General features: G+C 58.8%; 36 protein-coding genes and 1 pseudogene (1 of these 37 running past the window's edge). 26 read left to right on the forward strand and 11 right to left on the reverse strand.

Annotated features, from left to right (window positions below; all coding sequences use genetic code 11):
* The coding region (locus JUI81_RS31865; protein WP_239077724.1) for a DUF5801 repeats-in-toxin domain-containing protein at positions 1 to 3,294 on the forward strand (3,294 nt) is incomplete at its 5' end.
* 284 nt (positions 3,295 to 3,578) lie between these two features.
* Positions 3,579 to 9,614, forward strand: coding sequence for a DUF5801 repeats-in-toxin domain-containing protein (locus JUI81_RS22330; RefSeq protein ID WP_204125137.1), 6,036 nt, complete (start codon positions 3,579 to 3,581; stop codon positions 9,612 to 9,614).
* Between the two features lie 119 nt (positions 9,615 to 9,733).
* Here the strand turns inward: JUI81_RS22330 and JUI81_RS22335 are convergent, their stop codons facing one another.
* The 4 genes from JUI81_RS22335 to JUI81_RS22350 all read right to left on the reverse strand — a co-directional run bounded on the left by JUI81_RS22335 (position 9,734) and on the right by JUI81_RS22350 (position 15,525).
* A complete protein-coding gene (locus JUI81_RS22335; protein WP_204125041.1) occupies positions 9,734 to 10,450 on the reverse strand; it encodes a LuxR C-terminal-related transcriptional regulator in 717 nt (238 codons plus the stop codon).
* 623 nt (positions 10,451 to 11,073) lie between these two features.
* Positions 11,074 to 12,453 (reverse strand): TolC family outer membrane protein, encoded by a 1,380-nt coding sequence (locus JUI81_RS22340; protein ID WP_204125042.1) that lies wholly within the window; start codon positions 12,451 to 12,453, stop codon positions 11,074 to 11,076.
* Positions 12,454 to 12,455: 2 nt separating this feature from the next.
* Positions 12,456 to 13,769, reverse strand: a complete 1,314-nt coding sequence (locus tag JUI81_RS22345) for an HlyD family type I secretion periplasmic adaptor subunit (protein ID WP_018927963.1) — start codon at positions 13,767 to 13,769, stop codon at positions 12,456 to 12,458.
* Positions 13,747 to 15,525, reverse strand: coding sequence for a type I secretion system permease/ATPase (locus JUI81_RS22350; RefSeq protein WP_026286567.1), 1,779 nt, complete (start codon positions 15,523 to 15,525; stop codon positions 13,747 to 13,749). Before JUI81_RS22350 ends, JUI81_RS22345 begins: the two co-directional genes overlap by 23 nt.
* Before the next feature lie 199 nt (positions 15,526 to 15,724).
* On the opposite strand from JUI81_RS22350, the gene JUI81_RS22355 reads away from it, so the two are divergent.
* The gene (locus tag JUI81_RS22355) at positions 15,725 to 16,399 is read left to right on the forward strand and encodes a bifunctional 2-polyprenyl-6-hydroxyphenol methylase/3-demethylubiquinol 3-O-methyltransferase UbiG (protein WP_204125043.1); all 675 of its coding nucleotides are present in this window, start codon (positions 15,725 to 15,727) and stop codon (positions 16,397 to 16,399) included.
* A 460-nt stretch (positions 16,400 to 16,859) separates the two neighbouring features.
* Positions 16,860 to 17,900: pseudogene (locus JUI81_RS22360) on the forward strand (ABC transporter substrate-binding protein).
* Positions 17,901 to 18,082: 182 nt separating this feature from the next.
* On the opposite strand, the gene JUI81_RS22365 reads toward JUI81_RS22360, so the two are convergent.
* Positions 18,083 to 18,955 carry a DNA/RNA non-specific endonuclease gene (locus tag JUI81_RS22365; protein ID WP_204125044.1) on the reverse strand — a complete coding sequence of 291 codons (873 nt, stop codon included), beginning with the start codon at positions 18,953 to 18,955 and terminating at the stop codon, positions 18,083 to 18,085.
* Between the two features lie 255 nt (positions 18,956 to 19,210).
* On the reverse strand, positions 19,211 to 20,254 hold the full coding sequence (locus JUI81_RS22370; RefSeq protein WP_204125045.1) for a GlxA family transcriptional regulator: 1,044 nt from the start codon (positions 20,252 to 20,254) through the stop codon (positions 19,211 to 19,213).
* A 105-nt stretch (positions 20,255 to 20,359) separates the two neighbouring features.
* On the opposite strand from JUI81_RS22370, the gene JUI81_RS22375 reads away from it, so the two are divergent.
* From JUI81_RS22375 to JUI81_RS22385, 3 genes are all read left to right on the forward strand, one after another.
* Positions 20,360 to 21,001, forward strand: a complete 642-nt coding sequence (locus JUI81_RS22375; protein ID WP_204125046.1) for an HD domain-containing protein — start codon at positions 20,360 to 20,362, stop codon at positions 20,999 to 21,001.
* Positions 21,002 to 21,098: 97 nt separating this feature from the next.
* Positions 21,099 to 21,980: an NmrA family NAD(P)-binding protein gene (locus JUI81_RS22380; RefSeq protein WP_026331613.1), complete on the forward strand. Its 882-nt coding sequence runs from the start codon at positions 21,099 to 21,101 to the stop codon at positions 21,978 to 21,980.
* Between the two features lie 97 nt (positions 21,981 to 22,077).
* On the forward strand, positions 22,078 to 22,698 hold the full coding sequence (locus tag JUI81_RS22385; protein ID WP_204125047.1) for a glutathione S-transferase family protein: 621 nt from the start codon (positions 22,078 to 22,080) through the stop codon (positions 22,696 to 22,698).
* A 117-nt stretch (positions 22,699 to 22,815) separates the two neighbouring features.
* Here the strand turns inward: JUI81_RS22385 and JUI81_RS22390 are convergent, their stop codons facing one another.
* Entirely contained in the window at positions 22,816 to 23,412 is a 597-nt protein-coding gene (locus JUI81_RS22390; protein ID WP_018927951.1) for a TetR/AcrR family transcriptional regulator, read from the reverse strand.
* A gap of 527 nt (positions 23,413 to 23,939) precedes the next feature.
* On the opposite strand from JUI81_RS22390, the gene JUI81_RS22395 reads away from it, so the two are divergent.
* The 8 genes from JUI81_RS22395 (at position 23,940) to JUI81_RS22430 (ending at position 34,939) form a co-directional block, all read left to right on the forward strand.
* Positions 23,940 to 24,953 (forward strand): SDR family oxidoreductase, encoded by a 1,014-nt coding sequence (locus JUI81_RS22395; protein ID WP_019648982.1) that lies wholly within the window; start codon positions 23,940 to 23,942, stop codon positions 24,951 to 24,953.
* An 80-nt stretch (positions 24,954 to 25,033) separates the two neighbouring features.
* Complete coding sequence (locus tag JUI81_RS22400) at positions 25,034 to 26,554, forward strand: class I adenylate-forming enzyme family protein (RefSeq protein ID WP_204125048.1); 1,521 nt, start codon at positions 25,034 to 25,036, stop codon at positions 26,552 to 26,554.
* A complete protein-coding gene (locus JUI81_RS22405) occupies positions 26,544 to 27,155 on the forward strand; it encodes an HAD-IB family hydrolase (RefSeq protein WP_019578645.1) in 612 nt (203 codons plus the stop codon). Before JUI81_RS22400 ends, JUI81_RS22405 begins: the two co-directional genes overlap by 11 nt.
* A gap of 3 nt (positions 27,156 to 27,158) precedes the next feature.
* Positions 27,159 to 28,922: an FAD-dependent monooxygenase gene (locus tag JUI81_RS22410; protein ID WP_096480336.1), complete on the forward strand. Its 1,764-nt coding sequence runs from the start codon at positions 27,159 to 27,161 to the stop codon at positions 28,920 to 28,922.
* A gap of 118 nt (positions 28,923 to 29,040) precedes the next feature.
* Positions 29,041 to 30,126: an acyl carrier protein gene (locus JUI81_RS22415; RefSeq protein ID WP_096480337.1), complete on the forward strand. Its 1,086-nt coding sequence runs from the start codon at positions 29,041 to 29,043 to the stop codon at positions 30,124 to 30,126.
* A gap of 83 nt (positions 30,127 to 30,209) precedes the next feature.
* Complete coding sequence (locus tag JUI81_RS22420) at positions 30,210 to 33,620, forward strand: beta-ketoacyl synthase N-terminal-like domain-containing protein (RefSeq protein ID WP_204125049.1); 3,411 nt, start codon at positions 30,210 to 30,212, stop codon at positions 33,618 to 33,620.
* A 59-nt stretch (positions 33,621 to 33,679) separates the two neighbouring features.
* Positions 33,680 to 34,156, forward strand: coding sequence for a polyketide cyclase (locus tag JUI81_RS22425; RefSeq protein WP_019578642.1), 477 nt, complete (start codon positions 33,680 to 33,682; stop codon positions 34,154 to 34,156).
* Positions 34,157 to 34,240: 84 nt separating this feature from the next.
* A complete protein-coding gene (locus tag JUI81_RS22430; RefSeq protein ID WP_096480339.1) occupies positions 34,241 to 34,939 on the forward strand; it encodes an outer membrane protein in 699 nt (232 codons plus the stop codon).
* Positions 34,940 to 35,136: 197 nt separating this feature from the next.
* Here JUI81_RS22430 and JUI81_RS22435 read toward each other — a convergent pair whose 3' ends face one another.
* A complete protein-coding gene (locus tag JUI81_RS22435) occupies positions 35,137 to 35,913 on the reverse strand; it encodes an alpha/beta fold hydrolase (protein ID WP_019578640.1) in 777 nt (258 codons plus the stop codon).
* Between the two features lie 818 nt (positions 35,914 to 36,731).
* Here JUI81_RS22435 and bcsQ point away from each other — a divergent pair.
* The 10 genes from bcsQ (at position 36,732) to JUI81_RS22490 (ending at position 54,038) form a co-directional block, all read left to right on the forward strand.
* Complete coding sequence (bcsQ, locus tag JUI81_RS22445; RefSeq protein WP_204125050.1) at positions 36,732 to 37,817, forward strand: cellulose biosynthesis protein BcsQ; 1,086 nt, start codon at positions 36,732 to 36,734, stop codon at positions 37,815 to 37,817.
* The gene (gene bcsA / locus JUI81_RS22450; RefSeq protein WP_204125051.1) at positions 37,814 to 40,045 is read left to right on the forward strand and encodes a UDP-forming cellulose synthase catalytic subunit; all 2,232 of its coding nucleotides are present in this window, start codon (positions 37,814 to 37,816) and stop codon (positions 40,043 to 40,045) included. The genes bcsQ and bcsA overlap by 4 nt, the downstream gene beginning before the upstream one ends.
* Positions 40,042 to 42,345, forward strand: coding sequence for a cellulose biosynthesis cyclic di-GMP-binding regulatory protein BcsB (gene bcsB / locus JUI81_RS22455; RefSeq protein ID WP_275406302.1), 2,304 nt, complete (start codon positions 40,042 to 40,044; stop codon positions 42,343 to 42,345). The genes bcsA and bcsB overlap by 4 nt, the downstream gene beginning before the upstream one ends.
* Positions 42,346 to 42,352: 7 nt before the next feature.
* Complete coding sequence (gene bcsZ, locus JUI81_RS22460; RefSeq protein WP_374707271.1) at positions 42,353 to 43,594, forward strand: cellulose synthase complex periplasmic endoglucanase BcsZ; 1,242 nt, start codon at positions 42,353 to 42,355, stop codon at positions 43,592 to 43,594.
* Complete coding sequence (locus tag JUI81_RS22465) at positions 43,570 to 47,430, forward strand: cellulose biosynthesis protein BcsC (RefSeq protein ID WP_204125054.1); 3,861 nt, start codon at positions 43,570 to 43,572, stop codon at positions 47,428 to 47,430. Before bcsZ ends, JUI81_RS22465 begins: the two co-directional genes overlap by 25 nt.
* A 17-nt stretch (positions 47,431 to 47,447) precedes the next feature.
* Positions 47,448 to 48,116 (forward strand): SGNH/GDSL hydrolase family protein, encoded by a 669-nt coding sequence (locus tag JUI81_RS22470; protein ID WP_026286561.1) that lies wholly within the window; start codon positions 47,448 to 47,450, stop codon positions 48,114 to 48,116.
* Positions 48,113 to 48,787: an alginate O-acetyltransferase AlgF gene (locus JUI81_RS22475; protein ID WP_204125055.1), complete on the forward strand. Its 675-nt coding sequence runs from the start codon at positions 48,113 to 48,115 to the stop codon at positions 48,785 to 48,787. Before JUI81_RS22470 ends, JUI81_RS22475 begins: the two co-directional genes overlap by 4 nt.
* A gap of 18 nt (positions 48,788 to 48,805) precedes the next feature.
* Positions 48,806 to 50,215, forward strand: a complete 1,410-nt coding sequence (locus JUI81_RS22480) for an MBOAT family protein (RefSeq protein ID WP_204125056.1) — start codon at positions 48,806 to 48,808, stop codon at positions 50,213 to 50,215.
* Positions 50,215 to 51,369, forward strand: a complete 1,155-nt coding sequence (locus tag JUI81_RS22485) for a cell division protein FtsQ (RefSeq protein ID WP_204125057.1) — start codon at positions 50,215 to 50,217, stop codon at positions 51,367 to 51,369. Before JUI81_RS22480 ends, JUI81_RS22485 begins: the two co-directional genes overlap by 1 nt.
* A 245-nt stretch (positions 51,370 to 51,614) precedes the next feature.
* Positions 51,615 to 54,038, forward strand: a complete 2,424-nt coding sequence (locus tag JUI81_RS22490; protein WP_204125058.1) for a glucose/quinate/shikimate family membrane-bound PQQ-dependent dehydrogenase — start codon at positions 51,615 to 51,617, stop codon at positions 54,036 to 54,038.
* 60 nt (positions 54,039 to 54,098) lie between these two features.
* Here the strand turns inward: JUI81_RS22490 and pcaG are convergent, their stop codons facing one another.
* The 3 genes from pcaG to pcaQ form a co-directional block, all read right to left on the reverse strand.
* Positions 54,099 to 54,704, reverse strand: coding sequence for a protocatechuate 3,4-dioxygenase subunit alpha (gene pcaG / locus JUI81_RS22495; protein WP_019578629.1), 606 nt, complete (start codon positions 54,702 to 54,704; stop codon positions 54,099 to 54,101).
* An 11-nt stretch (positions 54,705 to 54,715) separates the two neighbouring features.
* On the reverse strand, positions 54,716 to 55,435 hold the full coding sequence (gene pcaH / locus JUI81_RS22500) for a protocatechuate 3,4-dioxygenase subunit beta (protein WP_018927930.1): 720 nt from the start codon (positions 55,433 to 55,435) through the stop codon (positions 54,716 to 54,718).
* A gap of 103 nt (positions 55,436 to 55,538) precedes the next feature.
* The gene (pcaQ, locus tag JUI81_RS22505; protein WP_204125059.1) at positions 55,539 to 56,468 is read right to left on the reverse strand and encodes a pca operon transcription factor PcaQ; all 930 of its coding nucleotides are present in this window, start codon (positions 56,466 to 56,468) and stop codon (positions 55,539 to 55,541) included.
* 247 nt (positions 56,469 to 56,715) lie between these two features.
* On the opposite strand from pcaQ, the gene JUI81_RS22510 reads away from it, so the two are divergent.
* Positions 56,716 to 57,671, forward strand: partial view of an aromatic ring-hydroxylating dioxygenase subunit alpha gene (locus JUI81_RS22510; RefSeq protein ID WP_204125060.1) — the 5' portion only. Its footprint extends 91 nt past the window's final position; only the first 956 of its 1,047 coding nucleotides appear in the window; its start codon is at positions 56,716 to 56,718; its stop codon lies off the right edge, out of view.

The raw sequence follows: 57,671 nt of genomic DNA on the forward strand, positions 1-57,671 counted from the left end.
ACGCTGACCGCCACCATCACCGACAAGGATGGCGACAGTGCCCATGCCACGCTGAACATCGGGCAAAACCTGGTGTTCAAGGACGACGGGCCAAGCATCAGCACCACCGGCACGGAACCAATCCTGACGGTCGATGAAACGGTGCTGGCCACCAACGACACCCAGAGCTTTACCGCCAACTTCAGCTCGGCGTTTGGCGCTGACGGTGCGGGTACGTTGACCTATGCGTTGGGCGTGGTAGCCGGTGCCTCCGGACTGACCGATACGGCCACCGGTGAAGCGGTCAACCTGTCGCTCAACGGCACCGTGGTCGAAGGCCGCACCGCCACCACCAACCTGCTGGTGTTCACCGTCAGTGTCGCCGCCAATGGTGACGTCACTCTCGACCAGCAACGGGCCGTGGTGCATCCCGACGCGACCAATCCGGATGATTCGACCAGTCTGACCTCGGACAATCTGGTGACCCTGACCGCCACTATCACCGACAAGGACGGCGACAGCGCCCATGCCACGCTGAACATCGGCCAAAACCTGGTGTTCAAGGATGACGGGCCAAGCATCAGCACCACCGGCACGGAGCCAGTCCTGACGGTCGACGAAACGGTACTGGCGACCAACGATACCCAGAGCTTTACCGCCAACTTCAGCTCGGCGTTTGGCGCTGATGGTGCGGGCACGCTGACCTATGCACTGGGCGTGGTCGCGGGCGGTTCCGGGCTGACCGATACCGCTACCGGCCAAGCGGTGAATTTGTCGCTTAACGGTACAGTCGTGGAAGGCCGCACGGCGATTAGCAACGATCTGGTATTCACCGTCAGCGTCGCCGCGAATGGTGACGTTACCCTCGACCAGATCCGCGCCGTGGTACATCCCGATACCACCAATCCCGATGATTCGAAGACGCTGACCTCGGACAATCTGGTGACCCTGACCGCCACCATCACCGACAAGGACGGCGACAGTGCCCATGCCACGCTGAACATCGGCCAGAACCTGGTGTTCAAGGACGATGGTCCAAGCATCAGCACCACCGGCACGGAGCCAACCCTGACGGTCGACGAAACGGTGCTGGCCACCAACGACACCGAGAGCTTTACCGCCAACTTCAGCTCGGCATTTGGCGCTGACGGTGCGGGTACGCTGACCTATGCACTGGGCGTGGTCGCGGGCGGTTCCGGACTGACCGATACGGCCACCGGTGAGGCGGTGAACCTGTCACTCAACGGCACAGTGGTCGAAGGCCGCACGGCCATCACCAACCTGCTGGTGTTCACGGCTAGCGTGGCCGCGAATGGCGACGTCACCCTCGACCAACTCCGGGCGGTGGTGCATCCCGACCCAACCAATCCGGATGATTCGAAGACGCTGAGCTCGGACAATCTGGTGACTCTGACGGCAACCATCACCGACAAGGACGGCGACAGCGCCCATGCGACCCTCAACATCGGGCAGAACCTGGTGTTCAAGGACGATGGGCCAAGCATCAGCACCACTGGCACGGAGCCAACCCTGACGGTCGACGAAACGGTACTGGCGACCAACGATACCAAGAGCTTCGCGGCTAACTTCACCTCGGCATTTGGCGCTGACGGTGCGGGCACGCTGACCTATGCGCTGGGCGTGGTGGCCGGAGGCTCCGGACTGACCGATACCGCCACCGGTGAGGCGGTCAACCTGTCGCTCAACGGCGGCGTGGTCGAAGGCCGCACGGCCATCACCAACCTGCTGGTGTTCACGGCTAGCGTGGCCGCCAATGGCGACGTCACCCTCGACCAGATCCGGGCGGTGGTGCATCCCGACCCAACCAATCCGGATGATTCGAAGACGCTGACTTCGGACAATCTGGTGACCCTGACGGCCACCATCACCGACAAGGACGGCGACAGCGCCCATGCGACCCTCAACATCGGCCAGAACCTGGTGTTCAAGGACGACGGTCCATCACTCGCGTTTGGCAACCTGATCGGAACCGGTAGCATCCTCCCACAACAGGGATACTGGGATCATTCAACCGGAGCCGACGGACTGGGTGCAACAGGTCTGGATATTTCGTTGGTGAATAACCAATTCACCCTCGTCAGGCCAGACAACACGACCACCACCGGGACCGGCACGCTCACCGAGCAATCGCCCTCACCGGACGTCAATGGCGCGTTCCACTTCGCAGGGACTCTGACCGGTGATTTCGACAACAACGCCGCCACCGCGAATACCAGCGTTGACTACACGCTGACCGCCTTTGCCAATGGCACCTATGCACTGGACCTGGTGCAAGGTTTCAGTTCCGAGATCGTGCTCAGCAGCGCCGACGGTTCGCTCAGTGCCGGCGGCCCGGACCCGGTGCGCACATTGTTGATCCCGCCGCAGAATCCGCCGACGATTCCTTCACCCTCTGAGGAGATTGTGTTCTTTTCCGCAAAAGCAACGGCGTCGACAGCGGACATCCTGACTGGCATCGGGCTCGGGGCTCCCGACCCCACTGAAGCCCAGCTACAGACCAACCCTCTGCCGTCGTACATCGACCCGAGGGCCATGAACGTCAGTACATCCGGTATCGGCGTCGCCAATAACCTGTTCCAGGGAGACAACCTGGCGGCCATCAGTGCTGCCGATGAAAGCTTCGTGATCAATCCGGAAAGCCTGCTGACGAGCATGAAGGTCTTCATCGACAACTCCGTGGGGGGGTACAACACGGCGACCGAGGACCTGTACTACAGGGCCTTCTATGAGGATGGCACGTTCTCGAACCTGATCGAGGTGAACACCGTGACGCCGGAGGCCGGTGGACAGGTGTCCTTCGTCATTCAGAGCGATGGCACGAACCTGATCGACGCGGTTCAGCTCACGATGGCCCGGGGCGAGATCAAAATTCCTTCGATCCAGTTCACTCACGAGACCGAGAGCCTGGCCAGCGATGTCAAGCTGGCGTTCAACGCGACGCTGACGGACAAGGATGGGGACTCGGCGACGAGTACGTTCGACGCCAACCTGTTCGCCAACGACTTGGGCACCACCTTCGATTTCACGCTGGTGGGCACGAGCGGTGAGCGGGATGCCTTCAACGTCGATTTGTCATTCACCCAGAACAAGTACCAGGTCACCGGCTTCGATGCGAGCGCAGGGCTGCGAGACACGCTGGTGCTCAATGGCGACCAGAGCGCCGTTGTGCAGTCGATCGACAACAGCGGCGCGGACAGCATCGTGACGGTTGCCGAAACGGGCGGACAAATCACGACCATCACCTTGGTCGGGGTTGATCTGCTGAATACCGACATAGTCCATGGCAGCGCCTGAGGCAGCGCGTGCGTGAAAGGATGCGAGGGTGGTGGAAACCACCCTCGCATTTTTTTGCAGTGCCAATATCAGATCCGCATCAATCGCATTCGTGGTGAGCACTCGAGCACCACAAGGCTTGAACGCCGGGCACGCCGCGGCAGGCCTCCGACGAGGACGGCTAGTCTGAAACTCCCAGCCCGCGTGGGAGTTTCGGCTGATGCGCAATCTCCGACGCTTCTCCATAGTTGCGACCAATGGTCAACGGTCAGGCCTCGATGACCGCAATTGCTTTGGAGAAAGTCATGGCTATTGGCGAGCAAAATTCATCGCTGACGAGCGACCCTGCCCCCCTATCCACAACTTCGGTTACGATCAACGCGCTGAGTGTCGTGGGCACTGGCGCAAGCGTTACGCTGGACGAAACGGCCGGGTTGCAAAACGCTACCGCCACGCCAGGCACTACGGGAGACGCTGACGACAACGACATTCCGCTGACCTCCCTGCCCTCGACTTTCTCTACCCGTTTGACCGCACTGGGTGCAGGTACCGCAACGGGTGCGGCCTTGAGTGGCTATACCGGCGCGGTGGGCAACACCGGCAGCAATGCGTTCAGCGTCAGCGCTGACCCCGGAGCAACCATTACCAATATCAGCTTCGTCGACAGCACTGGCGCACCGCTCAATGGCGTGGACAGCGGACTGGATACTATCAATGGCACCAGCATCTTTCTGTATACCGATACGAACGACAACATCCTTCTGGGCCGGGCCGGAGGCCCAAGCGGCGCAATCGTGTTCGCGGCCTATATTGAAGAAACCGGGTCGCCGCTCTCGGGTGGCAAAATCTGGACCGTGGAGTACCAGCCGATCAAGCATCCAGATGCGACGAACCCCGACGATGCAGTCAATCTGCTGAATAAGGTGTTCATCGGAGCCGGTCAGGACGCGGAATTCAGTCTGGCCAATGCGCCGTCGGGCCAGCAGTTGTTCCTGATGTTCACGACCGCGGGCGCGACGGCCGACGTGAACGGCCGGATTCCCGGAGTCTCGATCGTCGTCACCGGCAAGGACCCGCTGGATCAGTCGGCAAGCAGCGCTGCCATCACCAGCGCCGACACGGTCAACAGCAGCCAGGGCGGCGGCAACACGACCTTGGGCACCAATAACCAGGCAATCACCGAACAGGAAGGCCTGCGCTTCAGCTTCGTCACCGGTGCCAAGGCGGACTTCACGATCCCCAACCTGAGCCCGGGCGAAGCGGGGGTCGAAGCGAACATCGACTTCACCCAGTACTTCGGCGCCCGCTCCGCGACCTTCAAGGTCGTGCAGGAGACGGGCGGCACGACTGCGAAACTCTTGCTCACCGCCGTCAAGAACGCCGACAACGCCAGCGGGTCGCAGAGCGGTGTCAACTTCGTCAACAGCTACGCCAACGACAGCACCGAAAAGGTCGCGATCACCAACGGCAGTGTCACCGTGAAGACGTTCGCGGGCGCCACCGTCAGCGGCGTTGTCATCACCTACAACGCCGACGGCACGGTGCTGATCACCGGCGTTCCGACCGACTCGCAGATCACCTACAGCACGGCGACCGACCACAACCGCGTGATGATCGAGAACGCCGGGTTGCTGACTGACAAGAACGGCGACAAGACCCACGCTGACTTCGACATTGGCGGATTCAAGGTGCTGCAGTCCAGCACGTCAACCGCCGAAATCGGCTCCAAGATGATCTTCGAGGATGATGGGCCGAGCATCAGCACCACCGGCACGGAACCGACCCTGACGGTGGACGAAACGGTACTGGCGACCAACGACACCAAGAGCTTTGCCGCCAACTTCACCTCGGCGTTTGGCGCTGACGGTGCCGGTACGCTGACCTATGCGCTGGGTGTGGTCGCCGGAGGCTCAGGGTTAACGGACACCGCCACCGGTGAGGCAGTCAACCTGTCACTCAACGGTGCAGTGGTCGAAGGCCGCACGGCCACCACCAACCAACTGGTGTTCACGGTCAGCGTGGCCGCCAATGGCGACGTCACCCTCGACCAGATCCGCGCCGTGGTGCATCCAGATGCGACTAATCCCGATGATTCGAAGACCCTGACCTCCGACAGCCTGGTGACGCTGACGGCAACCAAGACCGATGGGGATGGCGACAGCGTCCATGCCACGCTCAATATCGGGCAGAACCTGGCGTTCAAGGACGACGGACCGAGCATCAGCACCACCGGCACGGAACCGACCCTGACGGTCGACGAAACGGTGCTGGCTACCAACGACACTCAGAACTTTGCCGCCAACTTCAGCTCGGCGTATGGCGCTGACGGTGCCGGTACGCTGATCTATGCGCTGGGCGTGGTCGCGGGAGGCTCCGGACTAACCGACACGGCCACCGGCGAGGCAGTCAACTTGTCGCTCAACGGCGGCGTGGTGGAAGGCCGCACGGCCATCACCAGCCAGCTGGTATTCACGGTCAGCGTCGCCGCCAACGGTGATGTCACCCTCGACCAGCTCCGCGCCGTGGTCCATCCCAACGCGAGCAATCCCGATGACTCGAAAACGCTGACGTCGGACAGCCTGGTAACCCTGACGGCGACCAAAACCGACAAGGACGGCGATAGCACCCAGGCGACCCTCAACATCGGGCAGAACCTGGTGTTCAAGGACGACGGACCCAGCATCAGCACCACCGGCACGGAACCCACGCTGACGGTGGACGAAACGGTGCTGGCGACCAACGATACCCAGAACTTTGCGTCTAACTTCACTTCGGCGTTTGGCGCTGATGGGGCCGGCACGCTGACCTATGCCCTGGGCGTGGTGGCGGGTGCCTCCGGGCTGGTGGACACGGCCACGGGCCAAGCGGTGAACCTGTCGCTTAACGGCGGCGTGGTGGAAGGCCATACGGCCGCGAGCAACGACCTGGTGTTCACGGTCAGCGTCGCCGCCAATGGTGACGTCACCCTCGACCAACTGCGCGCCGTGGTGCATCCCAACACGACCAATCCCGATGATTCGAAAACGCTGACGTCGGACAGCCTGGTAACCCTGACGGCGACCAAAACCGACAAGGACGGCGACAGCGCCCAGGCTACCCTGAACATCGGGCAGAACCTGGTGTTCAAGGACGACGGGCCAAGTATCAGCACCACCGGTACGGAACCGACGCTGACGGTAGACGAAACGGTGTTGGCGACCAACGATACCAAGAGCTTTGCCGCCAACTTCACCTCGGCGTTTGGCGCCGATGGTGCGGGCACCCTGACCTATGCGCTAGGCGTGGTCGCGGGTGGCTCCGGGCTGACCGATACGGCCACGGGCCAGGCGGTCAACCTGTCGCTCAACGGCGGCGTGGTGGAAGGCCACACGGCGATTAGCAACGATCTGGTGTTCACGGTCAGCGTCGCCGCTAATGGCGACGTCACCCTCGACCAGATCCGCGCTGTGGTGCATTCCGTCACGACTAACCCCGATGACTCGACGGGTCTGACCTCGGACGATCTGGTGACCCTGACGGCAACCAAAACCGACAAGGACGGCGACAGCGCCCAGGCCACCCTCAACATCGGGCAGAACCTGGTGTTCAAGGATGACGGGCCAAGCATCAGCACCACCGGCACGGAACCGACGTTGACGGTGGACGAAACGGTGCTGGCGACCAACGACACCAAGAGCTTTGCCGCCAACTTCAGCTCGGCGTTTGGCGCTGATGGCGCCGGCACGCTGACCTATGCGCTGGGCATGACTGCCGGCCCATCCGGGCTGACGGATACAGCCACCGGCGAAGCAGTCAACCTGTCGCTCAACGGCGGCGTGGTCGAAGGCAGAACGGCCACCACCAGCCAGCTGGTGTTCACGGTCAGCGTCGCCGCCAATGGCGAGGTTACCCTCGACCAGATCCGCGCCGTGGTGCATCCCGATGCGACCAATCCGGATGATTCGAAGACCCTGACTGCGGACACTTTGGTCACGCTGACAGCAACCAAGACCGATGGTGATGGCGACAGCGCCCAGGCCACGCTCAACATCGGACAGAACCTGGTGTTCAAGGATGACGGGCCAAGCATCAGCACCACCGGCACCGAGCCAACGCTGACGGTCGACGAAACGGTGCTGGCGACCAACGATACCAAGAGCTTCGCGGCTAACTTCACCTCGGCGTTTGGCGCCGACGGTGCCGGCACGCTGACCTATGCGCTGGGCGTGGTCGCGGGCGGCTCCGGGCTGGTGGACACGGCCACGGGCCAGGCGGTCAACCTGTCGCTCAACGGCGGTGTGGTAGAAGGCCACACGGCCCTTAGCAACGATCTGGTGTTCACGGTCAGTGTGGCCGCCAATGGCGACATCACCCTCGACCAACTCCGCGCCGTGGTGCATCCCGTCACGACCAATCCCGATGATTCGAAGACCCTGACCGCGGACAACCTGGTAACCCTGACGGCGACCAAGACCGATAAGGACGGCGACAGCGCCCAGGCCACGCTCAACATCGGGCAGAACCTGGTGTTCAAGGACGACGGACCGAGCATCAGCACCACGGGCACGGAACCGACGCTGACGGTCGACGAGACGGTGCTGGCGACCAACGATACCAAGAGCTTTGCCGCCAACTTCACCTCAGCGTATGGCGCCGATGGCGCCGGCACGCTGACCTATGCGCTGGGCGTGGTGGTGGGTGCCTCCGGGCTGACCGACACGGCCAGCGGCCAGGCGGTGAACCTGTCGCTCAACGGCGGCGTGGTCGAAGGCCGCACGGCCACCAGCAACTTGCTGGTGTTCACGGCCAGCGTCGCCGCCAACGGTGACGTCACCCTCGACCAACTGCGCGCCGTGGTGCATCCCAACGCCAGCAATCCCGATGATTCAACGACGCTGTCGGCGGACAACCTGGTGACGCTGATAGCGACCAAGACCGATGGGGACGGCGACAGCGCCCAGGCCACCCTGAACATCGGGCAGAACCTGGTGTTCAAGGACGACGGCCCTACACTTGCCTTCGGCAACCTGATCGGGACCGGTAGCATCCTTCCACAACAAGGGTACTGGGATCATTCGAACGGAGCCGACGGACTGGGGGCGACCGGGCTGGATATTTCGTTGGTGAATAACCAGTTCACCCTCGTCCGGCCAGACAACACGACCACCACCGGAACCGGAACGCTCACCGAGCAGTCGCCCTCACCGGACGTCAACGGCGCGTTCCACTTCGCAGGCACGTTGACCGGCGATTTCGACAACAACGCCTCCACCGCGATTACCAGCGTCGACTACACGCTGACCGCCTATGCCAATGGCAGCTATACACTGGACCTGGTGCAAGGCTTCAGTTCGACGATCGTGCTCAGCAGTGCCGACGGTTCGCTCAGTGCCGGCGGCCCGGATCCGGTGCGCACATTGCTGATCCCGGCGCAGAATCCGCCGACTATTCCTTCGCCATCCGAGGAGATTGTGTTCTTTTCCGCGAAAGCGACGGCGACGACCGAAGACATCCTGACCGGCATCGGGGTCGGGAAACCCGACCCCACCGAAGCTCAGCTACAGACCACCCCCCTGCCCTCGTACATCGACTCGGCAGCCATGAACGTCAGCACGTCCGGCATCGGCGTCGGCAATAACCTTCTCCAGGGAGACAGCCTGGCGGCCATCAGCTCCGCCGATGAAAGTTTCGTGATCAATCCGGAAAGCCTGCTGACGGGGATGAAGATTTTCATCGACAACTCCGTGGGGGGGTACAACACGGCGACCGAGGACCTGTACTACCGGATCTACTACGAGAATGGCACGTTTTCGGCCCTCACCGAGGTGAACACTCTGACGCCAGAAGCCGGCGGACAAGTGTCCTTCCTCGTTCAAAAGGAAGGCTCGCTGCTGATTGACGCGGTTCAGCTCACGATGGGCCGAGGCGATGTCAAGATCCCGGTGATCCAGTTCATTCAGCAGACCGAGAACATGGCCAGCGATATCAAGCTGGCGTTCAACGCGACGCTGACGGACAAGGATGGGGATTCAGCAACGAGTACGTTCGACGCCAACCTGTTCGCCAACGACTTGGGCACCACCTTCGACTTCACGCTGGCTGGCACGACCGGTGTGCGGGATGCCTTCAACGTCGATTTGTCATTCACCCAAAACAAGTACCAAGTCACCGGCTTCGATGCGAGCGCAGGCCTGCGCGACACGCTGGTGCTCAACGGCGACCAGGGCGCCGTTGTCCAGTCGATCGACAACAGCGGCGCTAACAGCGTCGTGACGATCGCCGAAACGGGCGGGCAAATCACGACCATCACCTTGGTCGGGGTTGATGTTCTGAATACCGACATTGTCCATGGCAGCGCCTGAGGAAGCGCACGCGTGAAAGAATGCGAGGGTGGCGTAGAAACCACCCTCGCATGCCTTACAGGTCTGATATGGGATTCACGGACGGCGACACAGTGACGGCCTGGGCGCCCCAAAGAAATTCAGCGCAGTTCCACCCAAGTGGACTCGGGCGGTTCTTCGTTGTTGGTGAGCCCGTGCTTCTGTGCGTATATCAGCAAGTCGATACGGTTAACGAGATTAAGCTTTTGATAAATATTACTGAGGTGGTTGTGCACGGTGTGCTCGCTGATACCCAGGCGCCCGGCGATGCACATGTATTTGGCAGACGGATCCCCCACGATGGCGCGAATCAGTTCCCTTTCACGCAGCGTCAACCGCGCCTGTTTCGCTTGCTCCGAATTGCATTTCAAAGGTATATGCCCGGTCGCGGCATAGTCGGAAAGCCCACCGACCCAGGCTCTATCCAGCCCGATGTCGCGATGGTGGACCTGGATGATGGCTCGGATGATCGATTCCGTCGGGTCTTCCGCCAGCACGACGCCGCGTGCGCCCGCCTCTATCGCCTGGGCAACAGGGACGGTTTCGTACAGGCTCTTGAGCACCAGGACTTTCATTTCGGCGCTGCGGGCGAGCCCCGCGACGACCGCCAATGGGTTCAGCGCATCCGGAAAGAAACTGAAAAAAATGACATCGGGACGCAACTGATCGGCAAGATCCAGCGCTTTGGTATAGGTGGTGGCCTGCCCGCTCACTTCCATCTGAGGCTTGCGGGCATTGATCAAGTCTTGAAGGCCCATAAGAACAAGAGGACGACAGTCGATCAGCATCACGCTTATTGGTTTTATTTGGGTCGTCATTACCGTCCTGACTCCCTTGAAAAATGAACGATGGCCTCCACCCGTTGGCCTTCCTGGATCAGCAGCTCATTCACCTGTCCTTCACGATTGACGGACAGATACGAGCGCCGACAGGCCTTGACAGTGCCCGCCCGGGTATTAGCCCTGGGGGACACTTCCACCCGTTGCACCGGCAGGGATTGCGGACGTTCCCAGAAGCCGGGCAAAAGCCATCGAAACAACAAAAATAGGAATAATCATCAATAGTTTGCGCTTGATGATGTGCTCCCGCGAACCGCTCAACTGAGTCTAGGCCAGCCCGGCGCGCTGCCGGCCCAGCCATCCGCCAGTCGTCGACTCAACCTCACGCGGATAGCCCGGCTGATGTTCCCAACGGTGCCATCTCCCCTAGAAAATCAAGGTCTTAGGCTCGCCACCGGCGATCTGCGGCTGAAGTCTGCCCCGATCAAAATCGTCAATTAACCGACGAGTGGCGTGCAGCAAAGCACGACAATAAAACCAGCGTCAATTTATCGGCGAAACCCACCTCGCCGAGCCACCCAAAAGCCGGCCCCAGGCCGTGGGCAGGCACTGAAAAACCAGCCTGGCGTGGAGGGTCTACAACGGCGGTATTGCTGGCAAGTTCAGGGGGATGTGAGTTTTTGGCTGGAGCTGCGGGGGCTCAGCCAGGCATTGACGTTTTCGACACTCTCGACAGGCGGCTTGCCCGCCCAGCGATTGAGCGTGAAGACATTGGTGACGAAGTCGTATTGCGTCTTGAGCAGATCACGACGAGCCCGGAATTCGTTGCGTACGCTGGTCAGTACATCGACAGCATTGACCATTCCGTAACTGAGCCCTTTCTCTGCCGCCACTCTGGACAGCTGTGCCGAGGCCAGGGCATGCCGGCTCGCACTGATCTTTTCTGCGCTCGAGTTGGCGGTCAGGTAAGCGGTGGTGATCTCCTTGACCACCTGCCGCTGGACTGCTTCCAGTTGCTGCTCCGCCACAATCTGATCCTGGTAGAGCCCCCGCACCCGCGCCGAGGTTGAGCCACCGCTGTATATCGGCACTTGCACGCCAATACCGGCGACATAGCTGTCGGTACGCGGCGCCAGGGAGTTGTTGTAGCCCTCGTTGGTCTGTTGCGCGCTCAGAGACAGGCTCACGGTCGGATAGTGCCCGCCCTTACCGCCGCGCAACGCAGCGCCTGCGGCCTCGACACCACTTTCGTTGGCCTTGAGCGCCGGGTTTTGCGCTATCCCCTCGCGGACCCAGGTTTCAAGACTCTGCGTCGACACCTGTAGTTGCACGTCATCGCGAATCCGGTTGAGCTTCTCCTTGACTGGCCGGCCGACGATCTCCGCCAATGCCTCGCGAGTGATACTGGCCTGGTTCTGGGCATCCAGTTCCTGCGCCGCCAGCAAATCGACCCGGGCCTTGAGGTCGAGTTGATCGGTAATCATTGCCAGCTGCTTTTCGTACAACGCATTGACCCTGTCCAGGCTCTTTTGCGTGGTTTGACGCTCCGCCTTTACCAACTCCAGTTCATCCTCGGCCGCCAATGCGGCGAAGTAACGCTGGGCTAAATCCACTGTGGCCTCGGCCTGGGCCTCCTGCGCTTCTGATTCGGTTTGCTTGGCCAGGCTTTTGAATCTTTGGTAGTTCTCCCACGCGGCCTTGTTGTAAAGGTACTGACGCAGCACCAGGCTGTAGATTTCGCTATCGTAACTGCGCTGCACCAGGTCGCTCTCCTGATGAATCCGGTTCTGCCCGGCGTTGAGCGATATCTGTGGTAACAGCGAGCCCAGGGCCTCGCGTTGATGTTCCTCGCCCGCCTTCGCTCGCGCATACGAGGCCAACACTCGCGGATCTTCCAGCCGGGCCTCGCGATACAACTGCATGAGGTCAGTGGAGTACGTCGAGGCACTGACCCCGGTCGGCTTTGCTTCAGTGGTTTGCGCCAGAACGGCACCCGCGGCAAACATGAACGCCCCGCCCAGCAGAACTGTCGACGCTCGCATGATCACTCCTCGATCAACGCTTGAGAGATGACATTGCGGGCCGGCTGCAGAAGGTATTGCAACAGCGTGCGTTGCCCCGTGATGATCAACACGTCCGCAGGCATCCCTGGCAGTAATTTGCGATCACCCAAGGCGCGCACGCCGGCTTCGGTGACCCGGACCCGCGCCAGGTAATAGGGAGTCCCGGTCTTTTCGTTGACCAGCCGGTCCGCCGAGACACTGATGACCTCGCCCTGGATCACTGGCGTGGTCGCACTGTTGAACGCGCCGAAACGGATATCGGCACGCTTGCCGATGGCGATGCGATCAATATCGACCGGCGCCACCTGGGCCTCTATGACCAGTTCAGAAACCGAGGGAACAATGTCCAGCAAAGGCGTCGCCGAGCGCACGACGCCGCCAATCGTGTGCACCGTCATGCCAATCACCATGCCCGATTCGGGGGCGCGGATGATGATATGGCTGAGCCGGTCCTCCAGGGCGGAAGCCTTCTCTTGCAGGTCGTAGATTTTGGTCTGGACATCGGCCAATTGTTTGGCGACATCGGCATTGAAGTCTTTATCAACTTGTAGAATCTGCAGCTGTGTTTCATTGATCTGAAGGCGCGTCCTGGTGATGGTCGAACGATGGTCGGCCAATTCGGACTTGACCATTTCAAGCTTGCGCTGCTGCTCAAGCAGGCGTTGTTTGTCGACGAACCCTTGTGACAACATGTCTGTCAATTCAACGATTTCACCGCTGTAGGATTTATTCAGTTGGCTCTTGACCCCGATCATCGCCTCCAGCCCCTTGATCTGTTGATTCAACTGACCAATGCGCTCTTGCAGCACCGATATCTGGCCCAACCGTGAGCCCCGTCGTGCGTTGAATACCTGGGTCTCGCCCTGGCGCGCCTCGGCACCTCGCAGACTGTCGGCATCGGTCATGACGTCAAAGCCAATGACTGGCAGATTGTCCCGCTCAGCCTTGAGTCTTGCCTCCATGGCTCTGGCGGCAATGAGCTGGCTTCGGGTCATCTCGTATTCGGATCGCAGCTGGGCATCATCGAGAATAATCAGCGGGTCATCCTGCTTGACGATGTCACCGTCATGGGCCAACACCTCTTTGACGATGCCACCTTCGAGGTGTTGTACCGTTTTCCGATAAGCCTGCACGGTGACCACACCAGGCGCGTAAGCCGCGCCATCGATCGGTGCGACCGCCGCCCAGGTGCCGAACACCCCGAAGGTCATCAATAAAATGCCAAAACCCAGGCGACGGATCTTTCGATCAGAGACCGCCAGGTCGGCGAAGTTATCTGTTTGACGACTGAGCATCGTACTGTTCATCGGCATCACCCTTGCGAGTAGCCACCGAAGCCACGCTTGCGCCTGCTTGCGTGGCGTGCTTTTGTGCCCGCTGCGCGAGTTCGGCCAGCACTTGTTCGCGTGGTCCATAGAGACTGATGGCGCCATCACTCATCACCATCAGCCGGTCAAGTTGGGACACAATGTTGGTTCGGTGGGTAATCACAAAAACGGTTGCACCTGTCAGCTTGAGCTGCTGGATGGCCACCGCCAGGGCACGATCACCGACTTCGTCGAGATTGGAATTGGGCTCGTCGAGGATAATCAGCCGCGGGTTGCCATACAGGGCACGGGCCAGGCCGATGCGTTGGCGCTGCCCTCCCGACAGCATGACGCCATCGCTGCCAATGACGGTGTCATAGCCATCGGGCAACAGCAGAATCATTTCGTGAACCCCGGCGGACTTGGCCGCCAGAACGACTTTCTCGGAGTCGACCTCGGCGAAGCGGGCAATGTTCTCGCTGACGCTGCCTTCGAATAATTCAATGTCCTGGGGCAAGTAACCTATGTACGGCCCAAGTTCATGTTTGTCCCACGCACAGATGTCCGCGCCATCGAGCCGGACCACCCCATGCTGCGGCGCCCACACCCCCATCAGTGCCCTGGCCAGGGTGGACTTGCCCGCGGCACTTGGACCGATGATTCCGACAATGCAGCCGGCAGGTACGCTGAAACTTATGTTTTTGATGATCGGGGTTTTCGAGCCAGGTGCCGCGACGATCAGATTCTCCACCTGCACATGCCCCTGAGGCGCAGGCAGTGTCATACGCTCGGGCTGAGCCAGCTGTTTATCGAGGATGTCGTTGAGACGGCGGTACTGCGAGCGGGCCGCAATAAAGCCCTTCCAGCTGCCGATGATCAGATCGATGGGAGCCAATGCGCGCCCTAGCAGCACGGACCCGGCAAACACCATGCCTGGCCCCACCTGGTGATCCACGGTCAGGTACGCCCCCAGCCCCAGGATCAGCGATTGCACCAGGATCCGGAAGGACCTGGAAAGCGTGCTGATGATGCCACCTCTATCACTCGCCCCGGACTGCAGCATCAGGACATGTCTTTGGCGACGCCCCCACCGGTCCATCAGGGTTTCAAGCATGCCCATGGACTCGATGACTTCAGCGTTGCGCAGATTTTTCGTGGTGTGGAGCGTCGCGCTGATATGTTCCTTGTTAGCCTGGGCAAGTGCCGGCCCCGTCAACCTCTCATTGAGAAACGCGAGAAATAACAACAACAACGCACTGCCCACCGCTACCCAGCCATACCAGGGATGGAACATGAACATCACAGCGATATAGATAGGCAACCAGGGCGCATCGAAAAAGGCGAACAATCCATTACCGGAGAGGAACTGTCTCAAGCCCGTCAAGTCGTTGAGCGACTGGGCCGAGGCATCCATGCCGCCACTTTCCAGCGCCCGTTTGAAACTGGCCTTATAGACCTGGCGACTCAGCAACACATCCAGCCGGGTACTGACCCGAACCATGATGCGTGAACGCACCCATTCCAGGGAACCGAGTGTTACCACCAACCCGGTCATGATCAGCGTCAGCATCGCCAGGGTCGTCAGACTTCCGCTGGTGACCACTCGTCCATACACCTGAAGCATATAGAAGGTAGGAACGAGCATCAGCGCGTTGATGAAAAAGCTGAAAAAGCCAACAGAAACAAAGCTGTCTCTACAGGCTTTCAACGCTATTTTCAGACTGTTTTCAGGTGTGTTTCGCATGGAAACCCCTGCTCGGAAAGTCATACCTTGAGGAGCTTAGATCATGCCGAACGACTGTGCGCAGCCGTTGGCCAGATCGCCCCTGACAACGGGTTTCACCCCCGTTTTCGACTGGATGCAAGTAAAGCATCACCGACAAGATCCGTTCCGCCAGTACTTGTCCTATCCTTCCCTCCAACCCATCACTGCGGACATCGAAATGCCCAGCCCCGAATCCACCCTCCTCCAGAGCTGGCACCACAACGCCAAGCCCTGGATCGAGGCTATCCGCACCGGCACCATCGAAAGCCGCCTCAAGGTCACCGACCAGGCAATCTTGCTGGCGATACTGGGCCGCCAACCCGAGCGTGTGCTCGACCTGGGCTGCGGCGAGGGCTGGCTGTTGCGTGCTCTGGCTGAACGGGCCATCGAGGCGGTCGGTGTGGATGGCGATGCGACACTGGTCGAGGCAGCGCAGGCGGCGGGCTCTTCGCGGGTGCATTTGGCGAGCTATGAAGAGTTGGTAGAGGCGAAGGTGGACATCGGCAGCGACTACGACCTGATCTGCGCCAACTTCGCCCTGCTGCACCAGGACATCATCCCCCTGCTCGCCGCCATGAACGCCCTGCTCGCCCCCGGTGGCGCGCTGGTAATCCAGACGCTGCATCCGTGGACCGCGGCGGCAGGCGACTATCAGGACGGTTGGCGGGAAGAGACCTTCGCCGGGTTCAAGGGGCAGTGGCAATCCATGCCGTGGTACTTCCGAACGTTGTCCAGTTGGCTCAATGCTCTGGACATGGCCGGTTTCCGGCTGGCCGCCCTGCAGGAGCCGCAGCACCCGCAAAGTCCGGTGCCGCAGTCGTTGTTGGTGGTGGCTGAACAAACGTCCACATGATCGCCAGCGGCGCCCACTGCTGAAGCAATTTCAGCCACGACACATTCCTTGTAGCAGCTGTCGAGCTTGCGAGGCTGCGTTCGGCTGCGCAGCAGTCGTGAGTCCGGTTGCCGTGGTGTATCTGACACACCGCATTGTCTTATTTGACGACTGCTTCGCAGCCGAACGCAGCCTCGCAAGCTCGACAGCTGCTACAGATCGCCTTACGGCATAAGTGAATGTGCATTGCACTGCTGAAGAGCTTTTTTATAGCTCCCAAGCATATTTTTAATAATTTTCCTCTTCCGATTGATGCCGCACTATCAAACCGCACTGAGCACCTCTGGTCCGGCTTTCCCGGATGAAAGCTTTTTTCATAACGATGCCGGCCCCAAGAGCCCGGCACGGTGGAACTTTATCGGCCTCTGGCCAGCACTGCCCGGCTTTACACCATTCTAAAAACCAGCTGTGGGAGCGTTCCATGTCTTTATCCTTACGTACCTGTGTTCCTATTTCTCTGGCCCTGTTGTGCACCGGCGTGCTCGCCGAGCCCCAGGCCCTGACCGTCATTTCGTTCGGCGGCGCCACCAAGCAGGCCCAGGACAAGGCCTATTTCCAGCCCTTCAATGCAAGCGGTGCGGGACGCATCGTGGCGGGCGAATACAATGGCGAGTTGTCGAAGATCAAGGCCATGGTCGATGTGGGCCATGCCACCTGGGATGTGGTCGAGGTGGAGAGTCCGGAACTGTTGCGTGGCTGTGATGCCGGCTTGTTCGAGCGACTGGACAAGGCCAGTTTTGGCGACCAGGCCCAGTTCGTACCGGGGACCTTGACCGAGTGTGGTGTGGCCACCTACGTCTGATCGATGGTCATGGCCTTCAACAAGGACAAGCTGGCCAAGACCCCGACTTCCTGGGCGGACTTCTGGAACGTAACCGACTTTCCGGGCAAGCGCGGCCTGCGCAAAGGCGCCAAGTACACCCTGGAAATCGCTCTGCTGGCCGATGGCGTCAAGCCTGACCAGCTCTACAAAGTTCTGGGCACCCCCGAGGGCGTGAACCGTGCCTTTGCCAAGCTCGACAAGATCAAGTCAAGCATCCAGTGGTGGGAGGCTGGAGCCCAACCGGCGCAGTGGTTGATCGCCGGTGACGTGGTGATGAGTGCCGCCTACAACGGTCGTATCGCCTCGGCGCAGAAAGAAGGCATGAACCTGAGCATCGTCTGGCCCCAGAGCCTGTACGACCCGGAATACTGGGCCGTGGTCAAAGGGTCGCCGAACAAGGCGCTGGCCGAGCGTTTCATCGCGTTTGCCAGCCAGCCGCAAGCCCAGAAGGTTTTCTCGGAAAACATCCCTTACGGCCCAGTCCACCGCCAGGCCCTGGCGCTGCTGCCGGAGCCAGTACGCCAGCAATTGCCGACGGCCGAAGCCAACCTGGCCAAGGCCCGGTCGGTAGATGCGGAGTTCTGGGTGGACCACGGCGAGGAGTTGGAAGAACACTTCAACGCTTGGGCGGCGCGCTAGCCGCGACGCACTCTCTGTAGCAGCGGCCGAGCCTGCGAGGCTGCGTTCGGCTGCGAAGCAGTCGTGAATCCGGCTGACGCGGTCTGCCTGACGCACCGTAAGTTCTGGTTTTACGACCGCTGCGCAGCCGAACGCAGCCTCGCCCCGGCTCGACAGCTGCTACGGATTAATCCATCAAGCCATCAAGAGCGCCCCACGGAACCTGTGACCGGTAGATTTCCCAGCAAGTTGAGCCCGGTACTCTTCACGAAAGCGTCATAGTCCATCGGTCTCTCGATACGGGTTTCAGCATTGGGCAGTACGTAAGCCCAGGCACGCTTGGACGATGCGTCGTAAACCAGTTTGAACAGGCGGGTCGGCACCCAGACCTTGTTGTCACCGACGGTGGCGTGGCCTGAGTCAAAGAGCGGGCCGGTGAAGACAAAGACATTGCCATCGGCTCGTTTGGCAAACTTTCTGACATCGGACTCGACCTTACTCCAGATCTTCCGGTTGTTGGTTGGGTCTTGCGGCACCATGTTCGACAGCGCAAAGGATTGGGCCATTGCATTGGGGTTCGGTGCATCGGCTGCCGGGGATTGATGGCCACGGTCCACGGCCGGATGTTGGCTACGGTAGTCGCTCAACTCTGCCCGCCCACTCTTGGGAATGCGTGGGTCCGGATAGAACTGGTTGGTACGCTCCTCCCCTTTGGCATCCTGCAGCTGGGCGGCATTAAGGCGTTCGACCACTACCAGCGGTGTCTTGCTGGTTTGCGAGTACAGCACCGCGAAGTTGTCGGAACACAGGGCCAAGGGTTTCATTGTGGCAGGCACAGTGGCCATGCTGATCGGTTTCGCGGCCGGGAACAGATCCGCGCAGCCGTCAAACGATGGCTGTTTCTGTTTGTTTGAATAGAGTTCCAGCGCCGCGCTCTGGCTGATCGAGCCCGAGTGGGAGGTTTGTTGCTGATGCTGGGTGGGCGGCTTGATGAAATCCAGCAGACTGCGGGCTTGTGCCCCGGTCGAGAGCAAAACAAGGGCCGACAGCCCAACTGCAATTTTGCGTAGGTGCATGCTTTAAATCTTCGAATTGGATTAAGGGATAAACGTACGGCGAGTCCCGATTCACGGAACCAGGTGAAGGCGGTTGCGGATTACATTGCGGTGAGCATGCTTTCACTGTCCTTGATCAAATTGCCGATGCGGATCCGGTCGGCGCCGGGCAGTACGACCGCTGACGGTCGCGCGGGGTTTATTGACCATCACAAGTCACATTAGTGCTGAGCGGCGTACACATTCTACTTGGCCATGCTCGTCGAATGGGCATACCTAAGCGGGCTGGTTAACTGGCGCGAAACGTTGTGCGTACTCCTTTGGACTCACGCCCATGCGTCGCACGAAGGCTTTTCTGAGCACGTCGACGCTGTGGTAGCCGCATCGGCGCGCAACCTCTTCCATCGAGCGCCTTCCCAGCTCTATTTGCCGACAGGCCGCTTCGACCCGGACGTCCTCGACGTACTTCGCAGGCGTTGTCTTGAATTCCCTCTGAAACATGCGAATCAAGGTCCTCACACTGGTGGCGAGCCTGTCTGCCAGTATCTCGACCGTCAGCTCAGAATGCAGATGCTCACTGATCCACACGCATAACTCATCGAGATTCGAACCTGTCTCATGCTGCGACTGGAGTGCGACGCTGAACTGTGCCTGACCGCCTGGACGTCGCAGAAACAGAACCAGATTTTTCGCGACCTCCAAAGCGACGTCGTCACCCAGGTCTTCGCTGACCAGTGCGAGCGCAAGATCGATTCCCGCCGATATGCCTGCCGAGGTGTACACGTTGCCGTCCTTGACCCAAATCGGGTTGGGGTCAACCTGCACACTGGGATAGCGATCGGCCAGGCTGCGTGCCATCCGCCAGTGGGTTGTTGCCTTTCGGCCATCCAGAAGCCCTGTTTCGGCCAGGGCAAAGGCCCCGACACAGATCGAACACACACGCCTGACATTTCGGGCTCGCGTGCGGATCCACTCGATGGCCGTCTGATCCAGATGATCCATGGCTTTCCAGCCCGACGTCACGATCAAGGTGTCGATGGGCTTGTTATCAAGACGCTCCTGTTCAAGCGTCTTGTGCGCCATAAGCGCGATGCCGGTGCTGCTTTCCAGGTGCTCATTGGCACCCGCACAAACGAGTTCGAGTGCGTAGGGAGCAGAGTCACCGCGGTGCAGATTGTTCGCATAGGCAAACACCTCCGCCGGGCCGATCACATCAAGCGAATCCACGGGCGGCAAACCCAAAATCACCACTCGTTTTTGCGCCACGCCAACAAAGGAAGGGTTTGATTTCGTCGTTTTTCTCACAGCGATCTCCCGCATTGACCTCGCACGCATATTGGCACAAATCATCTGTAAATAGTCAATTTTGCCAATTGCGACTATTTAGAATGAACTGCAAGCCAACTTAATCCCCCGGAAGCAAACATGAGTACCCCAGTCATCATCGGCGGCTTCAGCGCTCCAGACTCTGAACTCGCTCGCAAGGCCTCCTTCCTCGTCGAGCGAGTTCACACGACAGTGTTCCTGCACCATGTGCATCGCACCTGGTGGTTTGCCGAATTCCTAGGCCAGCAGCGAGGCCTGAAATACGACCGCGAGGCGGTCTATCTCGCCGCACTGCTGCACGACCTGGGGCTGACGTACGAATTTGCGGCCGACCAACGTTTTGAGGTCGACGGCGCCGACGCTGCCAGCCGCTTCCTGCTGGACAACGGTTACCCTGAATCGAAAGCCGAGCTGGTTTGGGACGCGATCGCCCTTCACTCCAGCGCCGGTATCGCCGACCGCAAACGGCCAGAGATCGCCCTGATCTACATGGGCGCCCATGTCGATGTGATGGGATTACGACTGGAGGAAATCACACCGTCGCTGGTCGACGATACGCTGGCCCTCTACCCCCGCATTGGCATGAAAGCCGCGTTTACCCAAGCGGTCGCTGAAGTGGCCAGGAAGAAACCTCACACCGCGATTGGCACTGGGCTCGCTGACGTCGGACGTCGTCACGTGCACGGGTTCGATTGCCCGAATGTGTGCGACCTGATTGATCACGCTCCTTTCGATAGCTGACGGCGGTGCGCTACTGCGCAACCTTCTGGAATTGGTAACGCCTGATACGTGATATCGGCGCGAGCAATGTGTGTTCCTTTACTTTGGAGTATTCACCATGCAGCAACGTAAATACCTCGTCACCGGCGCTACGGGAAAAACGGGCGTCTACACCATTCGCCACCTTCTCAACGGAGGTCATGCAGTTCGGGCTTTTGTGCATCAGGAGGACGAACGCAGCGCAGCGCTCCAGAGCGAGGGCGCCGAAATATTCGTTGGCGACCTCCTTGAACATGACGACATCATTCGTGCGATGGAGGGGGTCACAGGCGCCTACCTGTGCTATCCCGTGCGCCCCGGCTACATTCAGGCGACCGCCTATTTTGCCGATGCCGCCCGGCGAGCCGGCGTCGAGGTCGTGGTGGAAATGTCGCAGATTTCCGCTCGGGAAGATTCATTGAGCCACGCCGCGCGCGACCACTGGATCGCGGAGCGCGTACTCGACTGGTCTGGCGTGCCCACCGTCCATATCCGCCCGACGTTCTTTTCCGAGTGGCTGATCTTTCCGTGGGTGCTTGATCAGATCGTGAAGGAGAACAAGATCACGCTGCCATACGGCACCGGCCGACATGCCCCCATCGCCGCTGAAGACCAGGCGCGACTGATCGCCGCCGTTCTCACGCAGCCGTCTGGCCATATCGGGAAAACCTACCCGTTGTATGGTCCTGTCGAGTTGAACCATCAAGAGATCGCCGACGTAATCAGCGGCATCGTAGGCCGCACCATCACCTACAGCCCTTCGACCCTGGAAGAGTATCGCCAGCATCTGGAGACCTACGATTTGCCGGAGTTTGTGATCCAGCACTTCCTCGCAGTCGCGGTCGATTACCAGAATGGGATCTTTAGCGGTGAGGACGGGGTTATCAGCGAAATCACCGGACAAGCGCCTCAAACGGTGGGTGACTTCGTGCGCGCAAACCGGCAAGCGTTCGAGGGGTGATCACGATGGACGTATGCGCCTGGTCTTGTAGACAGGCGCGTATGCCGCTTTTCACTTAGCATCCAATAATCATCCATTCATTTTCAGGGAGTGTCTGATGAACCCGAAAATAGAGCTGTATGGCGCGCCTACTGGCAACAGTCTGAGGGCTGCAATAGCCTTGGAGGAAGCAGGTATCCCCTACACCGCACGAAGACTGAACTTGCAGGCAAATGAGCAACGCGACTTGTCGTACCTGGCGCTTAATCCGGCAGGAAAAGTCCCAACCCTGGTCGACCTTTCATCGACACCCCCGCTGGTCATTAGCCAATCGAACGCAATCATTCAGTTCGCTGATGCAAAAGCTCCGGGTCGGCTCGCACCAGCGCATCGTGGACCAAAACGCGACCGGGTGTTTGATCGTTATTTCTTTTTCGTAACGGACGTCATCGGGCCCAGTCATGCTGCATTTTCCCTGCGCCAGGCAGGATTTAATGATGCGGCCACAGTTATCGATCAACGCGTCATTGAACAACTCGTCTATGCAGAACGGTTTCTTACCGACGACTTTATGGCCGGAGATCAGTTCTCCATGGCGGACATCTCCGCTTTTACCATTGCGGCATCATTTCGTGATCGGCTGGATTGGGCAGTGCTTTCACGCTTATCACGCTGGTTCGACGCGATCGAAGCCAGGCCCGCCGTACAGCGAGGATTGAAAGTGTTCCAGAATCACTGAGCGCTACTGCGCAGACCTTATTGTGTGCGCTAAAGATGGGCATGGCAGCTCGCATCCTGCCCGAGGTCTGAGCCCCGGACATGCGAATATCGTATGTATCACAAGAATGGCAGCGTTCTATAAGGGCTCTGCTGTCTGGATAAGCGAGTTCAACACCAGTTTTATTTCAGAGGCCGGATCTTTATGCCCTTGCAGTATCAAACCTTCCGACAAAGCGGTGAAGGTCCTTGCAAGAGCGGCATTCGCCAAAGGAGGCTTCTTGCCTGCATGATTAAATATGATGGTAATCAACTTACCCAAGGCTTCACTATTTTCCTGATGCAGATCGTAGTAATGCGTTGAGAACTCTTCATCACGCAAGGCGATCAGTTGCAACTCAGCATCAAGAATCGCGCAACTGGTATTATTTTTAAGCGTGTCAATATAGGCATTCAATCCATGGGTCAGCTCTTCCGATGAATACCCTGAAGTCAGGGTGACACTCAATCGATCGATCTCAACTCCCTTGAATCTCTGAGTTAACTGCAGAAGCAAGTCCGACTTACTTGTAAAGTTTGAAAAGAAGGCCCCCTTCGAAAAACCGGCTTCCTCGGAAATAGCGTTAACACTGGTGGCGTGAAAACCTTTTCTCACCATAAGGTCAGTGGCGGTATCGAATAACTTATCCCTTGTTATTTGCTGACTTTCTTCTCGACCTAATCTCTTTTTAATCACGCCTTCGGCTCCTTTGGCCAAACAAATCTATTTGTAACTGGATGCAACGGATCTGCCACTCACTGCGCAAACCTGTTTTAACTATCATATCTTATACTAAGCCCTCTTAATCACTTTGCATTTAAACTTTTAAGGAGTGCCATGTAAATGCCATGTATTGGGCCCCGCACGTTCAGGCGCCTTGGTATCCAGCCTGACGCGCGCGCCCTGATGAATCGAGTCAACAAGGGTGTTTTTTGACTCCCCAGAAGGCAGGCGACGGACGGCAAAAATGTCTAGCGATGACCTCAATCCGCCCGATCCCGGTGAATGCCTGCTGTCGATAACGCTCTAAACCACAGGATTTTCGTGTTTCAGGTCGGGCTCAAGGACGTCGACCTTGTGGCGACTGTTAAATACCGCTTGATTTCCAGATACCGAATGGTTTTTACTTGCCGCCGTTGACGCCCCCCGCCTGATCAAAGCATCGAGCGCGGTGACATCAATCTCAATGCAGTAGCAGGTTACCCCACAGGAGCTGGATTTTAATGGAATATGCCTTTGTTACAGGCGCTACAGGCCTGCTCGGTAATAATGTGGTTCATGCGCTTTTAAAACGAAACATCAAAGTAAAAGCGCTGGTCCGCTCCGTCGAAAAAGCCAAGAAGCAGTTCGGCAATCTGCCTGTCGAATTTGTCGAAGGCGACATGCTCAATGTCGACGCCTTCAGCCATGCCTTGCAAGGCTGTGATGCCTTGTTTCATACAGCCGCCTATTTCCGCGATAGTTACAAAGGCGGAAAGCACTGGCAGAAACTGTATGACACTAACGTGACCGGAACCGAGCGCCTGTTGCAGGCCGCTTATGCCGCAGGCATTCGTCGTGCAGTCCATACCTCCTCCATTGCCGTCTTGAAGGGCGATAAAGATCAGGTGATCGATGAAACAATGTCTCGCAGTGAATCGGAGGCTGACGATTACTACCTGAGTAAAATATTGTCTGAACAGAAAGTTCAGGAATTCCTGGCGCGGCATCCGGACATGTTCGTTGCCATGGTATTGCCTGGCTGGATGTTTGGCCCTGGGGACATCGGCCCGACCTCATCAGGACAGTTCCTGCTCGACTTTGTCGGAAAAAAATTGCCCGGCGTACTGCCTGGAAGTTTTTCCGTTGTCGATGCCAGGGATGTAGCAGAGCATCAACTCGCGGCGATCACTCGCGGCCGATCCGGAGAACGCTACCTGGCAGCCGGCAATCACATGGACATGAAAAGCATTTTCCAGGCGCTCTCCAGTGTCAGCGGCGTAAAAGCGCCGGAGCGCAAAGTGCCACTGTTCATGCTGCGTATAATTGCCTTGATCTATGAAGGTTATTACCGAATCACGAAAAAGCCGGTGCTCATCAGTACTTCTACTGTCAAACTCATGGAGCAAGAGCAAGGGCGCACCCATTTCAGCCACAACAAAAGCCTGAAAGAATTGCAGTGCAAGTTCCGCCCCGTGACGGAAACATTGACCGACACCCTGGATTGGTATCGGAAAAATAACTACATTGATGCTTAATTGAAACAATTTATATATAGCCTGCCTCTGTAGTACTTTTTTGTCTGACCATAAATTCAAGGATTGAGAGAGGTTGGTAAATGAAAAGCCTTTCATCTAAAGAAGGTTTTCTGCATCGGTTCGTCGGTTTTTCAGAGTCGTTCCCTGAGCACATTGCCATCAGGAACCTGGACGCGGAAGAAGATACCGTCACTTACCGTGAGTTGCGTATAAAGGCTGAAGAGTGCAATGGCGCACTCTCAGCATTAAATGTATTGCCTGGCGACAAAGTAGCGCTCGTTCTACCCAATGGGGTGGAATTCATCGCTTACTATTTGGCGATCATCGGTCGCGGTGCGGTTCCGGTCATTCTCAACTACAAACTGACGCCATTCGAAATGAACAGCGTCATCAGCATCGCCAGACCGACGCTGGTAGTGACCACCGAAACCCTATTCGAGCAGCATAGCGAGACATTTCAGCCTGCCTACGGCGTTAAGCACTCCTTGGTGTTGAACGCCGCAAGCGAGCCGTCATCGCCCCTGCCCGACAACGCAACGGCAGACTCTCGGCTTCCCCGACAGACCGAGCCCTTGTTACTGCCCGAAGGCAATCCGATTGTCTCGGTACAGTTCACCTACCGGGGCATCGGTAAACCGCTGGCCGTTTCTCACCGCTACCTTGACCTGACGCAATCGAGTGATGGCTTGCATGAGCAGTTTCATCTTCAAGGTGTCGGTTCCGTTCATCTGGTGACGCTGCCGCTGTATGCCATCTTCGGCCTGTCGGTGATGATGGTTTTCCCCTTGAGTGTGGGCGCCACATTGTTAATGACTAACACCCTGCTCAACAGGGATCTGGCAGAAGTCTTGTCCCAGCATAAGGTCACCTTTGCCTGTCTGGTGCCCGACGTCATTCGCTACTTCAATACACGACTGGCCAAACGCAAGGGCGCACTGTTGCCGTTGCACCCTCACCTGATGATTTATTCGGGTGGCAGCCATTTACCCGCAGACGAAGCCGAGAAGCTGGGAAGGCTGCTGGGGTGCAATCCGGTGCTGCAAGGCTATGGATTGACCGAGAGCATGCCGGTGATTGTCCAGAGCTCGATTGGCAAGGTCCATCGCGGCGCCATGGGACAACCGATCAGAGGCGTAGAACTAAGGGTCGTCGATGCCGAAGGGCGGGATGTCGTACCTGGACGCATTGGCGAACTGCTGATTCGCGGCTCGATGGTGATTGACGGCTATAACGATGCAGAGGACGCCAATGCCCGGTTCTTCCGTGATGGCTGGCTACACACGGGTGATCTGGTCTGGCGGGACGACGACGGGCATGTGTTCTTCTATTGCCAACGCCTGCGAATCTCGAAGATCAAAGCGCAAATGGTCGACCTGACTGAAATCGAATCCATTGCCCTGAAGCACCCGGACGTGGTGCGCGCGAAAGCTTACATCGTCCCGGACAACAAGGAGGTCAACGTACTGCACCTGTGCGTTGAAGGGAGCGGCGACCTGACCCAGAGCGCTGTCTCTACCCTGCTCTCGCGCTACCTCTCGGGCTTCAAGTTGCCCAAAACCATCGAGATCATCTCTCTCAAGGAAGAGATTCATGCAAGCTAATGGCACACAACCGGTACTGGCCGTGTTTGACTTTGACGGCACATTGACCGACAGACATACGTTCTGGCGCTACATGCGTTATATCGTGGGAACCCGAACGTTCTGGCTCAGGATCATTCCCCTGCTGCCCAAAATGCTCAGTGTAATCGTTGGCATCACGCCATTGATGCAAGCCCGACTGGCATTCATTGCCTGTTATCTGGGCGGTCTGTCCGTTGAGCAAGAACGCGAGCATGCCAAGTATTTCATCAGCGAGCTGCTACCGCTCTGGCTCAGGCCCGAGGCCCTGCGCCGGCTGCAATGGCATCAGTCCATGGGGCATGTCACTGCGCTGGTCAGCAACTCGCCGGAAAACTACCTGATTCCCTGGGGTCAGGCAGCGGGGTTTGACTATGTCTGCGGCACCCGCCTGGCGACTGCGAAGAACAAACTGACCGGCGGAATATCAGGTACCAACTGTGTTGAGAGAGAGAAAGTCACACGGCTCAAGGGCTGTCTGAGCAACCTTGATGACTTTTACATTTATGCCTACGGGGATTCATCCGGTGACGATGCCCTGCTCGGCATTGCCAACTCTCCCTTCTACAGAAACTGGTACTAACCGATGAACACTCTGAGCACTTTGGCCCCCAAGCACTTCAGCCAACCCGGTAATACCCCGACAGTCATGATCGTAGGCGCCGGCCCGATTGGCCTGTCCCTGGCAATCATGCTGAAGAAGTGGGGCGTCTCTTTTCGCATCATTGAAAAGAATGCCGGTCCCTCGACCGCTACCAAAGCGATGGCCATCCATTCCAGAACCCTGGAAATTTTCCGAGATCTGGGAGTTGCCGATCAGGCCATCGGTGACGGATTCACTATCAACCAGTTTTCGGTGCAATCGAACGCCAAACGGGTGCTGAACTACAACTTCTCCTACCTGGACGCCACCTACCCCCTGCTCCTCAGCCTGCCACAACCGCAGACAGAGAAGATTCTGCTTGAGCGACTGAACAAGTTGGGAGCAGATGTTGAATGGAATACCGAGCTGGTCGATATAGAAAACCAGCCGGGCTCGGTGCAGATGACGCTTCAGCATGCGGACGGCAGCGCCGAGTCCTTTTCCAGCCGCTGGGTGGTCGCGTGCGACGGTGCTCGCAGCAACATCAGAAAACGTCTTGATATGACCTTCGAAGGATCGTCCTACGACCGCTTCTTCATGCTCGCCGATGCCGATATCGAGTGGTCTGGAAGCAAGGACGAAGGCGCTTTCTTCCTGGGTGCACAGGACGGTTATGTCGCGGTCGCGCCGATCAGCGCTCAATCCCGTTATCGACTTTTCATCGAGATGCCCTACAACCTGCCACCAGAAGGTGAGCGCCCTTCCTTGAGCCTGGAGAACTTTCAGCGGTTGTGCGAAGGACGCGGGCAAAAGATGACGTTGTCCAATATTTCATCGACCACCATCGCCTCTTTCCAACATCGCCGCGTGCAGTCGTTGCAGCAAGGCTCTGTGTTTCTGGTAGGCGACTCGGCTCATATCGGCAGCCCGATCGGTGGCCAATGGATGAACCTGGGGGTTTCCGAGGCCTATAACCTGGCGTGGAAAATGGCCTATGTCGATCAGGGCCTGGCTGATCCATCGTTGCTGGAAAGCTACAACGAAGAGCGCTACCCGGTGGCCCTGGAAGTCGAGAACACAGCACATCGACTGACCGGACTGATTACCGTCAAGCGTCGCGCCCTCGTTTGGCTGCGCGACAATGTTCTGCCACTGATAAGCAACCGGCGCAAGGTTCAGCGCAAACTGCCGTCGATGATTTCCGGTCATCAGTACCACTACGGCAAGAGTGATTACATCCAGGAATCGCTGACGAAAAAGCAGCGCATGAATTGGGATAAAAAAGGCAAGAAACCTGAATTCCAGACGTCGGTGCCTCGCGCCGGACAACTGGCTCCCGATGTCGAGTTGTGGCAACTGCAAGGTATGCCGCCAAAGCGCTTGATCGACTTGTTCCACGGAACGTTCACGCTGTTGATTTTCAGCGCAGCCGATCAGTTTTCCCCGTTGTTGCCGGGCTATTACTCGCTGGCCGAGTCGGTGGAGAAGGACTACCCGGGCATCAAGGCTTATTGTGTTATTGATGCCCTGAGCAGCGCCGAACTGCCTTCCTGGCACTCGACGTTGCTGGACCCCGATTGGCGTCTGCACAAGCGTTACCATGCCAAAGCGGGCACGTTGATGCTGATTCGTCCTGACGGCTACATCGCTTTCCAGGGAGCCGATGCAATAACGCTCTTCACTTATCTGAACGTAAGATCCGGGCTGCTCAAAGGAGCCAGAAAAACAACATCTTCCGAGATCGACGCAGTGGAACTCCAACTTTAAGTCGCTATATGGCTACTGCCAACCTGGTTCATTGATTCACACAAGGCCCACCCCTGGGCCAAGACTTGTTATTTCTTGTTTGTAGAAAACATATACCGACTTTGGTTAGGAGAACCTCATGCGCTTCCAACTCAACGATGTTGTGCAGGAATTCATCGTGTCCAATGGAAAAATAGCCAACAGCTATTTTTCTCTTTCAGAAAAAATCATTGATTCACTGTGCGAGTCCAATATCGCAAAAGAATCAATATTGATGCGTTTGCTGGAGCAGGCCGAATCCGTCACTGCGCACTACTTCAATGCTCACCAACAAGTCCTCGAGGGCGTTTATGCCAATGGGATTGAAGCCCCCGTCAATAAAAACCTTGCGGTGCTGGAGCCCGTACACTCGAACCCGGTAATACTGGAATCGACACCTGTAGTGGAACAAACGCCTGCACTCAACTACGGGCAATGGTTACGCGCCGAAATAAGTACGGTCACCGGATTCAAAAAGGAACAAATCGACTTCGATCAAAGTTTCGAAAGTCTGGGTATCGACTCTCTCGGCATGGTCGATATTTTCGAATCCCTGGCCCAGCACTTCCCGGAAAAGAAAGAGCTCACCTCGCAGCTCTTTGATGCCCCCACTCCTACCGCCTTGCTGGCGCGACTTGAAGCCGATCCGCAGGCACCTGCCGTGGATGTTGAAGCATGGGTACTGGAACAACTGGCGAATATCACCGGTTTTACGGTTGACCAGATCGACCAAAAACAAAGCTATGAAAGCCTGGGCCTGGACTCCCTCGTGCAGCTGGACTTCCTGGAGTCGGTCGTCGCATTGTGGCCGCAACTCAAGGCCAACAGCACTGAGCTGGCCAACGCCAAGTATCCGCAGGCAACAATCGCCCTGATTAAAGCCGCCCTGGCCGCCCCCGAGTCAACATCAACACCCGCTACCGAAGTGCAAGCACCTGCCACAACGGACGCCCAAGGGCAGGCAAGCAACCTGCTTTTCAACTCCCTGTCACCCCTGATCCCGGACGCGCCACAGTCGATCGACATTGAGACGCCCTTTGCACAGTTGGGGCTCAATGGTTTTGCCCGAGAAGCACTCTGCCAATCAATGGCGCAACAGTGTTCTGCCAGCGAGTTTGCCGGTGAAGCACTGATGTCGCGTCGTACGCCGCAGGATGCCTTGTCGCTTCTGGCACGACTGAGCTGAAGCACTGAGCCGCTGTAAAAAATGGCATGGAATCCGGGTGATCGGACAGATCACCCAGCATTTTGGCAATCAGGAGACAGGGTATGAATGACGCGGTAACAACAGAGGGCGACTTTTGCTTCAGCGCAATGGCCGGCGAGTTTCCCGGGGCACCGTCAACGGATGCGCTTTGGCACTTGCTGTCGGAAGGACAGATAGCGCCTATCAATTCGATGCTGACACGCTGGGAACTGGATAAGGCGTCAATCTATTCAGCAAAGACAGGTGAAAAGGATCGCGTTTACCTGGACAGTGCTTTTTGCCTGAAGGATGACGCTTCAATCCCTTCACGGCATGAAGGACGGCAGGTCGCCATCGGTAAGAAAGTACTGCAGACACTCCTCGCCCAGCTTGCCGGACAAGGCTCGACACTGATCAAGGAACGCACTGCATTGGTGGTCGCAACATCCTGGAGCGACGAGAGTTATTTCGTCACAGGCATGTCCGGAAAAACCGAAGCACCACAGGGCTACACGCCGGGTGAACAAGTGGCTGAACTGGCTGCGGCTTTTGCCTTCGGTGGCCCGGCGTTGTCCGTCGACACTGCCTGTAGTTCGTTTCCCTATGCAATCGACATGGCTCAGGCTCTGGTCAACAGCGGACAGGCGGATAACGCGATTGTCATGGCACTGAACACCGTGCTGCCACCGGCGCTGTTTCTGGGCTTCTCGCAGTTGACCGCCTTTTCCGCCCGGGCCCAAATGCAGGCATTCGGTCAGGACGCTGACGGTATTGTGCCGGGCGAATGTGCAGTCGCCTTTTTGGTCGAACCGCTATCGCAGGCCCTGATTGCGCAGCGCCGCCCCCTGGGTGTTTTACGGGCATTGGGAATGTCCGCCGATGGCGCCGAAGGTTCGGTGTTTGCGCCTGGCAAACAGGCCCAGTACACGGCTTACCAGCGTGCCTATATCGGTCTGGATCCCAATGACGTGGACTACATCGAAACCCATGGCACCGGTACTCCGCTGGGTGATGCGACAGAGCTGGACTCGCTGAACAGCTTCTTCGCCCCCCATTGCACAGACGGCAAAAAAATCACCATCGGTTCGATCAAGTCCGTCATTGGCCACCCACTGGCCGCCGCTGGAGGCGCTTCGCTCGCCAAAGCGCTGATGATCTTGCGTCACAAAGGGATTCCACCTCAGCCCGACTACCGAACCAGCGCAAAAGTCGACGAGACCAGCCTGCGACTGGCCACAAAGCAGATACAGCCCCTCGCGGACCGGCAGTCGGCGATCCGTATAGGCATCTCGAGTTTTGGCTTTGGCGGCGCCAATGCGCATCTGGTGGTGGATGAATATATTCCCGATAACCGCCCTGCCGTCCCTCTAAGCGCCCCCGGCGTGTTGATGCTGGACCTCGCGATTGTCGAGGCTGAAGCAGCGATCGGCAGTCACGGTTCATTGCAGTCATTCAAGCAACAGCTCGATCGGCCGACAGCGCCATCGGTCAGTTTCCCTTATGGGCGTTTCGTTGATTACACCCCTGCCCCAGGTCAGCCGTTACTGGGCCAATTCCTGGCGCAGGATCGCGTCATTGATATCGACGGTTTCGGCATGGGCCCCAAACCTCTGGCCCATGTCGATCCGTTCAAGTTGTTGATCACCGATCGCGTCAATCATTTGCTGCGACGCCTGCCGGGTGTGGCCGGCTCACCCGGCACGGCGATGGTCATGTGCTGCAACATGGGTGGGGAACGCTTCAGCAATGCGTACAGCAGCGCTCACAGCTTCTACTCCCAGGTTCAAGGCACGCCACCGGGCGTGGAAGTAGCGGACGTGGCAACCATGTTGCCGAACATGTTGTCCGGCTACCCGACGCAGATTTTTGACTTCAAGGGTTTCCATCAAACACTGGTCGGCACCCCGGGTCTGTTCTGGCAAACCTTGCTGGCGTCGCAGCAATGGTTCAAGAACGGCATAACCACGCTGTTGCTCGGTGCAGGGCGCTTTATCAGCGGTGAAATCGAGATCGAACGCGCCCGGCATTCAGCGACGGTGCAAGGTGAAGGACTGGGGCTGATTGCGCTACGTCCTTATCAACCAGAGGCCAGCGACAAACCTTTACTGGTGATCCGCGCGGCGGTCCTCGCCCATGCCGCGAACTCGCTGGATGAGGCTTGCCAACTGCTGGGCAAAAAGCGCAGTCAATACCAGAGCATTGAAGTCTGCGAGCTGCAACCTGATGCGACTCATGCCAGCGGATCCCTGCAAGAAATGACTGGCTTCCTGGCTGAAGCCAGTGGCATCGAAACCCTGTTGGCGGTGATGTTGAGTGCATCGGCTCACACGGTGATCGAGGTTCGCGAAGCCAGCAAGGCAGTGATGTGGTTGTTTACTGAAAAGCTTCGGGAATGGAGCACGGTGGCCGAACCCGCTCCTGCCATCAAGCATCCCTTTACCCTGCGTTTTGCTCACTCGGCCCACCATGAACTGCAGCCGGTGATCCCGCCTGCCCGTCCTGTCAGCCTTGTCCGCGAACCACAAAACGACGGCGTCGATGTGTTGCAGCTCAGCGACATGCTGACCAACACCCTGCTCTCAGGGCTGCGTGTCCGGGTTCGCGCCATGGAGAGTCTTTTCGCCCTGCACCGTGGCACTGAAGCCCAGCGCCCGGCGCACTGGCAACGTCGCCCGGAAAACGTCGTAATCACCAACGTCCAGCGCGGCCCCCAGTCACTGCGTGCCCAGCTCGCGGTGAATGAAGCGCACCCTTATTTCTTCGATCACCCTCTTGATCACATCCCCGGCATTTTATTGCTTGAGGGCGTGTTGCAATTGATTGAACTTGCCATGCCGCCACTGAGTGGACGGGTCGCCTATGTCAAAACCCTGAATATCAAGTTCCAGCAATACGTACAAAAGGAGGGTGTGATCGATCTGCATCTGGAACAGGGTAAAGACCCGCAGGTGTTCAATGCCAAGGTCATGCAAGCCGGAAAGCTGATGTGCACCTGCGTCCTTGGGATGGCCTACAGCTCGGCGTTCGAGAAATCGCCCGCCGGCGAGTTCACGGCCACTCGCTGCCGCGACAAAGCCTTGCTGCACAAGGCCAGGGAAGAAAACGTCATCGTCAGTGACATGAGCGGCATCGCTCAGGGTTTGAGCGTGGACACGCTCAAACTGCCGGATGAGCACTTCTTCCAGGAGGGCGACCCCGAGCACTATTCGATGGTGTATTTCCTCGAAGTTGCCCGCCAGTGCTACATGCAGATTGCCCACAGCCATCTGCGGATTCCACTCAACACTCCGATGAACCTGCTGGCCTTGAGTTTCACCCTGGATCGGCCAATCCCCAGGAACAGTCCGCTGTCATTGGCACCGCAAGCGGGTTTTGACGCACAGCAGCCGTTCAAAACCAACCGCATCTATATCGACCTGTTCAACCGGGGCGAAAAAATCGGTCAAGCCAGCATTACAGCTCAAGTGCTGAGTCAATCCGCACCCGCTGCCTGAGGCACTCAATTGATCCCACTCTCCCGCATGACCGTGCCCCCAACAATCAAGGTGTCGCCGTGAACGATGTCAAAGTGCAAGTCATAGTCAAATCGCCGCGTGCTGAAATCTGGAATATCTGGAGCAATTTTTCAGAAGCGCCGCTATGGGATACCGACGTTCGCCAGTGTGAACTCAATGGCCCGTTTCAACCTGGAACGCGAGGCAAATGCGTCCTCAAAAATGGCCTGAACATGCCGCTGAAACTGGAAGCAGTGAAGCTGCATGAAAGCTATCGGAACACGGCAAGACTGCTTTGGATCGACCTTGAGTTCGATCACCAGATGCGCAGGCTTTCCCCGAATGAAACCCAGGTCATCCATAGCGCGAAGATCTCTGGCCCCTTGAGTTTTTTATACCGCGGGCTGCTACGCAAAATGCTCACCGCGGCAATGACCACCGCACTGCGCAACCTGTGCACGTTGGCTGAACAACGAGCGAATGCCATCAGTACCCCAGGGCTCGAAAAGCCTGGAAAGCATTTGCACCGTGTATGAAATATCCCGGGAGGGAGCGTGTTGAACGCTCGCTCCCGAACACCCCCCGCTTACTTATCGATAACGGCACACTTCGGACCGAGCATGAACCTATTTAAAAAACCTCAGTATCTCGTGATGGGCGTCATTGGCATGGGCCTTATTGCCCCTGAGTCCAGTTCCGCCGACACGCTCGGCCCCTATGTCAGTGTCATGGGTGGTCTGAACTGGGTGGCTGCGCAGGACCTTAACCAGAACAACCTCGACTTTGTCGAGATGGAATTCAACCAACCGTTACACTCCGGCTACGCCACCGGACTGGCACTGGGCTGGCGATTCCCCATCGGGCTCAGACCTGAAGTGGAACTCAGCTACCGCAAAAACACCCTGACCCAATTCAATAACCGGGTCTATGAAGGCGGCGGGAGCATCGACGGTAAAGGCGAAGAGGAAGCCACCAGCGTCATGGCCAACCTCTGGTATGACGTCTTGAACCTGCCAGCACCTTTCAGTCGGTTCACCCCTTACATCGGCGGCGGCCTGGGTTACACCACGCTGTCGGTCAGTGGCCTGGAAGCCGGCGGCGTCCAGTTCGGCGGCACTCATCGCGACACCGTATCGGCCTATCAACTCGGCGCCGGTATAGGTTACGAACTCACCGAACAATGGTCCATGTCCCTGGATTATCGATACCTCAAGACTCGCGATGCTCACTTCGGTGACATTCAGGGCCTGCCCCAAGGCGATGTGCGTACTGACTACAGCGCCCAGTCATTAATGCTCGGCCTGCATTATTGGTTCTAAGGGGTTAAACAGATCGGCGCCTTGCAAGGCGTCGCTACGGCAAGCCGGTGAAACGCTTCGGCGCAGAGGCTCACCGGCTGATTAACTGACTGACGACCACCCGTTCAAAAATCGATCAAGGCACAAATGAGTTCCTCACTTGATGCCTTGATTCGATACTTGACCCTCTGCCTAACTGCACTTCACAAGCGCAGGAATCACATCGCCGTAGCCGCTTTTTCAATCAGCCGGGCTACCGGTTCCGGGTTTGAAACCATCACGACATGGGAAGCCCCTTTAACGACTTTCACCACCTTGGCCTCGGCTCGCTTGGCCATGAATTCCATGGCCTGCGGTGGAATGTTCTTGTCCTTGTCGCCATAGATGTACCAGGACGGAATGTGCTTCCAGGCAGGAGAACCTGACTGCTCGTTCAGCGCCGCTTCGGTGACCGGGCGCTGAGTCGCCGCCATCAATGCCGCCTGCGCGGCGGGGACGTCAGCGGCGAACTGATCGTGAAACTTGTCCTGCTGGATGTACAAATCCTTGCCACCATCAGCCAGTGCGACAGGCGCTGCGAGGGCTGGGCCGAGGGTACTCCCCGGGAATTTGCCGGCTAGCCCGGCGACCGTTTCGCCCGCCTCGGGCGCGAAGGCGGCGACATAAACGAGTGCCTTTACATTGGCATGGTCGTTGGCCGCTTCGCTGATGACGTTGCCACCGTAGGAGTGGCCGACCAGCACAACAGGCGACTTGATGCCATCGAGCAACGCAGAAACAGCAGCACCATCGCTCTTCACACTGCGCAATGGATTGGCGGCGGCCACAACAGGGTATCCATCTTTTTCGAGGATCTTCACCACGCCATTCCAACTCGAAGCATCGGCAAAGGCGCCGTGCACCAGAACGACAGTAGGCTTTTCAGTTTGCGCCGACGCGTTGGCGCCGATGATCAGGCTAACGGTGCAGGCCAGAGCGGCCATTACTTTTTTCATTGGAAACTCCTTGGGTGGTTGAACTATTGAGCGAATCGCGAGAAGGCGAAGTCGTGGTTCTGTACTCCTGCACAACTTTGTATCAACTGCCTTGATCGCAATCTTGAGCAACTGTGCTGTCTTGGGCGTTGGCCGCTACCGCGCCAAGGCTGAGCACGGCAAACATTGAAGTGATGCTGAGGTTCTTCCAGTTCATGTCGATATCTCCAGACGTTGAGTGATCCTGTGAGACGCCTTGTGCTGTCTCGATGGAGTTCATTTGACGCCGATCAGGTATCCCGGATGTGTCACCAACCGCCCATAAAAGAAACACTCCGTATCGGCATGCGGTCTGGATACACCGAGATACATTTGTGCTAGCAGTGGTGAAACTTGGTAACCATTAAAAAGAGACCGATGTTGCTCTTTTCAATTTTCACAAGCTTCAACGAAAGCCAATAGAACAATAACTTTAGCGAAAAACGCGACTCACACTCCGCCCCATTGAAATCGAAGAGATTTCTTTTATCCCTAAAACAAGAATATTCGGAAATTATTTCTTCCGATAAATGCACTTATTACCTGTTACCGCACCACACCTCATTGGACAGTTATTATTTTTGCGCACTTTAACATTCACACTTCATACAAACATCACAACACACAAATAACACTTGGACAAACACCAACATGACTCGCTGACTTTTTATAACAATCATTGACACACCTACATGGAAACCCTAAATTAATGGCACTCTGCCAACACCTAGACGACGCATCAACTTTGTTAAGTTAATGGAATGCTGAGTTTCTAAGTTATTTCATTCCTGGTACAACGCATGAAATATGTAGATGACATTACGAAACTCTTTACACGTTTTGGCGCCAATGCAGAGACTTACCAGGAAATACAACCGAACTATAAAGATTTCAAAGACGACCCGGTTATACCTGCGGTGGCTGAGCCAGAACCGCCGGTCGAGCCGGTGAAAAACACTGTCCTCTCGCCACCATCGCCCAAATCCCCTCCCCTGACCGAACCACCTGCGAGTTCCGCTACGGGTGACCGTCAGCGTTTGAGCGACCTCTTGCGTGAACTCAACCAGGTTCGCCGAGACGGTCTGCCAGAAACGATTCGCAAGCGGACCAAGGCGAAGGTCATTGCCATCGTTTCAGCGAATGGTGGGGTGGGTAAAAGCACCGTCGCCGCTGGCCTCGCGAAAACACTGCGGCACCCTGGCGGGCGAGTCATCGCGATTGATCTGGACCCTCAGAACGCGCTGTCCAGCCACTTGGGTATCACCAGGCCGGCTCCCGGGCTGATCCAGCTCAAAGAACAGGACGCCGACTGGAGCGCTCATCGCCTGCCGGGCTTTAGCGACAGTGAGTGCCTGCCCTTCGGCACTGGCGAGCTGAACGAACGCCGATTGCTCAGGCAGATGCTGCTTGAAGATGCTGACTGGTTGAATCAGCACCTGGCGTCAATGAACCTCAGCGAAAACGATATCGTGATCCTGGATACGCCTTCGGGCGCGACCGTCTATTCGCAACAGGCACTCGACGCCGCCGATCTGGTGCTGGTGATGACGGTGGCCGACGCGGCCTCCTACCTGGCACTGGACACCATGACCCAGTGGCTGGAAACCAGCCCGCGACGCGCACAGCGGCAGCGGTATGTGCTCAACCAACGGGATGACTCTCGTGCGTTCAGCAGGGACATGGGCGTGCTGTTTCAGCGACGGCTCGGCGCTAACCTGATCGGGACGATTCGCCTCGATCACCAGTTCAACGAGTCGCTGGCCTATGGTCGGGACCTGTTGCAGTACGCACCTGAGAGCATTGGCTGTCAGGACATTCTGTCGCTATCAGGCGCGGTCCATGCCCTGCTTTTCGCGGATGCTTCCAGCCAGCAGGGCACGCTATGACCGTCCAGCTGAATCAGCTACCTGCAAAGACCTGGTGGTTGCAGAAGCTGCTGGATAGCTTCCAGGATCGCTTCAGTCAATGGCCCCTGCGTTGGCGCCTGGGCCTGAAAATTTCAGGCGGGCTGATTGCAGCATTGTTGGTGCTGGGTATCCTCACTGCACCGCAGAATCTGTATTCCCAAGCCGTGTTTGCCTCCGTCTGTTTTGCCGCCAGCCTGATCATCCGCAAGCAAACCGGGCGTCTGGCGATCCTGACCCTGATTACCCTCTCGCTGATCGCTTCGTTGCGTTACATGTACTGGCGCCTGTCCGACACCCTGGACTTCGACAACTGGCAGGATGCCGTATTTGGCTACGGGCTGGTGCTGGCAGAACTGTATGCCTTGCTCGTCCTGGTCTTCGGCTATGTACAGACCGCCTGGCCGTTGCAACGTAAGCCGCAGTTTCTGCAACAGCCACCCGCTGAATGGCCGACGGTGGATGTGTTCATTCCCACCTATAACGAAGCATTGGGTATCGTCAAACTGGTGGTACTCGCGGCTCAGGCCATTGACTGGCCCGAGGGCAAACTGCGGGTGCACGTGCTCGATGACGGACGCCGGGAGGAATTCAAGGCTTTCTGTCAGAAGATTGGTGTCAACTACATCACCCGCGACAACAATCAACATGCCAAGGCCGGCAATCTCAACGAGGCACTCAAAGTCACCGATGGCGAGTTCATTGCCGTATTCGACGCCGACCACGTGCCCACCCGCTCCTTCCTGCAAATCACCATGGGCTGGTTTTTAAGGGACCCGAACCTGGCGTTGCTGCAAACGCCGCACTTTTTCTACTCACCCGATCCGTTCGAAAAAAACCTCGATACCTTTCGCTCGGTACCCAATGAAGGTGAGCTGTTCTACGGCCTGGTGCAGGACGGCAACGACCTGTGGAACGCGGCATTTTTCTGTGGGTCCTGCGCGGTCATCCGGCGGACTCACTTGCTGGAAGTCGGCGGCATCGCCACCGAGACCGTGACCGAAGATGCACACACGGCACTCAAGCTCAATCGCCGTGGTTTCAACACCGCTTACCTCGCCATTCCACAAGCGGCGGGACTGGCCACCGAAAGCCTTTCCCGACACATCAGCCAGCGCATACGCTGGGCGCGGGGCATGGTGCAGATTTTTCGGACCGACAATCCCTTGTTTGGCAAAGGACTGAACCTGGGGCAGCGCATCTGCTACCTCAACGCCATGATGCACTTTTTCTACAGCCTGCCCCGCCTGGTGTTCTTGACTGCACCATTGGCCTACCTGTTTTTCGACGCGCAGATTTTCCATGCCTCGGCGTTGATGGTCACGGTTCATGTACTGCCGCATATTTTCCATTCCAGCCTGACCAACTCCAGCATCCAGGGGCGCTTCCGCCATTCCTTCTGGAACGAAGTGTATGAGTCGGTGTTGGCCTGGCACATCATGCGCCCGGTACTCCTGGCCCTGATCAGCCCTTCGCTGGGCAAATTCAACGTAACCGACAAGGGCGGCACCGTCGAAAAGGACTATTTCAACTGGAAGCTCGCGCGGCCTTACATCGTCCTGCTGACCTTGAACATGATCGGTCTGGCGATCGGCATGGTGAAACTGGTCGGGAGTGATTCGGCCGAAGTCACTACCCTGCTGATCAACCTGGTCTGGACCGTGTACAACATCATCATCGTCAGCACCGCCGTGGCGGTGGCCACTGAGTCCTCTCAGGTGCGCAACGAGCCCAGGGTGCCCGCGGATCTGCCCGTGCGCGTCTATCGCGAAGACGGCACATCGTTCGATTGCATAACCCGGGATTTCTCACAAAACGGCGTGGGCCTGGCACTGCCACCGCAAATTCAGCTCAACGCCAAAGAGAAGCTGCGGCTGTGCATTCTGCGCACACCTCCCTCAAGCCTCTTTCCCGCAACAACGATCTTCAGCAACGACAACGTGGCAGGCGTGAAATTCGAGGGTTTGACCCTGCGCCAGCAAAGTGAACTGGTGCGACTGACCTTTTCACGGGCCGACACCTGGGCCAACACGTGGGGCAACGGCCGCCTCGACGCACCAATGTCAGCGTTGCGCGAGGTCAGCAGCATTGGCTTGCGCGCCATCCTGCGCTTGTTCGTTGCCACCCTAAAGGACAGCCAGGCGCTGCTGCGCAAACGCCCGGCCACTCCATCACCCATCGACCCCACCGCGGACACGCAACGATCTTGAAGCCTTCCACTCGCCGGACCTTTCCTCCTCGTCGCTCACTCATGCTGCTCGCCTGCTCACTAGTGGGCTGGAGCGACTGGGCGTTGAGTGCTACCACCCCAATCAGCGCCACAGAGCCGGCGGTGATGCCGGTCGCATCGTTGTCCGGGACCGATGCCCCGAGCAATAGCTATACCCGCACCCTCAAGGAGCTGGGCAAAAGCTATTCGATGAACCTTAAAGGCGTGGAGGCTACCGACAGTGTGAATTTCAATGTGCGTGCCGATGAAGTCGTCACGGCTGCGCAGGTCACACTGCAGTACAGCTATTCACCGGCGCTGCTGGCCGATCTTTCGCAAATCAACGTGCTGATCAACGATCAAGTGGCCGCCAGCCTGCCCCTCCCGAAGGAAGAGGCCGGTAAATTGCAGACCCGGACCGTGCAGATTCCGCCGCAGACCATCACCGAATTCAACCGGCTCAGCCTGCAGTTCATCGGTCACTACACGATGCAATGTGAAGACCCTCTGCACTCCAGCCTGTGGGCCAAGATTGGCAACGAGAGCCAGCTGAGCCTCCAGGTGTCCTCGATTAAGCAGCCCAACGACCTGTCCGCTCTGCCTCTGCCCTTGTTCGATCGTCGAGATGCTTCGCCCCTGAAGCTGCCCTTCGTGTTCACTGCGCGTCCGGGTGGCCCTGAGCTTGAGGCCGCCGGTATCCTGTCGTCCTGGTTTGGCGCCCTGGCCAGCTACCGCGGCGCAACCTTCCCCGCCAGCCTCACCAGCCTGCCGGCCAAAGGCAACGCCGTGGTGTTTGTCAGCGGCAACGAATCAACGGCCTTGAGTGGCTTACCGATCAAAGAAGCCACGGGGCCGACATTGACACTCGTGAGCAACCCGAATGATGCTCAGGGCAAACTGTTGATCGTCTCCGGGCGCGATGGCGCCGACCTCAAGGTCGCCGCGACAGCACTGGCCCTCGGTGGCTCGGCTTTTTCCGGGCACAGCGTGGTGATCGACCGGATCGACTCGCTCAAGCCACGCCGACCGTACGACGCGCCTAACTGGCTGCCCTCCGACCGCCCGGTTCGCCTGGGTGAACTGGCGAACCCCGCAGAACTCAATGTGTCAGGTTACAACCCGGGACAAATGACGGTTGCGCTGCGCTTGCCACCCGACCTGTTTAACTGGCGTGAGCCCGGCGCACAACTTGACCTGAAATACCGCTATACGCCGCAGCCGGTCTCGACCAATTCCTCGTTGCTGGTCAACTTCAACGATACCTTCATCAAGTCGATCGATCTGCCTTCGATCGAGAAACTCGGCAACAGCGACAGCCTGCTGGCGATGCTCAAAACCGACGACAGCCTGGCCCGCACGTCGCGCATGCTATTGCCGCTCAATTCCGTAGCGCTGCAATCACGCCTGCAATTTCGCTTTATGTATGACTACATCAAACAGGGCGACTGCCGCGACATCATCATCGACAACATGCGCGGTGTGATCGACCCGGACTCGACCCTGGACCTCAGCCAATACGAACACTTCATGGCCATGCCCAACCTCGGGGTGTTCAAGGACAGCGGCTTCCCGTTCACCCGCATGGCCGACCTTTCTGAAACATCGGTGATCCTGCCCAATGAGCCAGGCCCGGCCGATCTGAGCGCCTATCTGACCGTGCTGGGCCGCTTCGGCGACTCCACCGGTTATCCGGCCACCGGCGTAAAGGTGGTCCACGCCGACCAGGTGGCCGAGCAACGCGACCGGGATTTGCTGGTGCTCGCCTCGGGTAACAATCAACCGCTGCTGGAGCAATGGCAAAGCCTGCTGCCGGCCAACGACGAAGCTGCTGCGCAGTACTTTGAACTGTCTGACCTGCCCTTGCGTCTGCGCAACTGGATCAGCCCGGATACGAAAACCAATCTGCGTGAAGCACGCAACAGCTTCAGGTTCAGTGCTGACGACGGCAGTGCTTATCTGACTGGATTCGAATCGCCGCTCAAGAGTGGGCGCAGCGTGGTGTTTATCGCCAGCGCAAGGCCCAACGGCTTGGCCGACGTGACCAACGCCCTGCTCAGCAGCGAAGAAAACGCCCACGAGTTGCAAGGCAGTCTGGTGGTGGTCAAGGGCAAGCATGTCAAATCGCTGGTCGCCGAACAGGATTACTACGTCGGGAGCCTGGGGCCATTGCGCTATCTGCAGTGGTACCTCTCGCAAAACGTATTGGCGCTCATGCTGTTCACGCTCCTCGGGGTCCTGTTGTTTGCTTCGATGACCTACCTGGCCCTGCGCCTACGGGCCAAACGTCGTCTTGGTCAATAAGCCGCGCATGCCTGTGTCGTCCATGAGCAGCCCGAGAGTTTCACTTCGCCAATGCCTGCGCGATAACGCGCGCAGGTTGAGCGTTGTGCTTGCGCTCGCCCTGCCGGTGCCTGCGATAGCCGCTACAACTCCCTGTGAGTTGCCGGCCTGGCCACTGTGGCAAACCTATGCAACGCGCTTCGTCCAGGCCGACGGCCGGGTTCTGGAATCGAGCCTGGAGAACAATCACAGCACTTCTGAAGGGCAATCCTACGGCATGCTCTTCGCACTGATCGGCAACGATCAGCCACGCTTTGACAAACTCTGGCGCTGGACATCAGCCAACCTCGCAGGCTCCGCCACCGCCACACGGCTGCCAGGCTGGTTATGGGGGCAAGGCACGGACGGTCAGTGGCGCCTGCAGGACGCCAATTCGGCTGCCGACGCCGACCTGTGGATCGCCTACGCCCTGCTCGAAGCCGCACGCCTGTGGCATCGGCCGGACTATCGCCAGGATGCCCTGCACCTGATGGCGACGATTGAAGCGCAATTGGTCGTCACGCTGCCCGGGCTGGGTCCGATGGTATTGCCTGGACCACAGGGCTTCGTCCTGCCGGATGCTCTCTGGCGCCTGAACCCCAGTTACCTGCCACTGCCACTGTTACGGCGGCTGGCCAAGGAAGCTCCCAACGGGCCCTGGCAAGCGATTGCCAACAACACCGCGACGATGATTGCCCAGTCAAGCCACCACGGTTTCGTCGCTGACTGGGTCGGTTATCAAGGCACTTCAGCGCAATCGGGTGTCTTCGTCAGCGACCCGATCAACGGCGACACGGGCAGCTACGATGCCATTCGCGCGTACCTCTGGCTGGGCATGAGTGACACCTCCGACCCGCTGGCAGCGCTCCTGCTCAAACGGCTGGACGGCATGGCCCGCAGCACTGTCGCGACAGGCTCCCCCCCGGAAACAGTCCGGATTCTCCACGGCAGCGTTCAGGGTCAGAGCCCGTTCGGATTCTGGGCTGCACTGATTCCCTACCTTGAGGCCAAGGGGCATCCCCGGTTGGCCGATCAACAACGCCAGCGCGTGGAGCTCGCCTTGCAAGAGGCGCTGGCCAGGCCTGATGCCGACGCCAGTCCGCCGCGTTACTACAACTTCATGCTTAGCCTGTTCGCGCTCGGCTGGGCAGATAAACATTACCGATTCCGGGAAGACGGAACGCTGAAACTCTCCTGGGAGACCGCATGCACGCGCACCACCGCACGCTAGCCATCGCCGTCATGAGCGCATGGACGGCTGCTGCACACGCTCAAAGTCCGACGCCACAGACGTTACTCGTCGAGCAAGGGCATTACTGGCAGTCGCACAACAACCCTCAACGCGCTACGGAAGTCTGGCAGAAAGTCCTGCTGCTGGACCCGGTCCAGGTTGACGCACTCTATGGCCTGGGCTTGATCGGCGTGCAACAGGGCAAGCCACAACAAGCGCAGCAATACCTCGCCCGCTTGCAAGCCATCCAGCCAACGCCTCGGCAGGCTCTGCAATTGGCGCAGGACATCGGCGTGGCCCAACCGCAGAACCAGCAGCGCCTGGAAGAGGCTCGGCGCCTCGTCGATGCCGGTGAGCGTGACAAGGCGACCGCCGTGTTTCGCTCGCTGTTCGATGGCCGCCCACCTCAAGGTACGATCGGCCGCGAGTATTACAACAACCTTGCCTTCAATCAGGCTGACTGGACTGAAGCACGCAGCGGATTCCAGCGCCTGCAACGCGAGATGCCCAACGACTCGATCGTCGCGCTGTTTTACGCCAAGCATCTGGTCCGCCGTGAAGACAGCCGTGCCGAGGGCATTCGTGCCCTCGCCGCGCTGACCCAGCGTACCGACATCGCCGGTGATGCCGACGAAAGCTGGCGCCTGGCACTGACCTGGATCGGTCCGCCCAATCCGGCACAAGTACCGTTGTTCGAGGCGTACCTCAAGACGCATCCGGATGACGTGGAAATCCGCGCGCAGATGAACAAGGGCAAGCAACAGCCGGCAACGACGGCCAGCAAGGAATGGCAACCGCCCGCCGAAGTCGCGCGCGGCCTGAAGGCGCTCAAAGCAGGCGATCAGGCCACCGCCGAACAGGCGTTTCAAGCACGCTTGAAAACCCAGCCCGATGACGCTGACGCGCTGGGCGGCCTTGGAGTTATTCGCCAGCAGCAACAGCGACTGGCCGAAGCGGAAAAGCTCCTGGGTCAGGCCACGCGACAACACAACGGCAGCCACTGGCAAGTGGCGCTGAACGAAGTGCGCTACTGGTCTGCGTTGCAGCAGGCCCGCGATGCCCAGGCCAAAGGCCAGACAGCCCAGGCACAGGCCTTGGTGAACCAGGCGCTGCGGCAGAATCCAAACGGGGCGGATGCTCTCCTCGCCCTGGCGGATATTCAGGCCAGCGCGGGCCAGTTCGATGACGCTCAGCGCAACTATCGGCAAGTTTTGAATCTGCGCCGCGACGACCCTCGAGCACAGGAAGGGTTGGTCAATGTGCTGCTCAAGAGCGGCAAGAACGATGAAGCCCTGCAACTGATCAACAGCCTGCCAGCCACCGGACAGGCAAAGACCGGCCAGTCCGCACGCCTGCAAGCCTTGCGCGCGACGCAACTGGCCGCCCTCGCCGAACAACGCAACGACCTGCCCGCTGCGCGCAACGCCTTGCAAGACGCGCTGCGCTACGAACCGGACAACATCTGGACACGTTTCGCCCTGGCCCGCCTGAACCTGGCAATGGGCGAACCGCAAAAGGCTCGGGACCTGATCAACACCATGCTCCAGGCCCACCCCGACAATGCCGATGCGCTTTACGTCAGCGCCTTGCTGTCGGTCCAGATGGGTGAGTGGAAAGCCGCCCAGGCAACCTTGGGACGCTTGCGCCCCGACCAGCGCACCCCGGACATGGAAGCACTGGCCGCTGATGTCAACCTCAACCTGCAACTCAGCCAGGCGATCGGGTTGGGCAAGCGCGGACAGCGTCAGGAAGCCCTGACCTTGCTCGATCGTATTCAGCCGATGGCCAACAACAGCCCAGATCGCACGGCGAGCCTGGCCTCGGCCTATGTCGAGATCGGCGAGCCGACCCGAGCGCTGGCCCTCATGCGCGGCCAGTTGCAACACACCGCTGCGCCCTCGGCGGACTTCATCCTGCAATACGCGGCGGTCCTGCTTGAGTCCGGAGAAGACGCGCAGGTCAACGAGATTCTGCGCGACCTTCAGAACAAGCCCTTGAACGCACCGACTCGCAAGCGTTTCGACGACCTGCTCCATCTCTATCGCATCCGCCAGGCTGACCATCTACGCGAACAAGGCAATCTGGCCAGCGCTTATGACACGCTGGCGCCCGCACTGGCGCAACGTCCCGGTGACAGCGCCGCCGTCGCGGCGCTGGCGCGAATGTATTCGGCCAACGGCGACACGGCAAAAGCCCTCGAACTCTACAAACCGCTGTTACAACGTCAACCAAACGACCCACAGCTGCTGTTGGGTGCCGCCGACGCGGCGGTGTTGGCACATGACACAGGCTTTGCCGAACAGGCACTGCAACAGCTGCTCAAGACCGAATCCGGTAACCCTCAAACGCTGACCGAGGCGGCCCGCCTCTACCAGAACATGGGCAAGACCGGCATGGCGACCGATCTGCTGCGCAAGGCAGTGGCCATCGAACAGAGCGAGAAACGCAGAAACCAGAGCGGTCAACTGGCCGGGTCGACGGTGGCACCCAACCCTTTTGCGGGGGTGTCGGGGCCACGTAGCGAGGTCAGTCGTGACGCCTTGCTGGCAGCGATCCCGCCACCGGTTCAGGAAATGCCGGGCAGCGTGAGGTCTACTTCCCCTTTTGGCATCGACGCCCTGCCAAGGCCCCAGCAGGCGAGCAATCCATTCGAGTCGCAGTTGCCGCGCGCAGTACTGGTGAGTGAAGACATCAGCCCCGCGCAACTGGCGCTGAATAAAATCCTTCAGCAGCGCAGTGCCTACGTCACCCAGGGCGTGAGCATTCGCAGCAACAACAGTGAGTCGGGGTTGAGCAAACTGACCGATATTGAAACGCCGCTGGAAATCAATATCCCGCTGGATGAAAGCCGCGTCGCCCTGCGCGTGACACCGGTCTCGCTGAACGCCGGCAGTGCCAGCGGCGAAGCACTGCAGCGCTTCGGTAGCGGTGCGCAGAGCGAAGGCGCTGGCTCGCAAAAAGCCGAGGGTGTCGGTCTTTCCGTCGCTATTCAACGGCCCGCGGATGGGCTCAAGGCCGATCTCGGCACCACCCCGCTCGGTTTCAAATACACCACTGCCACGGGCGGCATCAGCGTTGATCGCCCCATAAGCGACTCTTCTAATGTCCGCTATGGTGTGAGCGTTTCCCGGCGTCCGGTGACTGACAGCGTCACCTCGTTTGCCGGCACCACGGACAAACGCAGCGGGCAGTCCTGGGGCGGTGTGACCGCCAACGGCGGGCGCGGCCAGTTGAGCTATGACGACAGCGAAGTCGGCGCCTATGGCTACGCCTCCTGGCACCAGCTATTGGGCAACCATGTCGAATCCAACAGCCGCAGTGAACTGGGCAGCGGTGTCTACTGGTACCTGCAAAATGCAACGGACAGCAAGCTGACCGTCGGCCTGAGCATGACCGGCATCAGCTACGCGAACAATCAGGACTATTTCACCTATGGCCACGGCGGCTATTTCAGTCCGCAGACGTTCTTCGCCCTGGGCGTACCGGTGACCTGGGCACAACGCACCGGGCGCTTGACGTATCAAGTCAAGGGCTCGGTCGGCGTGCAGCATTTCGAGCAAGACAGTGTCGACTATTTCCCGACCGACAAAGCCCAGCAGGCGGCCTCGGGCCTGCGTTACGCCGGGCAAAACAAAACCGGGATCGGCTACAGCGTCGCCGCGGCCGCTGAATACAAGGTCGCTTCGAACTTCCTGCTGGGCGCCAATCTGGGCCTGGACAACGCCCACGACTACCAACAATTCAGCGGCGCCCTGTCTTTGCGTTACCTGTTCGAGGACATCAGCGGCCCCATGAGCTTGCCGGTCAGTCCGTACGCCTCACCTTATTCCAACTGATCATTCTGGAGTTTCCGATGCCCACTTCTGCCCTTGCCGGCCTGACGCTCCTTGTTCTTGGGGAGAGCCATATGAGCCTCGCGGACCACTTGCTGGAGCCGCTGCACGACAACCTGACTCGCCAAGGCGCCCTGGTTCACTCCATCGGTGCCTGTGGCGCCAGCGCCGGCGACTGGCTGATCAGTAAAAAGGTCGACTGCGGTGCCGAGCGCAAAGGCAACGACAAGATGGTGATCAAGGGCCGTGACGCCACCACCACACCGATCCAGGACCTGATCGCCGCCGACAAGCCCGACCTGGTGGTACTGGTCATCGGCGACACCATGGCGTCCTATGACAAGCCCGTATTTCCGAAGGCCTGGGCATGGCAAAGCGTCACCGGCCTGGCCAAGGCTATCGCGGCCACCGGGACCCGTTGTGCCTGGGTAGGCCCGGCCTGGGGCAAAGCCGGTGGCATGTACCAGAAGAATGATGCCCGTACCCAGTTGATGTCGCAGTTTTTAGCCGCGAACGTGGCGCCTTGCACCTACATCGATTCGCTGACGTTCTCCAAACCCGGGCAGTGGATCACCACTGATGGGCAGCACTTTACCGTCGCCGGTTATCAAGCCTGGGGCACTGCGATTGGTGGTGCGTTGGCCAAGTTGCCCGCCGACACTGTCAGCAGCACAGGAGCCGGCAAATGACTCGATCCGCATGTGGCTGGGCGCTGTTCGCGCCCTTGTTGCTGAGCCTGAACGCCCAGGCCGCCGACATTGCCCTGTACCCGACGGGCCCGGATCAGGACTCGGCCTTCTTGCGCTTTATCAACGCCGCCGACCGCCCCTTGCAGCTGCTGGCCGAAGGCTCGCGGGCCAGCCTCAGGCTCGCGGGTTCGAATGCCGTGTCCGACTACTTGCCCGTGCCCGCCAACCAGCCGATCAAGGGCACCCTGGAACGCAACGGCAAAAGCCAGCCGCTGGACATCCAGGTGGCAGCAGGCGAATTCGCCAGTGTGATCGCTTTGCCAGACAGCGCTCAAGGTATCCGCCAAGTCGTCATCCGTGAGCAACCCGACGATTTCAATAGCCTGAGAGCCTCGCTGGCGTTTATCAGTGCCGATCCAGCGTGCACCCAGGCCGGTTTGCGTGCTGCGGGGAAAAACACCGACCTGTTCAAGGAGGTGGCCGACGGCAGCGTGCAACGCCGAGCGATCAACCCGGTCAGCCTGTCGGTTCAATTGGTCTGCGCCCAAACCAACGTCGGCGCCCCACTTGACCTCGGCCAGCTCAAGGCCGGCGAGCGCTACAGCGTTGTGCTGCTACCTGGTGCAAATGGCCCGCACCTGTTGCTCGCGACTGACGTCCTGGCCCACTGATCGGATCGCGCCACCACCATGGTTTTTGCCTCTCTCGAGTTTCTGACGTTGTTCCTGCCGCTGTTCTTGTGCAGCTATGCAGTGTGCCCAGCCGCCTGGCGCAACGTCACGTTACTGATCGGCAGCTGGCTGTTCTATGGCTGGTTGAGCCCTCGGTTTCTCGCCGTGCATGTGGTGCTGACCATCATGGCGTGGGCCGGCGGCTTGCTGATTGACGCCTTCTGGGAAAAAGACAAGGACCGCGTGCGGCTACTCGTGACATTGATCGTGCTCAACACGGCGGTGCTGTGCTGGTACAAGTACGCCAACATCGTCGCCGGTACGTTGATCGATGCCCTTGCCTGGTCTGGCGCCATGCCGCTGGACTGGCAGCGAGTCATCATGCCAGCCGGGCTATCGTTTATCGTCTTGCAGGCGATTTCCTATCTGGTGGATGTACACCGCCGTACCGTGCCGGCCGAACGCAGCTTCATTAATTACGCCACCTATATTTCGATGTTCGGCCATTCGGTCGCCGGTCCCATCATTCGCTATGACTGGGTTCGACGTGAGCTGAATCAGCGTCACTTCAACTGGCAGAATTTCTCGCTGGGCGCACGCCGGTTCATGGTCGGGATGAGCATGAAGGTCCTGGTGGCCGACACCCTGTCGCCGGTGGTCGATGTGGCGTTCAATGTGCAGAACCCAAGTTTCTCTGACGCCTGGATCGGCTGCCTTGCTTACTCCTTGCAACTGTTCTTCGACTTCGCCGGCTACAGCGCCATGGCCATTGGCCTTGGATTGATGCTGGGCTTCCACTTTCCCGAGAACTTCAACCGTCCCTATCTGGCCAACAGCATCCAGGACTTCTGGCGCCGCTGGCATTTGTCGCTGTCCAGCTGGCTGCGTGACTATCTGTATATTTCGCTGGGTGGCAATCGCAACGGTACCTGGAAAACGTATCGCAACCTGTTCCTGATCATGGCCATCGCCGGCCTCTGGCACGGTGGCGATAGCTGGAATTATCTGCTGTGGGGCAGCGCCCATGGCATTGCGTTGTGTGTGAATCGTGTCTGGAACAGCTCTACCCTGCCCCCGTTACAGCCAGTGTTTTCCCATGGGCTGACCCTGCTGTTCGTCTGCCTGGCCTGGACACTGTTCCGCGCCCCCGACTTTCACAGCGCGCTGAGCCTGTATGCCGGACAGTTCGGGCTGCAAGGCATTGCCCTCGGTGACGAACTGTCCGCGACCCTACGCCCGGTACACGGCCTTGCGGGTTTGCTGGGGGTGTTCGGTGTCGTTACACCGTTGTTGCACCCTTACTGTGAGAAACGACTGGGCGGCCTATTGCTCCACACCACCGCCCTTTGGCCCATCGCCGGTTTCATGCTGTCGTTCGCACTGATCGCCAGTCGCGAAACCGTACCCTTCCTGTACTTCCAATTCTGATGACAACCCTAAAGCCTCCCCCGCTCCCTACTCAGCCAGATGATTTGGCGATTCGCAGCAGTCGGTTGGCAGGCGTGGCGCTGCTGATATTCCTGTTCGTCGGACTGCTGTCCTCTGGCCGTCTGATCGTTTCAGGGCAGATCTCACTGTTACCCGGTGAAGTGCTGACCTCGCAGATTCTTGATGGCGATATCACTCATCGACTCGCCAAGGAACTGTCGAACGCTCACCTCCCCACGACCTTCGCCGAGCTGGAGCGCGGAGTCAGTTGGCTGCTCCTGAACGACACCGGGCCGAGGGTTCGCTCAGGCTGTCCTGGCTGGTTGTTTTTGGCCGATGAGCTCAAGGTCAACCATCAAGCGCAGCGCAATGCCGATGCCAAAGCCCAGGCCGTGATTGACCTGAAGCAGCAGCTCTCCCAGCGTGGTATCAGCCTGCTGGTGGTCATCGTTCCAGACAAGAGCCGCATCGCTTCCGAGCAGCGTTGCACACTGCACCGCCCAGCTGCTCTCGAAGGACGCATCCAGGCCTGGACCTCAAAGCTGGATGCGGGCGGCGTGTCGAATCTGGACCTCACCGCTGCGCTGACGCCACTGGGGGCCAGTGCCTGGTTGCGCACCGATACGCACTGGAGCGAATCCGGCGCGAAGGCGGCGGCCGATGCCATCACACAGCGCCTGAAGACCCTGGGCATCAGCGCCACGCCAAGCAGGTCGTTCAACGAGCATCATGCCCCGCTCGCGGTTCGACCTGGCGATCTGGTCCATCTGGCGGGGATCGACTGGCTGCCGCTCAAATGGCAACCCGCACCCGACATGGTCGCCCAAACCAGCACCCACGAACTTCCCGTTGCGTCAGCCGCCAACCCTGACACTGAGGCAGACCTTTTTGGCGATGCCGACCTCCCCAACACCGCGCTCATCGGCACTTCATTCTCACGCAACTCCAACTTCGCAGGGTTTCTGCAGCAGGCACTGGGCGCCCCCGTGGGTAACTTCGCCAAAGACGGTGGAGCGTTCTCTGGCGCTGCAAACAGCTACCTCAGCAACCCGGCCTCCAAAGAAACGCCGCCAAAGCAAATCATCTGGGAAATCCCGGAGCGGGACCTGCAATCGGCGTACGTCGACCCCATTGCCTATCGCTCTTTGCGGTAGACCAATCACACCTGGCTGAAGGCAATCTTCGCCAGCTCGCCCCGTGTGTTCAGGGGCATTTCTCTCGATTGTTACCATCTTCGCAACAGTGTTTCTCCTTTCCGGCAAATGACAATTTGTCGCAGGGCTCGCTTTTTTTGATATCTTTGCGCAATTAACCAAATAGTTAACAACTATTTTCAGACTTGCCTTCACTGCTCTTAACCCTCCCCACAAACGTTCATGCGTCAGTAGGATCATGCAACATGACTAAGTCTCGACCTTCGGCATCCGTCAGCCGCTGGCCCATCTGGGTCGTCGCCTTCGGTGTGCTGGTATTTGGATTATTCTTCGCAACCGGTGGTGGCTACCTCGCCACGCTGGGTGGCAGCTGGTACTTCCTGCTCGCCGGTTTCGGTTTGATCGTCTCTGCCGTACTGCTCTTCAAGCAGCGTCTGCAGGGTGCCTGGCTGTTCGCGGCGGTGATGGTGCTGACCGTGATTTGGGCGCTGGCCGATGTCGGACTGAATTTCTGGCCACTGATCTCTCGCTTGTTCGCCCTGGGCGTGCTGAGCCTGTTGGTGGCATTGGTCTACCCCCATCTGCGCAAGGCCAATAGCCTGGCCAGCGGCCGCAGTGGCTACGCTCTGAGCGGTGTGCTGGCAGTCGCCATCGTTGCAGGTGGTGCCGGTATGTTCGTACCCCATGCCCCTGTTTCGCCGACCGGTGACGGCCCAGGGCTGACAAAGGTCGAACCTGCCAAGGCGCAGAAAAACTGGGAACACTACGGTAACGACGAAGGCGGCGGCCGCTTCGCCGCTCTGGACCAGATCAACCGTAGCAACGTCTCGAAGCTGGTGCCGGCATGGACCTACAATACCGGGGACATCGCGATCAGCGACGGCAATGGCGCCGAAGATCAGATGACACCGTTGCAGGTTGGCGACAAGGTGTTCATCTGCACCCCGCACAACAACCTCATCGCACTGGATGCCGACACTGGTAAACAGCTGTGGAAAAACGAGATCAATGCCAAGACCCGTGTTTGGCAACGTTGCCGCGGTATCGCCTACTTCGACGCTACCGCTGCGCTCGCCCAGCCTGCTGACGGCAGCACACCTGTCAAACCCGTGTCGATACCGGCCGGCGCCAACTGCCAGCGCCGTCTGCTGACCAACACCATCGATGCGCGCCTGATCGCAGTGGACGCCGACACAGGGGAGTTCTGCCAGGGCTTCGGTAACAACGGCCAGGTTGATCTGAAAGCCGGTCTCGGCGACGTCCCTGACTCCTATTACCAGCTGTCATCGGCACCGCTGATGGCCGGGACCACCGTGGTCGTCGGCGGCCGTGTCGCCGATAACGTCCAGACCGACATGCCAGGTGGCGTGATCCGTGGTTTCGACGTCGTCACCGGCGAGATGCGCTGGGCATTCGACCCGGGCAACCCCGAAGACAAGCAGGCTCCGGCGGCCGGCAGCACCTACGTGCGCAGCACGCCCAACAGCTGGGCACCGATGTCCTACGACCCGGCGATGAACACCGTGTTCTTGCCGATGGGCAGTTCGTCCACCGACATCTACGGAGTGGAACGTACGGCACTGAACCACAAGTACGGTGCTTCCGTTCTTGCACTGAACGCAACAACCGGCGAAGAAAAGTGGGTCTACCAAACCGTCCACAACGACCTGTGGGACTTCGACCTGCCCATGCAGCCAAGCCTGATCGACTTCACCAAAGCCGACGGCAGCAAGGTGCCCGCCGTAGTGATCGGCACTAAAGCCGGCCAGATCTTCGTGCTTGACCGCGCCACCGGCAAACCGCTGACCAAGGTTGAAGAGGTTCCGGTCAAAACCTCGAACATCCCGAACGAACCTTACTCGCTGACTCAGCCGAAATCGGTGGGCATGCCAGCGATCGGCGCGCAAACGCTGTCCGAGTCAGACATGTGGGGGGCAACGCCGTTCGATCAACTGCTCTGCCGTATCTCGTTCAAGAAAATGCGTTATGACGGGCTGTACACCGCACCCGGCACCGATATCTCGCTGAGCTTCCCGGGCTCGCTGGGAGGGATGAACTGGGGCGGTATCTCGACTGACCCGGTACACGGTTTTATCTTCGTCAACGACATGCGTCTGGGCCTGTGGATCCAGATGATTGCGGCGCAGAAAGATGCCAAGACCTCTTCCGGTGGTGAGGCACTGAACACCGGCATGGGCGCGGTACCGCTCAAAGGCACCCCGTATGCAGTGAACAAGAACCGCTTCCTGTCGGTTGCCGGCATCCCTTGCCAGGCACCGCCTTTTGGCACACTGACCGCGATCGACATGAAAACCCAGAAAGTCGCGTGGCAAGTGCCGGTCGGCACCGTCCAGGACACTGGCCCGTTGGGTATCAAGATGCATCTGCCGTTGCCGATCGGCATGCCGACGCTGGGTGGTACGCTCTCCACCCAGGGCGGCCTGGTGTTCATTGCCGGTACACAGGACTACTACCTGCGCGCCTTCAATTCCGCCAACGGAGAAGAGGCCTGGAAAGCCCGGCTACCCGTGGGCAGCCAGGGTGGCCCGATGACGTATGTGTCGCCGAAAACAGGCAAGCAGTACATTGTCATCACCGCGGGTGGTGCGCGTCAGTCACCCGATCGCGGCGATTATGTGATCGCTTACGCGCTGCCTGATAGCAAGTAAACCAGTAACACCTGAAAACCGCTGCCGCCGTGTGAGCGTGGCAGCGGTTTTTTGTTGCCTTTAAAAATCGAAGAACACCGTTTCACCCTCCCCCTGAATACGTATGTCGAAACGATAAGCCGCCTTGCCATCCACCTCGCAACGCTGCGCTATCAGCGTTTCGCGACGCTGCGGTTGCTCGATCAGATTAAGCACCGGGCACGTCGCGTTGGCTTGTGGCTCATCGGCAAAGTACAGCCGGGTTTGCAGGTGAATATTGATCCCGCGGGCAAACAGCGACACATTGATGTGCGGCGCCATCGGCACCCCGGCGGCATTGTTCACCACGCCAGGCTTGATGGTATTGAGTGTCCACTCGCCTGCATCGAAGGTGGTGGCGGTTCGGCCGAAACTGTTGAAGGTTTTTTCCGAGTCGAAGACCGGGTCGTAGACACCTTCATGGTTGGCCTGCCAAAACTCCAAAAACGAGTCTCGCACCAGGTGACCGTTACCGTCATAGACATGACCGATCAGCAGAATCTGTTCGCCCTCGGCACCCGGCTTGGCCATCTGATTCCAGATTTCTTCCGACCGTGTCGGGTTGCCGGCAGCCGCCAGGGCCAGACCGATATGCACATAGGGGCCGGCCGTTTGCGAAGGGGTTTCGGGTAGCAGTTCGATAGGCATGGACGGACTCCTCAGCAGTTTTCGAAGTGGGTCTTGCGCTGGCCGCGCAGCACGATGTCGAAGCGATAGGCCAGGCAATCCATCGGGTTGGCATTCCCCATGTCGAGCCGGGCGATCAGGCTCTGTACCGCCTCTGGATTGGCGATCGACTTAACGATCGGGCACATCGGGATCAGTGGATCGCCTTCGAAATACAGCTGGGTGATCAGGCGCGTGGCGATCGATGGCCCGCTGATGGAGAAATGGATGTGCGCCGGGCGCCAGTCATTCGGACCGTTGCGCCAAGGATACGGACCGGGTTTCACGGTGCGAAAGCTGTAGTAGCCGTCACGGTCGGTCAGAGCCCGGCCGACACCGCCGAAATTCGGGTCCAGTGGTGCCAGGTAGCGATCATTTTTGTGCCGGTAGCGACCACCGGCGTTGGCCTGCCACATCTCCACCAGGGTATGCGGGATGGGCTTGCCATATTGATCACAGACCCGGCCGGAAACGATGATCCTCTCGCCCACCGGCAGCCCACCATTATTGAAGTTGAGTAGCAGGTCGTTATCGAACCGCCCCATCTTCAGGTGAGAGAAATCCGGGCCGCTGGTTTCGCTGGCCGACTGGGGGATGCTCACCAAGGCTTGGCGTGGAGAACGGGCGACAGAGGTTTTGTAATCAGGGGTCAGGGCTTTTGGGTGCCAATTACGGTCACGAATAACGAAACGACTGCTGTCTGCATCAGACATGTCGATCTCCTGTTGTTTGATTTATGGAGCACTGCCCGCGCAGTTTCAAACAACAGAAGGCTGGGGAATATTGAAAAGCCACCCTCAACACATAACCAAATGGTTATGGATAACACCCTTCGCGATACGCCTGCCCTACCTCGCGCAGTACCTCGACGCACCACTGGGCCGCCAGTGACAACGGCAAGCTGGCGTTACTGGAAATCCCCACCGAACCACCCGGTTCGCGCTGCCCCAGATTGATCTCAAGCAGTTCGCCGCTTGCCAGATCCAGGCGCACGGCATCCAGTGGCGCGATCCAGATCGCCTCGCTGGACAACACATAACGACGGCTCAGGGTCACGGACAAGGTTTCCAGACGCTGCCGCGACTGGCTGATGCCGCATTGCACGAACAGGCTGTCGGCATATTTGCGAATCGTCGTCCCTGCCAGCGGCAGCACCAGCGGGAAATCTTCCAGGGCGCTACGCTCCAGTGGCTCGGCCAGCAAGGGATGACCGGGACGCACCACCAACGTCATGGATTCACTGTACAGATGCTCGAAGGTCAGCCCCTGAATCTCCGGGCTATCGGTCATACGGCCGACAACCAGATCCACATCGCCCACCCGCAACTGCGACAACAAATAGGCGCTTGGCCCGGTCACCACACTCACCACCAGCGCCGAATGGCGCTCGTGCAAGCGCCGTACAACCTCAGGCACCAGCAAGCTTTCCACCGTCGACAACACGCCGAGTCGAACTTTGCCCGCCGCATATTCGCCACCGCGCAAGGTGTTCACCCCATCACGCAGCGCCTGCACCGAAGGCCCGGCATAACGCAAAAATGCAACCCCGGCTTCGGTCAGGTTCACACCACTTTTACTGCGTATAAACAGGCTTGCCTCCAGCAGCTCCTCCAGCTCCTTGAGCGTCTTCGACATCGCTGGCTGACTCACCGCCAACACATCCGCCGCCCGCGCCAGACTGCCCTGACGAGCCATTTCGAGAAAGCACACGAGGTGACGGAATTTGATGCGGGTATCGATGTTCACTACAGAGCCCCGTGAAATTGCCTCGATGGCGTCGAAACGTTTGCAGGCGATCTTAGCGTGCGCTCAATTTCCTGGCGACCGGATGGTGCTGGATTTCAGAGACTCCCGCCAGCATTGATCCAGAAGAGCTCACAAACCATCAATGGATCCACTAAATCGTTAACAAATAGAATTAATTTGACAAAACCCCCTAAAATCACAACTAATGGATCCACTAAATAACAACAAACAACCTTGGAGAATCTCCATGTACCCCAAGAACACCTGGTACGTCGCCTGCACGCCCGATGAAATCGCTGGCAAGCCATTGGGCCGTCAGATCTGCGGTGAAAAGATGGTTTTTTACCGCGGCCACGAGGGTAAGGTGGCGGCTGTCGAGGACTTCTGCCCTCATCGCGGCGCGCCGCTGTCCTTGGGCTATGTGGAAAACGGTAATCTGGTGTGCGGCTATCACGGCCTGGTGATGGGGTGCGACGGCAAGACTGTGGAAATGCCCGGGCAGCGGGTTCGCGGCTTCCCGTGCAACAAGACCTTTGCCGTGGTCGAGCGCTACGGCTTTATTTGGGTCTGGCCCGGCGATCAGGCGTTGGCCGACCCGGCGCTGATCCATCACCTGGAATGGGCCGTCAGTGACGAGTGGGCCTATGGCGGCGGCCTGTTCCACATCCAGTGCGACTACCGCCTGATGATCGACAACCTGATGGACCTGACTCACGAAACCTACGTTCATGCGTCCAGCATCGGCCAAAAGGAAATCGACGAAGCGCCGCCGGTGACCACGGTCGAAGGCGACGAGGTGGTCACCGCCCGCCACATGGACAACATCATGGCCCCGCCCTTCTGGCGCATGGCCCTGCGCGGCAACAACCTGGCCGACGATGTGCCGGTGGACCGCTGGCAGATCTGCCGCTTCACCCCGCCCAGCCATGTGCTGATCGAAGTCGGCGTGGCCCATGCCGGCCATGGTGGTTATCAGGCTCCCCAGCAGCTCAAGGCATCGAGCATCGTCGTCGACTTCATCACGCCGGAAACCGAGACCTCGATCTGGTACTTCTGGGGCATGGCGCGCAACTTCAATCCGCAGGATGAAGCCTTGACCGCGAGCATTCGCGAGGGACAGGGCAAGATTTTCAGCGAGGACCTGGAGATGCTCGAACGCCAGCAACAGAACCTGCTCAGCCATCCCTCGCGCAACTTGCTCAA

Source organism: Pseudomonas sp. 008 (genome assembly GCF_016861935.1).
In the GTDB taxonomy this organism is placed as follows: Bacteria; Pseudomonadota; Gammaproteobacteria; order Pseudomonadales; family Pseudomonadaceae; genus Aquipseudomonas.

Coding starts and splice junctions, on each gene's coding strand:
- JUI81_RS22330 (WP_204125137.1), top strand. CDS start 3,579: ATGGCTATTGGCGAGCAAAATTCATCGCTGACGAGCGACCCTGCCCCC.
- JUI81_RS22335 (WP_204125041.1), bottom strand. CDS start 10,450: ATGACGACCCAAATAAAACCAATAAGCGTGATGCTGATCGACTGTCGT.
- JUI81_RS22340 (WP_204125042.1), bottom strand. CDS start 12,453: ATGCGAGCGTCGACAGTTCTGCTGGGCGGGGCGTTCATGTTTGCCGCG.
- JUI81_RS22345 (WP_018927963.1), bottom strand. CDS start 13,769: ATGCTCAGTCGTCAAACAGATAACTTCGCCGACCTGGCGGTCTCTGAT.
- JUI81_RS22350 (WP_026286567.1), bottom strand. CDS start 15,525: ATGCGAAACACACCTGAAAACAGTCTGAAAATAGCGTTGAAAGCCTGT.
- JUI81_RS22355 (WP_204125043.1), top strand. CDS start 15,725: ATGCCCAGCCCCGAATCCACCCTCCTCCAGAGCTGGCACCACAACGCC.
- JUI81_RS22365 (WP_204125044.1), bottom strand. CDS start 18,955: ATGCACCTACGCAAAATTGCAGTTGGGCTGTCGGCCCTTGTTTTGCTC.
- JUI81_RS22370 (WP_204125045.1), bottom strand. CDS start 20,254: ATGCGGGAGATCGCTGTGAGAAAAACGACGAAATCAAACCCTTCCTTT.
- JUI81_RS22375 (WP_204125046.1), top strand. CDS start 20,360: ATGAGTACCCCAGTCATCATCGGCGGCTTCAGCGCTCCAGACTCTGAA.
- JUI81_RS22380 (WP_026331613.1), top strand. CDS start 21,099: ATGCAGCAACGTAAATACCTCGTCACCGGCGCTACGGGAAAAACGGGC.
- JUI81_RS22385 (WP_204125047.1), top strand. CDS start 22,078: ATGAACCCGAAAATAGAGCTGTATGGCGCGCCTACTGGCAACAGTCTG.
- JUI81_RS22395 (WP_019648982.1), top strand. CDS start 23,940: ATGGAATATGCCTTTGTTACAGGCGCTACAGGCCTGCTCGGTAATAAT.
- JUI81_RS22400 (WP_204125048.1), top strand. CDS start 25,034: ATGAAAAGCCTTTCATCTAAAGAAGGTTTTCTGCATCGGTTCGTCGGT.
- JUI81_RS22405 (WP_019578645.1), top strand. CDS start 26,544: ATGCAAGCTAATGGCACACAACCGGTACTGGCCGTGTTTGACTTTGAC.
- JUI81_RS22410 (WP_096480336.1), top strand. CDS start 27,159: ATGAACACTCTGAGCACTTTGGCCCCCAAGCACTTCAGCCAACCCGGT.
- JUI81_RS22415 (WP_096480337.1), top strand. CDS start 29,041: ATGCGCTTCCAACTCAACGATGTTGTGCAGGAATTCATCGTGTCCAAT.
- JUI81_RS22420 (WP_204125049.1), top strand. CDS start 30,210: ATGAATGACGCGGTAACAACAGAGGGCGACTTTTGCTTCAGCGCAATG.
- JUI81_RS22430 (WP_096480339.1), top strand. CDS start 34,241: ATGAACCTATTTAAAAAACCTCAGTATCTCGTGATGGGCGTCATTGGC.
- JUI81_RS22435 (WP_019578640.1), bottom strand. CDS start 35,913: ATGAAAAAAGTAATGGCCGCTCTGGCCTGCACCGTTAGCCTGATCATC.
- bcsQ (WP_204125050.1), top strand. CDS start 36,732: ATGAAATATGTAGATGACATTACGAAACTCTTTACACGTTTTGGCGCC.
- bcsA (WP_204125051.1), top strand. CDS start 37,814: ATGACCGTCCAGCTGAATCAGCTACCTGCAAAGACCTGGTGGTTGCAG.
- bcsZ (WP_374707271.1), top strand. CDS start 42,353: ATGCCTGTGTCGTCCATGAGCAGCCCGAGAGTTTCACTTCGCCAATGC.
- JUI81_RS22465 (WP_204125054.1), top strand. CDS start 43,570: ATGCACGCGCACCACCGCACGCTAGCCATCGCCGTCATGAGCGCATGG.
- JUI81_RS22470 (WP_026286561.1), top strand. CDS start 47,448: ATGCCCACTTCTGCCCTTGCCGGCCTGACGCTCCTTGTTCTTGGGGAG.
- JUI81_RS22475 (WP_204125055.1), top strand. CDS start 48,113: ATGACTCGATCCGCATGTGGCTGGGCGCTGTTCGCGCCCTTGTTGCTG.
- JUI81_RS22480 (WP_204125056.1), top strand. CDS start 48,806: ATGGTTTTTGCCTCTCTCGAGTTTCTGACGTTGTTCCTGCCGCTGTTC.
- JUI81_RS22485 (WP_204125057.1), top strand. CDS start 50,215: ATGACAACCCTAAAGCCTCCCCCGCTCCCTACTCAGCCAGATGATTTG.
- JUI81_RS22490 (WP_204125058.1), top strand. CDS start 51,615: ATGACTAAGTCTCGACCTTCGGCATCCGTCAGCCGCTGGCCCATCTGG.
- pcaG (WP_019578629.1), bottom strand. CDS start 54,704: ATGCCTATCGAACTGCTACCCGAAACCCCTTCGCAAACGGCCGGCCCC.
- pcaH (WP_018927930.1), bottom strand. CDS start 55,435: ATGTCTGATGCAGACAGCAGTCGTTTCGTTATTCGTGACCGTAATTGG.